The 56,032-nt window shown below is 60.1% G+C and carries 46 protein-coding genes, 1 tRNA gene and 1 pseudogene; 25 read left to right on the forward strand and 23 right to left on the reverse strand.

Annotated elements, in window-relative coordinates; genetic code table 11:
• The first annotated feature begins 25 nt into the window (after positions 1 to 25).
• The gene (locus AB3N21_RS18855; RefSeq protein ID WP_367936706.1) at positions 26 to 1,660 is read left to right on the forward strand and encodes a S8 family serine peptidase; all 1,635 of its coding nucleotides are present in this window, start codon (positions 26 to 28) and stop codon (positions 1,658 to 1,660) included.
• Here AB3N21_RS18855 and AB3N21_RS18860 read toward each other — a convergent pair.
• Both AB3N21_RS18860 and AB3N21_RS18865 read right to left on the reverse strand, forming a co-directional pair.
• Complete coding sequence (locus AB3N21_RS18860) at positions 1,563 to 1,913, reverse strand: hypothetical protein (RefSeq protein WP_367936665.1); 351 nt, start codon at positions 1,911 to 1,913, stop codon at positions 1,563 to 1,565. The genes AB3N21_RS18855 and AB3N21_RS18860 overlap by 98 nt on opposite strands.
• Positions 1,914 to 1,936: 23 nt before the next feature.
• On the reverse strand, positions 1,937 to 2,467 hold the full coding sequence (locus tag AB3N21_RS18865; protein ID WP_367936666.1) for a DUF3768 domain-containing protein: 531 nt from the start codon (positions 2,465 to 2,467) through the stop codon (positions 1,937 to 1,939).
• 1,059 nt (positions 2,468 to 3,526) lie between these two features.
• Here AB3N21_RS18865 and AB3N21_RS18870 point away from each other — a divergent pair.
• From AB3N21_RS18870 to AB3N21_RS18885, 4 genes and pseudogenes are all read left to right on the forward strand, one after another.
• Positions 3,527 to 5,362, forward strand: coding sequence for a M4 family metallopeptidase (locus AB3N21_RS18870; RefSeq protein ID WP_367936667.1), 1,836 nt, complete (start codon positions 3,527 to 3,529; stop codon positions 5,360 to 5,362).
• A gap of 154 nt (positions 5,363 to 5,516) precedes the next feature.
• Positions 5,517 to 6,938, forward strand: a complete 1,422-nt coding sequence (locus tag AB3N21_RS18875) for a M20/M25/M40 family metallo-hydrolase (RefSeq protein WP_367936668.1) — start codon at positions 5,517 to 5,519, stop codon at positions 6,936 to 6,938.
• Between the two features lie 477 nt (positions 6,939 to 7,415).
• A pseudogene (locus tag AB3N21_RS18880) lies at positions 7,416 to 8,462 on the forward strand (IS5 family transposase); the annotation flags it as partial.
• Positions 8,463 to 8,692: 230 nt separating this feature from the next.
• Positions 8,693 to 8,986, forward strand: a complete 294-nt coding sequence (locus AB3N21_RS18885; protein WP_367936669.1) for a hypothetical protein — start codon at positions 8,693 to 8,695, stop codon at positions 8,984 to 8,986.
• A gap of 245 nt (positions 8,987 to 9,231) precedes the next feature.
• Here the strand turns inward: AB3N21_RS18885 and AB3N21_RS18890 are convergent, their stop codons facing one another.
• The 4 genes from AB3N21_RS18890 to AB3N21_RS18905 all read right to left on the reverse strand — a co-directional run bounded on the left by AB3N21_RS18890 (position 9,232) and on the right by AB3N21_RS18905 (position 13,847).
• Positions 9,232 to 10,119: an ImmA/IrrE family metallo-endopeptidase gene (locus tag AB3N21_RS18890; protein ID WP_367936670.1), complete on the reverse strand. Its 888-nt coding sequence runs from the start codon at positions 10,117 to 10,119 to the stop codon at positions 9,232 to 9,234.
• A 97-nt stretch (positions 10,120 to 10,216) separates the two neighbouring features.
• Entirely contained in the window at positions 10,217 to 11,962 is a 1,746-nt protein-coding gene (locus AB3N21_RS18895; RefSeq protein ID WP_367936671.1) for an HD domain-containing protein, read from the reverse strand.
• A gap of 442 nt (positions 11,963 to 12,404) precedes the next feature.
• On the reverse strand, positions 12,405 to 13,595 hold the full coding sequence (locus AB3N21_RS18900; protein WP_367936672.1) for a tyrosine-type recombinase/integrase: 1,191 nt from the start codon (positions 13,593 to 13,595) through the stop codon (positions 12,405 to 12,407).
• Positions 13,596 to 13,760: 165 nt separating this feature from the next.
• Positions 13,761 to 13,847: transfer RNA gene (locus AB3N21_RS18905), tRNA-Leu, on the reverse strand.
• Positions 13,848 to 14,070: 223 nt separating this feature from the next.
• On the opposite strand from AB3N21_RS18905, the gene AB3N21_RS18910 reads away from it, so the two are divergent.
• Positions 14,071 to 15,054 carry a complex I NDUFA9 subunit family protein gene (locus AB3N21_RS18910; RefSeq protein WP_367936673.1) on the forward strand — a complete coding sequence of 328 codons (984 nt, stop codon included), beginning with the start codon at positions 14,071 to 14,073 and terminating at the stop codon, positions 15,052 to 15,054.
• Here the strand turns inward: AB3N21_RS18910 and AB3N21_RS18915 are convergent, their stop codons facing one another.
• Positions 15,055 to 15,858, reverse strand: a complete 804-nt coding sequence (locus tag AB3N21_RS18915; protein WP_367936674.1) for an undecaprenyl-diphosphate phosphatase — start codon at positions 15,856 to 15,858, stop codon at positions 15,055 to 15,057.
• 231 nt (positions 15,859 to 16,089) lie between these two features.
• Here AB3N21_RS18915 and AB3N21_RS18920 point away from each other — a divergent pair, with 231 nt between their 5' ends.
• The 8 genes from AB3N21_RS18920 (at position 16,090) to AB3N21_RS18955 (ending at position 28,375) form a co-directional block, all read left to right on the forward strand.
• Positions 16,090 to 17,523, forward strand: a complete 1,434-nt coding sequence (locus tag AB3N21_RS18920; protein ID WP_367936675.1) for an NAD(P)-dependent oxidoreductase — start codon at positions 16,090 to 16,092, stop codon at positions 17,521 to 17,523.
• Positions 17,524 to 17,616: 93 nt separating this feature from the next.
• The gene (locus tag AB3N21_RS18925) at positions 17,617 to 18,054 is read left to right on the forward strand and encodes a GFA family protein (RefSeq protein WP_367936676.1); all 438 of its coding nucleotides are present in this window, start codon (positions 17,617 to 17,619) and stop codon (positions 18,052 to 18,054) included.
• Entirely contained in the window at positions 18,051 to 22,583 is a 4,533-nt protein-coding gene (gene gltB / locus AB3N21_RS18930; protein WP_367936677.1) for a glutamate synthase large subunit, read from the forward strand. The genes AB3N21_RS18925 and gltB overlap by 4 nt, the downstream gene beginning before the upstream one ends.
• A 179-nt stretch (positions 22,584 to 22,762) precedes the next feature.
• Positions 22,763 to 23,680, forward strand: a complete 918-nt coding sequence (locus AB3N21_RS18935; RefSeq protein WP_367936678.1) for a Hint domain-containing protein — start codon at positions 22,763 to 22,765, stop codon at positions 23,678 to 23,680.
• Positions 23,681 to 23,718: 38 nt separating this feature from the next.
• Positions 23,719 to 24,459 (forward strand): monofunctional biosynthetic peptidoglycan transglycosylase, encoded by a 741-nt coding sequence (mtgA, locus tag AB3N21_RS18940; protein WP_367936679.1) that lies wholly within the window; start codon positions 23,719 to 23,721, stop codon positions 24,457 to 24,459.
• A 58-nt stretch (positions 24,460 to 24,517) separates the two neighbouring features.
• A complete protein-coding gene (locus tag AB3N21_RS18945) occupies positions 24,518 to 25,183 on the forward strand; it encodes a glutathione S-transferase family protein (protein ID WP_367936680.1) in 666 nt (221 codons plus the stop codon).
• Positions 25,184 to 25,268: 85 nt separating this feature from the next.
• Positions 25,269 to 26,300, forward strand: coding sequence for a tRNA epoxyqueuosine(34) reductase QueG (gene queG / locus AB3N21_RS18950; RefSeq protein WP_367936681.1), 1,032 nt, complete (start codon positions 25,269 to 25,271; stop codon positions 26,298 to 26,300).
• Between the two features lie 71 nt (positions 26,301 to 26,371).
• On the forward strand, positions 26,372 to 28,375 hold the full coding sequence (locus AB3N21_RS18955; RefSeq protein ID WP_367936682.1) for a hydantoinase/oxoprolinase N-terminal domain-containing protein: 2,004 nt from the start codon (positions 26,372 to 26,374) through the stop codon (positions 28,373 to 28,375).
• Between the two features lie 73 nt (positions 28,376 to 28,448).
• Here AB3N21_RS18955 and msrA read toward each other — a convergent pair whose 3' ends face one another.
• The 3 genes from msrA to AB3N21_RS18970 form a co-directional block, all read right to left on the reverse strand.
• Positions 28,449 to 28,961 carry a peptide-methionine (S)-S-oxide reductase MsrA gene (gene msrA, locus AB3N21_RS18960; protein WP_367936683.1) on the reverse strand — a complete coding sequence of 171 codons (513 nt, stop codon included), beginning with the start codon at positions 28,959 to 28,961 and terminating at the stop codon, positions 28,449 to 28,451.
• A complete protein-coding gene (gene msrB / locus AB3N21_RS18965) occupies positions 28,958 to 29,407 on the reverse strand; it encodes a peptide-methionine (R)-S-oxide reductase MsrB (RefSeq protein WP_367936684.1) in 450 nt (149 codons plus the stop codon). The genes msrA and msrB overlap by 4 nt, the downstream gene beginning before the upstream one ends.
• A 124-nt stretch (positions 29,408 to 29,531) precedes the next feature.
• Positions 29,532 to 30,410, reverse strand: coding sequence for a DMT family transporter (locus AB3N21_RS18970; RefSeq protein ID WP_367936685.1), 879 nt, complete (start codon positions 30,408 to 30,410; stop codon positions 29,532 to 29,534).
• A gap of 199 nt (positions 30,411 to 30,609) precedes the next feature.
• Here AB3N21_RS18970 and AB3N21_RS18975 point away from each other — a divergent pair, with 199 nt between their 5' ends.
• Entirely contained in the window at positions 30,610 to 30,906 is a 297-nt protein-coding gene (locus tag AB3N21_RS18975) for an antibiotic biosynthesis monooxygenase (RefSeq protein ID WP_367936707.1), read from the forward strand.
• Positions 30,907 to 31,067: 161 nt separating this feature from the next.
• Here the strand turns inward: AB3N21_RS18975 and AB3N21_RS18980 are convergent, their stop codons facing one another.
• The 3 genes from AB3N21_RS18980 to ade form a co-directional block, all read right to left on the reverse strand.
• Positions 31,068 to 31,355, reverse strand: a complete 288-nt coding sequence (locus AB3N21_RS18980) for an HU family DNA-binding protein (RefSeq protein ID WP_171177802.1) — start codon at positions 31,353 to 31,355, stop codon at positions 31,068 to 31,070.
• Between the two features lie 131 nt (positions 31,356 to 31,486).
• Positions 31,487 to 32,950: an AMP nucleosidase gene (locus tag AB3N21_RS18985; protein ID WP_367936686.1), complete on the reverse strand. Its 1,464-nt coding sequence runs from the start codon at positions 32,948 to 32,950 to the stop codon at positions 31,487 to 31,489.
• Positions 32,947 to 34,749, reverse strand: a complete 1,803-nt coding sequence (ade, locus tag AB3N21_RS18990) for an adenine deaminase (protein ID WP_367936687.1) — start codon at positions 34,747 to 34,749, stop codon at positions 32,947 to 32,949. The genes AB3N21_RS18985 and ade overlap by 4 nt, the downstream gene beginning before the upstream one ends.
• Positions 34,750 to 34,874: 125 nt before the next feature.
• On the opposite strand from ade, the gene AB3N21_RS18995 reads away from it, so the two are divergent.
• Positions 34,875 to 35,306: a glyoxalase gene (locus tag AB3N21_RS18995; protein ID WP_367936688.1), complete on the forward strand. Its 432-nt coding sequence runs from the start codon at positions 34,875 to 34,877 to the stop codon at positions 35,304 to 35,306.
• A gap of 208 nt (positions 35,307 to 35,514) precedes the next feature.
• Here the strand turns inward: AB3N21_RS18995 and AB3N21_RS19000 are convergent, their stop codons facing one another.
• Positions 35,515 to 36,390, reverse strand: a complete 876-nt coding sequence (locus tag AB3N21_RS19000) for a LysR family transcriptional regulator (RefSeq protein ID WP_367936689.1) — start codon at positions 36,388 to 36,390, stop codon at positions 35,515 to 35,517.
• A 126-nt stretch (positions 36,391 to 36,516) separates the two neighbouring features.
• On the opposite strand from AB3N21_RS19000, the gene AB3N21_RS19005 reads away from it, so the two are divergent.
• From AB3N21_RS19005 to AB3N21_RS19020, 4 genes are read left to right on the forward strand one after another with little or no spacing between them, the layout of a single operon-like run.
• On the forward strand, positions 36,517 to 37,272 hold the full coding sequence (locus AB3N21_RS19005; RefSeq protein ID WP_367936690.1) for a class II aldolase and adducin N-terminal domain-containing protein: 756 nt from the start codon (positions 36,517 to 36,519) through the stop codon (positions 37,270 to 37,272).
• 10 nt (positions 37,273 to 37,282) lie between these two features.
• The gene (locus AB3N21_RS19010; protein ID WP_367936691.1) at positions 37,283 to 38,122 is read left to right on the forward strand and encodes a 3-methyl-2-oxobutanoate hydroxymethyltransferase; all 840 of its coding nucleotides are present in this window, start codon (positions 37,283 to 37,285) and stop codon (positions 38,120 to 38,122) included.
• Positions 38,101 to 39,417 (forward strand): M24 family metallopeptidase, encoded by a 1,317-nt coding sequence (locus tag AB3N21_RS19015; protein WP_367936692.1) that lies wholly within the window; start codon positions 38,101 to 38,103, stop codon positions 39,415 to 39,417. Before AB3N21_RS19010 ends, AB3N21_RS19015 begins: the two co-directional genes overlap by 22 nt.
• 26 nt (positions 39,418 to 39,443) lie before the next feature.
• Positions 39,444 to 40,475 (forward strand): sterol desaturase family protein, encoded by a 1,032-nt coding sequence (locus tag AB3N21_RS19020; RefSeq protein WP_367936693.1) that lies wholly within the window; start codon positions 39,444 to 39,446, stop codon positions 40,473 to 40,475.
• Between the two features lie 85 nt (positions 40,476 to 40,560).
• Here AB3N21_RS19020 and AB3N21_RS19025 read toward each other — a convergent pair whose 3' ends face one another.
• A complete protein-coding gene (locus AB3N21_RS19025; RefSeq protein ID WP_367936694.1) occupies positions 40,561 to 41,508 on the reverse strand; it encodes a GlxA family transcriptional regulator in 948 nt (315 codons plus the stop codon).
• A 78-nt stretch (positions 41,509 to 41,586) separates the two neighbouring features.
• On the opposite strand from AB3N21_RS19025, the gene AB3N21_RS19030 reads away from it, so the two are divergent.
• The 3 genes from AB3N21_RS19030 (at position 41,587) to AB3N21_RS19040 (ending at position 45,614) form a co-directional block, all read left to right on the forward strand.
• The gene (locus AB3N21_RS19030) at positions 41,587 to 42,747 is read left to right on the forward strand and encodes an acyl-CoA dehydrogenase family protein (RefSeq protein ID WP_367936695.1); all 1,161 of its coding nucleotides are present in this window, start codon (positions 41,587 to 41,589) and stop codon (positions 42,745 to 42,747) included.
• A gap of 75 nt (positions 42,748 to 42,822) precedes the next feature.
• Positions 42,823 to 44,838 carry an acetate--CoA ligase family protein gene (locus AB3N21_RS19035; protein WP_367936696.1) on the forward strand — a complete coding sequence of 672 codons (2,016 nt, stop codon included), beginning with the start codon at positions 42,823 to 42,825 and terminating at the stop codon, positions 44,836 to 44,838.
• Positions 44,835 to 45,614, forward strand: a complete 780-nt coding sequence (locus tag AB3N21_RS19040; protein WP_367936697.1) for a carnitinyl-CoA dehydratase — start codon at positions 44,835 to 44,837, stop codon at positions 45,612 to 45,614. Before AB3N21_RS19035 ends, AB3N21_RS19040 begins: the two co-directional genes overlap by 4 nt.
• A 75-nt stretch (positions 45,615 to 45,689) precedes the next feature.
• On the opposite strand, the gene AB3N21_RS19045 is transcribed toward AB3N21_RS19040, so the two are convergent.
• Positions 45,690 to 46,322 carry a class I SAM-dependent methyltransferase gene (locus tag AB3N21_RS19045; protein ID WP_367936698.1) on the reverse strand — a complete coding sequence of 211 codons (633 nt, stop codon included), beginning with the start codon at positions 46,320 to 46,322 and terminating at the stop codon, positions 45,690 to 45,692.
• Between the two features lie 88 nt (positions 46,323 to 46,410).
• Between AB3N21_RS19045 and AB3N21_RS19050 the strand changes: the two genes are divergently transcribed.
• The gene (locus AB3N21_RS19050; RefSeq protein WP_367936699.1) at positions 46,411 to 47,256 is read left to right on the forward strand and encodes an SDR family oxidoreductase; all 846 of its coding nucleotides are present in this window, start codon (positions 46,411 to 46,413) and stop codon (positions 47,254 to 47,256) included.
• A 493-nt stretch (positions 47,257 to 47,749) separates the two neighbouring features.
• On the opposite strand, the gene AB3N21_RS19055 is transcribed toward AB3N21_RS19050, so the two are convergent.
• The 7 genes from AB3N21_RS19055 to AB3N21_RS19085 form a co-directional block, all read right to left on the reverse strand.
• Positions 47,750 to 49,297 carry a hypothetical protein gene (locus tag AB3N21_RS19055; protein WP_367936700.1) on the reverse strand — a complete coding sequence of 516 codons (1,548 nt, stop codon included), beginning with the start codon at positions 49,295 to 49,297 and terminating at the stop codon, positions 47,750 to 47,752.
• 286 nt (positions 49,298 to 49,583) lie between these two features.
• Positions 49,584 to 51,515 carry a 1-deoxy-D-xylulose-5-phosphate synthase gene (gene dxs, locus AB3N21_RS19060; RefSeq protein WP_367936701.1) on the reverse strand — a complete coding sequence of 644 codons (1,932 nt, stop codon included), beginning with the start codon at positions 51,513 to 51,515 and terminating at the stop codon, positions 49,584 to 49,586.
• A gap of 22 nt (positions 51,516 to 51,537) precedes the next feature.
• The gene (locus AB3N21_RS19065; protein ID WP_367936702.1) at positions 51,538 to 52,404 is read right to left on the reverse strand and encodes a polyprenyl synthetase family protein; all 867 of its coding nucleotides are present in this window, start codon (positions 52,402 to 52,404) and stop codon (positions 51,538 to 51,540) included.
• The gene (locus AB3N21_RS19070; protein ID WP_171177775.1) at positions 52,405 to 52,647 is read right to left on the reverse strand and encodes an exodeoxyribonuclease VII small subunit; all 243 of its coding nucleotides are present in this window, start codon (positions 52,645 to 52,647) and stop codon (positions 52,405 to 52,407) included.
• Entirely contained in the window at positions 52,644 to 53,570 is a 927-nt protein-coding gene (locus AB3N21_RS19075) for a histone deacetylase family protein (RefSeq protein ID WP_367936703.1), read from the reverse strand. Before AB3N21_RS19075 ends, AB3N21_RS19070 begins: the two co-directional genes overlap by 4 nt.
• 48 nt (positions 53,571 to 53,618) lie before the next feature.
• A complete protein-coding gene (locus AB3N21_RS19080) occupies positions 53,619 to 54,320 on the reverse strand; it encodes a response regulator (RefSeq protein WP_171177773.1) in 702 nt (233 codons plus the stop codon).
• On the reverse strand, positions 54,317 to 54,829 hold the full coding sequence (locus tag AB3N21_RS19085; RefSeq protein ID WP_367936704.1) for a MarR family winged helix-turn-helix transcriptional regulator: 513 nt from the start codon (positions 54,827 to 54,829) through the stop codon (positions 54,317 to 54,319). The genes AB3N21_RS19080 and AB3N21_RS19085 overlap by 4 nt, the downstream gene beginning before the upstream one ends.
• A 163-nt stretch (positions 54,830 to 54,992) precedes the next feature.
• On the opposite strand from AB3N21_RS19085, the gene AB3N21_RS19090 reads away from it, so the two are divergent.
• Positions 54,993 to 55,859 (forward strand): branched-chain amino acid aminotransferase, encoded by an 867-nt coding sequence (locus AB3N21_RS19090; protein ID WP_367936705.1) that lies wholly within the window; start codon positions 54,993 to 54,995, stop codon positions 55,857 to 55,859.
• The last annotated feature ends 173 nt before the right edge of the window (positions 55,860 to 56,032 follow it).

Here is a 56,032-nt window from a genome sequence, read left to right on the forward strand (position 1 = left end):
AACCCCGCTGGCACCAGAGGCATATTTGGTCAATTTCTCCGTTGGCATCAAAGGGTCCCATTTTGCTGGTCGGATCAGCTCGCTGGCCAGACTTCTCGATTGGTGGGCGGATCAGCAGGGCATCTTGTTTCATGTCTCCGCAGGCAACGTCCCGGACGCGCTCACCATTCCCGATATGACAGTATCCGCCTTTGAGGACGCAACACCCGAAGATCGACGCGACCACATCGAAGCTGCCCAACGGAACGCGAGACACAAGCGCACATTGATGGCACCGGCCGAAGCCATGAACATTGTGACAGTTGGTGCCGCATCATTGGATGAAACTGCGCCTAGCGCGCCCCTGCAGGCTGGTGTCATCCCGGTTCATGAGGATGGCGACCTTACACCAGCGGTGTCCTCTGCGATTGGCCTGGGCGCATTTCGTTCGATCAAGCCCGATTTCCTGGCTTTGTCTGGCGAGCATGAGGTCAGAGCGACACCAGCAGCCAAAGACATTCGACTGAGTGTTGTCACGCAAACGCAAAGGACCGGGCTCAACGTCGCAACTGTCCAACGCGGCAATCCATCGACCTATCGCACACGCGGAACAAGCTGTGCCAATGCGATGGCGTCGCGCGCGTCGCTCTTCGCAGCCGCCGCCCTCACCGCACCTAATGGTCCATTTGATGGGCTTGATGTGACAACACGAGATCAAGCGCTGATCTCAAAGGCCCTAAGTGTCAACGCGGCTCGGTGGCCGGAGGCCGCATTGGCGAGATACGACCGGGAAATGATCCGCCTTGAGGGCAATCACAACCAAGCGCGAGAAGAAGTTTGCCGGTATTACGGGCATGGAACGCTCAACGAAGCCCTGATGCGAGAAGCCCCGGACTATGGCGCCACACTCATCGGCACTGGAACGCTGCGCAAAGACAAAGCCGCCATTTTCAATGTCCCTATGCCGCCATCGCTTGCGGGAGAACGTATCGGCCGATCCATGTCGGTCACCATCGCGTGGTTCTCCCCAGTGCTCGCAACCCGCGCCCGCTATCGCCTCGCGCTTCTTGAGGCAGTCGCCCATGGTCACGACCTCTTTGGCGGGTTGATTGCTGATGACGGATGGGCGCTCGATATGAAGGTTGGCCAGCTCAACAAAAATATCATCAAACGTGGCACAGTCTGGTCCCACAGAATGATTCACAATGGCGCAACCGTGCCGAATTTCGATGGCAACAGCAGCGCGCAACGTGGCACGCTCCTGGGCGGCTTGGGCAATCAGCGCAATGAAGAAGCGGCCAAAGACCTCGGTGCCCTGTTCCTTGAGCAGGCTCTTGGCGGTGTTGATCAGAATGAGCTTGCCTTCATTCATCTTACTGAACATGTCGAACTTGGATTGCGGGTGAGAGAACATCCGCTCGAAGGTTTGGTTCTCCAGCACCCCGTAGAGACGTCGCAACACCTGCGTTTTGGTGTTGGCAAATTCCTTGCTGTCGAACTCGGTCTCGAAAAACCGGCGCGGTGTGCCGTCGAGCTTGGCAATGGCCTCCTGATAGGTCTCGGTGCCGCCCGGCTCCATCAACTCACGCAGCGTGTGGATGGTGGCGCCGGGGATATGGAACATGAGCCGGGTGACATAGCGGAACACGACGCTTTGTTTGGCGGTCATAGAAGAGCGTGAATTGACGGCGTTCCTCCACCAGCCTTTTCCAAGCCGGATCTTTGGCTGCCTGATCGAGCCAGGCACTGACATACGCTTCGATGTCGGCAGCGCTTTCAATGATGTCGGCCACCACAAACTGCGAGCGATAGCCGGTTGCCGTGACCGGCAGGGGCTCAGCAGAGCGCAATTCGATATGCCAATGGCCGGAATTGAGCCAGTTCGCCTGATAGGACACCTCGATGCTGCGCTCCTGCCAGATGAGGGTGATCACCGTGTATCCACCTTGTGCCACCGTCAATACTCCGACGCCAGCATGATGGTGAGCACTCGATGGGTGAGCCCTTCATTGGCCGGGTTCTCGCTACCGGCAGTGAGATCGGGGGTGTAGTAGTCGAGCTTCCAGAAGACTTTCTCGCCCTCAATCTCAACTGCCCCGAAATCATGCTCGCCCCAAGGATCGTTGTTGTGCGAGAAGTCGTTAAACGCGCGGACTGCCGTCACCGCCGCCAGGGCAAACGCGCCGCCGCGCTCCTGAATGCCGCTGGTGAGCAGCACGCGGCCATTGCCCAAGCCCTCATGGCGAAACCGGTCATTGAGTTCCCGGATACGCTGGTGTGGCGGCGTTTCCGGGCGAGACCAAACCAGTTTCGTAGCATCTTCGCACTGGTGGCAATGCGCGCCATCAAACACATTCTCAAGCTCCCAGAGCCCGCTTTCCGGGTTCCAGCAGGCCCAGGCATCCCGGGCGACCCGCTCCGAGCCGCAGGTTTGGCACCGAGGCACCGAACCGATGTCGCCTTCGACGTCTTCTTGCAAAATACCCATGATACATCTCCTTCCGATGGAGCGCGCAGGAAGGAGTTCCCACACGCTCCACGGCAGGCGATGCCGTGGAAAGATCAGTCTGGGGATATGATGACGCATCGTGAAAAAGAGCGATAGCACTCACCATATCGGGTGAGCAGATATGGTGAGTGGTTGTGGAACGATGCCTCTATTCGGTGCACTCTTGGTGCAATAAAAATGTTTGGTTTGAGCGCTTTTTACCATTTGTTGCAGTCTGCACTAATGTCTGATCCGGAGCAGTGTCCTAACAAACGCACGCCCCCCTTGGGCGTTACGAAGTCAACAGCTTTGTCTGGTGTGCAAGTCAGTCGCAAAACTTCGACGTTGTGCACCCGGATTTTGAGACGCGGCGGGTGACGTGCCGGCACATGTTACGCAGAGGGCCGTGTTAAACGCCAACCTATTCGCGATCTCGCTCTTTTTATTGAACGAACTGGAACCAAGTCGACCACATTGTGGTACAATTCCCCATTGAGGAAGTTTCTTCTGATTCGCCTCAAAGACTATGCATGGCGTACTAGGATTTATCTTCCTTCTTGAATGCAATCCGGGAGATATATTTATGCCCTTTCAATCCTTAAGAAACCCGCTTTTCACACTATTTGTTACGGCCAGTCTGGGATTTGCAGATTTTTCGGCGGCACAGGACGATCCACCTACAGTCGCCGGTCCGGACGGAATGCCCGCAGAAGTTGCGGCAATGTTCGACGAAGCTAAGAATGCAGGTGCTGAGATTTCAATAGCCCCATCAGAGGAACCCTTAGACGCCGAGTTATCGGCGGCCACGAATGCGGCAGGATCGAGATATTTGTACACAACACTTCGAGTCATCAATAATGGATCGTCGCGCGGCTGTGGCTATGCGAATTGGAATTGTATGACTAACTTGTGCAAAAGTGACCTGGGGGATAGCTCAGCGTGGCGCGGTTGGGCGGGGTGTTGGCGCCACGATGCCTGGATTTGCTACTTCGAGTGTGGGCAAAGAAGGAATGCCTTCTGATTGATATTTGGGGTCATTGAGATGCTAGGAGGATCACAATGCATATTAGTGTAAAGAACGTTTGGCGATATTTGGCCTTGAGTTGCTTTTCAGCGGTTCTTTCGGTTCCGAGCATGGCCGCTGAGTTTCGCGATGTATCAGTGGTTTCCGGTGTAATTGAGCGATTTAATGCAACTATTTCAACTGTCGCTCCAGAAACTTCAGAAGCTCTAGGCGTCCAGGCGGCCTCGGCACTGGAACTAGAAGAGGCGAGTGAACTCACACTAAAGTCCTCGCGACAGCTTCCGATGAACTTGGGTCGTTCCACTCGATTTGTTCAGACGCTGAACGGCATTCCAATTTGGAATGCAGAAGTTGTCGTTGAGGAAAACCCGGATGGAACGGTCGCCGGAATCGAAGGTCAGGCAGTCTTCGATATTGGTTTTTTGGATCGCGAAAACACGCAACCAGTTCTAACGGCCGACGAAGCCCTCGCGCGCGTCAAGTCCATCTCGGTTGCGGCACAAGAGACGCTGGCGGACGGCGCTGAATACGAAAACGAGGCCGCCACGCTTGTATACTACCTCGATGAAGCCGGCGAATTGACCTTGTCCTACCACGCTACGTTTTTTACGACCAAAGTTGGCGAGGGTGGAGGTGTTGAACCAACTCGGCCAGTGTACTTCATCGACGCCAATACCGGAGAAACCATAGATTTTTATGAGAATATTCAGTTCTCATCGAAGGGTTTAGGAGATGGCGGCAACCAACGGACTGGCCGCTACACATACGGTAGCGGTTCACTTCCCAAGTTCGAGGTAACCGAGCAAGGTACAACCTGCCGGATGGACAGCGCCAATGTCAAAACCGAAAATTTGAACCACCGCACCACTGGTTCCGGCACACCTTGGGCGTTCACCTGCTTTGAAAATACAGTAAAAGAGATTAACGGTGCATACTCGCCACTGAACGATGCACAGAGCTTTGGGAAGGTTGTCTTTGACATGTTCAATGACTGGTACGGTGCCAGTCCGCTGACTCAGAAGTTACTTCTGAGAGTGCACTACTCAAGCGACTACGAGAATGCATTCTGGAACGGCAGTTCAATGACGTTTGGTGACGGTCGAAGCCGGTTCTATCCTCTGGTCAGCATGGACGTAACGGCGCACGAGGTGGCGCACGGATTCACTGAGCAGAATTCCGGCCTGATCTATCGAAACCAGTCAGGTGGCATGAATGAAGCCTTCTCTGACATGGCCGGCGAAGCTGCGGAGTATTATTATGTGAGCAAATACGGAAAACCCTTTGCACGCCCGATGCCAGATCTCGAAACCGGGGCCGACATCTTCAAGTCGGCTGGCGGGGCGTTGCGTTACATGTGTGATCCACCCAAAGATGGTAGATCAATCGGTCATGTAAGGGACTATCGCGCTGGAATGGATGTGCACTACTCAAGTGGTGTATATAACAAGGCCTTCTGCATCCTTTCAAAACGGTCGGGGTGGAACGTCAAGAAAGCCTTTGACGTATTTGTCGTTGCAAATCAAGCATACTGGGGACCTAATGAGACATTCCAAAGTGGAGCCGAAAAAGCGTGTAAAGCAGCAACCCGGCTACGTTATTCGACAGCGGACCTCAGGTATGCATTTCAACAAGTGGGTATCAACGTGACTTGTGGTTCACCTCCGCTTAAGGATAGCTATCTTTTCACGACACTGCGCATTATTTCCGACAGTGGTCCGCGTGGCTGCGGGTATAGCGATTGGAATTGCATGACACGGCTTTGTAGAACCGACCTCGGCAATAGCGCTTGGCGTGGTTGGGCGGGATGCTACAGAGACGGCAGCGTTTTTCAATGTATGTTCGAGTGCGGCATGGTTAGAAAGTACTTCTAGCTGTGGTGTTGAATATTAATTCACGGGGCGCCGAATTGGCGCCTCGGATTTTAATATTCAACACACCCAATTTCAACAATTCAGGGTCGCGGACGAGGAATTTGGTGAGGTAAAAATGTCATCTATTGCGAGAAGTTTGGCTATTGGTATCTTGATGGCTGGCGTTTCTTCCGCTCAAGAACAGGCGTCCGGTGAGTGGATTGTTTTGGGCGAAGATGCCGCACAAAGCTTCACGAGCGCGCTTGCGGGTGAAGATGATGAGGCATTTTCGGCAGTCGATAGTTTCCAGGTTTATAGTAGTAAGAACGGCCTGACCGCTGCCAAACTCGATCCGTCGCTAGAGAATGTTCTGCATCGAAGAATGCATGTCATGCATCACCGTTGTGGTGGGTACACGGTTTATCCAAACTTAGAACAAGCATTGTCGGAGCTTGATAACCCCAACTATTCCTCTGGTGCTCAATTGGGTTCGGGGCTGTTTCCCACGACAATTGACCAACAGATGCACGTCGTGCCTGCCCTTGGTCTAGTACAATCACTTGAGATTATTTCCACAATTCAGAGCCTTCAAGACCTTGGAAATCGTTACTACAACAACCCGGCCGGGCAGACTGCGGCGTTAGAGATACTGGGAAAATGGCAAAACTATGGCCACGGTCGAACTGATTTTTCGAGTCGCCTAGTTGACCACGCTTGGCTGCAAGATTCCGTCGTTGCAACGATCCAAGGTTCTGAACACCCTGATGAAATCGTGATCATCGGTGCGCATTTGGACTCAATCAACACTCGCGACAACTTCGCAGCTCCGGGCGCAGATGACAATGCCTCCGGGATCGCGGTTGTAAGCGAAGTGCTGCGAGTACTTACCGCTTCCGACTTTCGCCCAAAACGAACGCTCGAGTTTATGGCCTATGCAGCGGAAGAGGTAGGGCTTCGGGGGTCCGGTGATATTGCCGAAACATATAAGCGGGAGGGAAAAAAAGTCGTCGCAGTGCTTCAGATTGACATGGCAGGATATCGCGGCTCCGATCGGGACTTGTACTTTATCACCGATTTTGTGAGCGAACCGCTAACTAACCATCTGAAATCCTTGATATCAGAATATCATTCCTCCGGCGAACATCGCATTACGTGGGGTGAGACTGAATGCGGTTACGGTTGCTCTGACCATGTCTCGTGGACACGAAATGGTTTCGCTTCGGCATTTCCGTTTGAGGCGAAGTTTGACGACTACAACCCGAACATTCACACCGAGAGAGATCTTCTTCGCGCGATAGATAGAACTGGTCAGCACCAAGCGCGTTTTGCAAAGCTGGGCATTACATTCATGATTGAATTGGGCAAGTCCGCGGCAACATTACGACAGTTGCCGCGAAACCGATACATATATACTACGCTCCGCGCCATTTCTTCTAGCGCGTCTCGTGGCTGTAGAGCTTCGGACTGGGCTTGTATGACCAAGCTATGTAAGCAAGATCTCGGGGCTTCTGCTTGGCGTGGTTGGGCTGGGTGTTGGCAAGAAGACTCGCGATTTACCTGTAGCTTTGAATGTGGCGCTGTTATGCAGAGTTTTTAGTGAAATAAGCTGATGCTAGTGTCTCTAAAAACTCAAGTTGCGGCAGTCAAAAATAATCAACCCTAGGGGTACTCGGGCGATAGGCCGTGGGTTGAAGCAGAAACTGACATTGGCGCAACCGCAGCGAAATGACGTTTTTGCGCAAAGCGGCATTCACTACATCACGTCAGCCGATATCGTGGCTGCTAGTGTGCCTGACATCCACTGGGGACAATGGTGCCATGCACCACTCTGTTTCAGTTCTCGGTCTCGGCTACCGTCGGTATGAAGACCCGGTCCCTTTTGGGATCAGCCAGCCAGATCGTCTTCTGCATGTGTATGCCATAGGGCAAACAGGCGCTGGTAAGTCCACCCTGCTGTCAAATCTGGCTTGGCAGGATGCCCAGTCCGGGATCGGGTTTTGTCTCATCGATCCACATGGTGATTTGGCCGAAAGCCTGCATGTGAATCTGGGCGTCACGCATCGCTACTGGGATATCGCTGACACGCTGGCGCAAGCGGATCGGCGAGGAAGGTGTCGAGTGGATGCTGACCGAGACGATCGAGGCCGGCAAACGCGCCGGGACGGTGAAGGGCAACGACCTCAAGCGGGTCACGGTTGATACCACGGTAATGAGGAAGACCATCGCGCACCCGACCGCCGCCCGCCTGTGTGAGGCGGCCCGGCGCAAGCTGGTCGGTCGGGCGCGCGAGGCCGGGATCGGCCTGCGCCAGAATTACAACCGTCTCGCGCCCCGGCTGGCCAGACAGGTCGGACACTACGCCCATGCCCGCCAGTTCAAACGGATGTGCAAGGCGCTGCGCCGGCTCAAGGGCTGCGCCGGTCGGGTGCTGCGCGATATCGAACGGCAACTGGGCAACGTTGCGGACGACACGAAGCGGCAGCGCCTGCTGGAGATGATCGCACTTGTGAACCGGCTTCTGGCGCAAAAGCCGAAGGACAAGAAGAAGCTCTACAGCCTGCACGAACCTGCGGTGGACTGCATCTCGAAGGGCAGGGCGCGCAAGCGTTACGAGTTCGGCACCAAGGTCAGCGTCGCCACCACCAACCGGGGCGGCTTTGTGATCGGGATGCGGGCGCTGTCGGGTAATCCCTACGACGGCCACACGCTGGCTGAGGCGCTGGAGCAGGTCGAGATCCTGACGGATCAGAGACCGGAACTTGCCTTCGTCGACCGCGGGTACCGCGGCCACGGCGTGGAGCATGTAAAGGTCTTCATGACCGGTGCCCGGCGGGGCATCACTCGAACCATCGCTAAACTCCTGCGACGGCGCAGTGCAATCGAGCCCATGATTGGGCACATGAAAACCGATGGCCGCCTGACCAGATGCCCGCTCAAGGGAACCGACGGCGACGCGATCTTTGCCGTGCTCTGCGGCTGCGGGCACAACATTCGCATGATCCTGAGCTACATCAAGGAGTTCTTGCTCCGCTTGTACTGGCTGCACATCCTGCTCCGCCAGATCAACCATGCCGAAATGGTTGCCAGCCAACCCGTTCAAACATCCATGACGCCAGCCTGAAAGCCTTGTTCAGGGCACGCTATTTTAAAAGTCAAATAGATTTTCAGTTCTGCCGTAGGTCGAACTTAAGCAACAACCTTTAGATGGTGGCAACTCGAACAGTGAAGCGATTATGCTATACTTCACTACCTGCCAGATACTTTCATTTGATCAGAAAGAATCGGCTGGATAATCAGAATTCCTCTGCAAACAACCCCATGGTGTGGTGGGGGGTTGGATGGAGAGGAAAAATGATTACATCATTGCTAAGTTCCGCGAGCTTCTATCAGTTCGTAAATAACGTACCACAGAACGCCGACATTTCGCAATTACTGGATATTGGATGGCATGGTGCAAAATTAAGACCGGAATGTGGTGCCAAGTGCCGCAAGATCCATGGTTCTCTCTTCAGTGACGATTACGGCCAAATCGTGCTGGTCAGAATCAGTACGAATATAGTTGCTGTTGGTCTCGAGTTTGGCCATATTTCAGACTCTATTAAGGAGAATTTTGATGTTGTCGAACTTGACTTCCAGCTCAAATGACAAGATGTTTGCGATAGTTCAGTGAGTGCAATGGGGTGCATTGCAATAGGCTCGAACAGGAGATTGTTCGAGCCTATTCTTTATTAGATCAATAAGCGATCCCAGCATTGCTTTAAGCGAAAAATTAATACACAAGCATGCCGGAAGCGTGGATCTCTTTCCCTCTCAAAATCAAGCGCCTTCAGTCCGCGAAACTCAAATCTACATAATATCTGCACGCAGTATAACTACTCAGTGTTTTTACCTTAACATGAGGTGACAAGTACGTCTATTCCAAAAAACCTTCTATCGATGATGGTCAAGGAGTGTCTTGCAAAGTTTCTGATGTTATCATAGGATTTTCTGGACACTATTTCGTCTATCGGTATGCTTTCGTGGATTTCAAAATTAATTATAATATCATTTGCTGCTCTCCTTGTAAGTTTAGTTCTTTTTTGCAGTGCGTCAACAAACGTATAGGTAACTTCGCCGTCGGAGTGATAGACCGGAGTAAACTCAACAATCCACTTTGTAGTGCAGGTTGATTTTCGTGGGATTACTAGTTTTTTAGCATCATAGTTTACGGCGAGAAGTTCCGGATAGTCAATTGTAACACAGGAAATGGCGGTAGGATTCTGAGCCAAAATCGATCCTATCCGGCTGATAACAAGCCGTAATGGAGCATCTACTTGTCTGCAAAGCGAAAGCACGCTGGAGAAGATGTCTGGTTTGAAGCCCAACGTGCGTACGACTGGAAAAGCATCATAAAGGAGACGCTTAGGCAGCAAAAGTGCACGTGCGACATCATCTGTAAGGCGTTCCAGATCTGGGTCCCGAAGCAATCGGCTGCTTGCCATAATCTCTTTGAGCACGGGATGCTCGAACAACAACACGTGCGATAGCTCATGAGCTTCGATTGCTCGGGCGTTTGCAGACTTTTTTAAGTTAAGAACCGAAATGGTAGATTGCTTGTTTCCGAGTTTGGCTGAAGCTCTCCATTCAGTTAAGCGACCTTTGTGCTCTAGTTCGCTGTATCCAATTCGATTTTCTTGGACGCGCAGGGAATCCAAATATTCACTGGTAAATACTATCTTGTTTCCTCTGCGCCCAAATTGTGAGAAGTAGTCAGCTCTCCCCTCGATCCAGTCACGCAAGCTGCAAATACTATTTTTCTTCTCGAATGGTCGTAGGTATCGCGCCAGAAACGTCTGGTGTTCCGATTTTTGACCCGAACTTAGCACAACGGGCTCATTAGAGATACTGCCTCACGGCATCGTTCAATGCCTCAAGTGAATTTCGGTCGTGCGCAATTTTATTGCGATTATTTGCCAAATCGCTTGCGGCACGCGAAATGGCCTTCATTAGATCTTCCTTCGATATATTGTTAAAGCTATTGGAGTTAGTTGTAATATTGTGTAACAGTAACGTCCAGCGGTCCGCAGATCCCGCTCGTGGCAGAAATTTTGCTTCGAAAACTAATCGCGCTAACTCTCTCTTCGATTTATCTAGAGATCTGCTAGCCAGCAAATAGGTGCGCCAAAGGTTCCTATGAGAATCTTCTATTGTTTTCAGTCGGTCGTTTAGGAATTCTAGTTTTGCATCCTTAAGTAAGCATCGCTTGTTTTCAAAGTCAACAATCGCTTTGGATATCTTCATATTCATCTTTTCCGGAGCCACATATACTAGAACATCACCCATTTCAGCGCCAGCAATGAGTGCGATTTCATCTTCATGTTGTTTCCGTAATGCTGGGTCATTGAATGTGCGAATAAGATGGTCGTACGGGTCCTCGTTCCCCTGGCCGGAAAAACTCGTGCGCCCGTAGCTCTCTACACGAGAGTAAATTTTTCGGTTCCTAACAGCCTTCGCGAGTTTGGATGCGATTTTCTCTCGCTCGCCAGAATGCGTCTCATCGTAACCTAAGTTATCCAAAAACTCTATTAATGTTTCATCTCCAAAGTTGAGCATATCGATTGACGACAAATGCCCAACGTCTCGTGCTTCCAAAACAGCTCGGCCTATCATGGCTCCCACTGTAACTTTGGCGTGGTGAAAATATACCCGCTCCGCCAACATATACCGTGAATCAAGGATTCCCGCTAAATCCGTCATCACATCTGTCCTCGGAGCGCCGTCTCGGGGCTTCCAAAGCTTGACTACTATTCTGCGCCTTTTTCCCTTCAAGCCAGGTACATCGACGTCAGAAATGTACAAGTAGTGTAAAAATCGTCGTGGTACGCGCAGCTCTAGGCTGCAGAAATAACTATCACGCGCCAAATAGTCCATCAAATCTGCACAAACGGTATCCGATACCAAATAATATATGAATTCGTCAAAGACGTCACCTTGAGAGTCTTTGGCGTGTAGTCGTGCATATTTGCCCTTTATGTAGATCTCCCGAAACCTCTCATACATCGATGCTCCGATTTGACTGATGATTAGGGACGCTATCTCACTTTCCCGCCCAAGCAGCTTCTCGAAACGCTCAATTCCGTCCGTAGCGCCTTCTTCCTTCTGAAAGGCGTCATGTGAGTCAAAGATCCCGAGCTCGTCCTCAAGTGTATGTCCGAACGGTACATGTGTAATATCGTGCAGTAGCGCGTATAGCCGCGCAAGAATCCGCTGCTCATCCGTTACGTCAAATGTTTTCGTGTTGTCAGCATTCGATGTCGACTTTGGGGAGACATGAATAAGTGCATCGCGAATGCTTGTAATCATTTCGTCCACTACTTTAAGAACGCCAATCGAGTGGTCGAATCGAGTGTGGACAGCGGTTGGGTACACCCAAGAAGAAGCACCAAGTTGCTGAACCCTTCGCAGGCGTTGGAAATCTGCGGTATCGATGATGTCGGTTTCAAGATTGGACAACCGGACATCTGCGGACACGGCGAGTCTAATTGTTTTGTGAAATAGCAGATCGCGTGGACGAGCGGCGTTGTCACCGTGCTTCCCTAGAGAAAGTTCTCCTTGTGTATCTTCCACGTCTTTCAGCCACACACACAGACATTGAGAGGGTAATTGTATTATAGTGCAAATGGCAGCGCGGGAGTCAAATTTTGATTGAACTATTCCAACAGTCATTACTCCACGAACCGTTGTCTCCGTTGAATAGGAGGTGGTTTGGTCAAGCCTCTACCTTGTTAGCGATCTGTTCTCACGATGATTTTTGATCGGTTCGGCCATATTGATCTTTAGGGCGCGGTTCAGGGTCGGCAGCTCTCGGCCGCGGTAGGTTCAGTTAGCTTGACTCCGGTTTGATGACTACTGAAAATTTCTTGTACCTCATTTTTAAGTTTTTCGGAGTCATGTGGATTAATTTCTGCGAAAGCCCGTATTCGCTTGCGTAGTTTCTTGTGCGTCACGAATGTAACTCAACAATTCTTTAGGTTCGATTCGGTTCTGTTGTGTCAACGGAGGAGCAAAATTCAGCCACAACCGATTAAAAGGTTGAAGTGCGAAACTCATCCACCAGGTCGGCCCATTTCTGCATCAACCCCACCCGTTGATCCCAGTAAGTTGCGCGGTTGTAGGCGCGGCGGATAGCGTTCTTGTCTTGATGCGCCAAGGCGGCTTCGATCACTTCACCATCGAAACCTTGATCGTTCAGAATGGTGCTGGCGGTCGAGCGAAAGCCGTGGGCGGTCGCGTCGTCCTTTGAATAACCCATCCGGCGTAGCGCCGAATTGAACGCGTTTTCGGAGAGCCATTTGCGGTTTGAATTCAGGGAGGGGAAGACGAGTTCTACTCCGTCAACATCAATCCAGTTGCGTTCAACTAGCTCCAAAGCTTGAGCAGACAGCGGCACAACGTGGTCGCGACGCATCTTCATGCGATTGGCGGAAATGGCCCACTTTCTGTTATCCAAGTCGAATTCTTGCTGTTTGGCGCCACGCACTTCCCCCGGACGCGTCATCGTAAGTATTTGGAAGAGGAGTGCATCCTTGATGACGCCTGCACCAGTGTATGCATCGAGATCCCGAAGGAACTGACCGAACACATTCTCATCGGTGATTGCTGCCCGGTTCGTCACTTTAACAGGCAACAGGGAGCCCTTCACCGCGTATGTCGGATCATTCTCGGCACGCAATGTCACGACAGCCAGCCGAAAAACCGCTGACAGCGTACCCAGCAATTTCTTGGCGGTTTCACGTCGCCCACTGCGCTCGACACGCTTCACCAGTTGCAGCACTTCCGCTGACGTGATCTCGTTAATTGGGCGGTCATGCAAGGGTGTCGCCAGAGTTTCGACATGCCAGATTTTCTTGCGCATTGTTGAGTCAGCCAACTCGCGCTCGTAGGCCATCTGGAGATAGTCCTCGGCCACCAGCTTGAAGGTGGTACGCGCTTGGGTTTCCGCTTCGATCTGGTCAATACGTTTCTGAACAGCCGGGTCGCGCCCCTCGGCCAAAACAACCCGCGCCTTTTCACGCTTCTCACGAGCCTGCGCCAAGGTAACCTCAGGGTACGACCCGTGGGAAAGAAGGCGCTCCTTACCTAGATAGCGGTACTTCTGCTGCCATAGACGTGAGCCGTTAGGCTTCACGAGTAGGAACAAGCCGCCACTGTCGGCCAGTTTGTACGCTTTGTCTCGGTTCTTTGCTTTCCGAATCTTCAGGTCTGAAAGTGCCATTGGGGGTATCATCCTCGGCGATGGGGGGTGATACCCCCACCGATACCCCCAGTCATCGCTTTTTTTGGGGGTATCGAGTGTTCATCTATGTTCAGAATAGTACTCTAAAAACGTGCAAAATCTCAACGTTCTTGAGCGGTTATGAGCAGCTATGTTCGGAAGAAATGGTGCCCAGGAGAGGACTCGAACCTCCACGTCCATACGGACACTAGCACCTGAAGCTAGCGCGTCTACCAATTCCGCCACCTGGGCAGGTGTCGTGAGGGGGCGTTTAAGCCCACGGGCGGGGAGCGTCAACCGGATTTTGGGGCTTTTGTGAAAGTTTTTTCCCAGGGCTTCGGACATGCTCTGGGCCAACATATCCGATCCCTTGGAAAACCCCGCATTTTGCGGCCCGCGCGGCGTTATTGCGCCTTGTTTGCGCCCGCGCGGGGGGGTAGATCGGATCAAGACCTTACCAGCAGGAGCCACTCAGATGTCGAAACTGGTCACGATTTACGGCGGATCAGGGTTTGTTGGCCGCTATATCGCGCGGCGCATGGCGGGCGAGGGCTGGCGTGTCCGGGTGGCGGTGCGGCGTCCGAACGAGGCGATGTTCGTCAAACCCTATGGTGCGGTCGGTCAGGTTGAGCCGGTTCTGTGCAACATTCGCGACGATGCCTCGGTGGCGCTGGCCATGCAGGGCGCGGACGCGGTGGTGAACTGCGTGGGTGTCCTGAATGAGCTGGGCAGGAACGACTTTGAGTCTGTGCAGGCCGAAGGCGCTGGACGGATCGCCCGTCTCGCCGCCGAACAGGGAATTGGCCGGATGGTTCATATATCGGCCATTGGCGCCGATGCCGGGGCTGGCAGCGCATATTCCCGGACCAAGGCCGAGGGCGAGGCCGGGGTGCTTCGGCATATGCCCGATGCGGTGATCCTGCGTCCGTCGGTGATCTTCGGAACCGAGGATCAGTTTTTTAACCGGTTCGCAGGTATGACCCGGATGGGCCCGTTCCTGCCGGTGGTGGGGTCCGCGACCCGGTTTCAGCCGGTCTATGTCGATGATGTGGCCAAGGCTGCGGTCAAGGGCGTGCTGGGCGAGGCCGAGAGCGGCGTCTATGAGTTGGGCGGACCCGAGGTCAAAAGCTTCCGCGCGTTGATGGAACAGATGCTTGAGGTGATTCACCGCAACCGGATCATCATCGGCCTGCCCTTCTGGGCCGCGCGGATCATGGCCAGTGTTCTGGACCTTGCAAAATACCTCAGCCTGCAGCTTTTCCCGAACAACATTCTGACCCGCGATCAGCTCAAGAACCTGCGCAAGGACAATGTGGTCGGTGAGGGCGCCAAGGGGTTTGCGGATCTGGGAATCGAGCCTGCCACGCTGGAATCGATTCTGCCGGATTATCTGTGGAAGTTCCGCCCGGCGGGCCAATACAACGAGATGCAGAGCTCGGCCAAGAACCTCAACATGTGATCAGCTATAGGCAATCGCCAGCAGGATGATGCCGAGGATCACCCGGTAGATCACGTATGGGGTAAAGCTGACGCTGCGCAGCAGGCGCATCATCAGGGTCAGAGCGAGAAGCGCTGAGACAAATGCGAAACAGGCGGCGATGGCGCCGTCGCGGGCGGCCTGGGCGTTGGCGGTGACCGCAACCTCGGCCCCGAGCAGCACGCCCGAGGCGATGATGGTCGGGATCGACATCAGCATGGCGATACGTGCGCCATCCTCGCGGGTATAGCCCAGCTGCCGTGCCCCCGTAATGGTGATGCCCGAGCGGGACGTGCCGGGGATCAGGGAGATTGCCTGCCACAGCCCCATGATCAGCGCGTCGCGTAGGCCCCAGTCGGCGGCCTCCTTGACCTCGGGGCCTGTCTGATCGGCCCAATAAAGCACGATGCCGAACACCAGCATGGTCCAGCCGATCACCGCGATCGAGCGCAGTGCGTCGCTCAGCCCGGTGAAATGCAGCGCGGCGCCGGTGATGACGATGGGAATCGTGGCCACGATCAGCCCCATCGCCAGCCTTGCGCCCGGGGTGTCCATCCGCCCGGTCAGCGCACGCGGCAGACCCGCCAGCCCCTCTTTCACGTCGGGCCAGAAATACAGCACCACCGCGCCCAAGGTGCCCACATGCACCGCCACGTCGATCACCTGACCCTGATCCTCCATACCGGTCAGGCTGGGCAGCAGAATCAGGTGGCCCGAGGATGACACCGGTAGAAACTCGGTGATGCCCTGTATGAGCGCCACCAGAATGAGCTGAAACAGGGGCATGTGCGGCGGGCCTTATGTCATGCTTTTGTGTGGTGTTTTGGGTATAAGTGTCTTGTCCCGAAAGGAAAGCTTCGTTTTAGGTCCGGTTCGGTACCTAAAATTGTTGCCAATTTGCGCTTACCCGTGTATCGCTGCGATTGAGTGAATCAAAAAGGTCAGCAAGATTGACTTTTAATTTGCTCCGCTCTCGACTACGAAAGCGCAACACAGCCAATTCATGGAGTCCGACCCGTGGCCAAGCAACCGATGCTGAAATTCGTGCAGATCGAACGCGACATGCCTAAAAAGCGTGCAGCCGAGATGCGCAGAGAGGACTTTCATGAGATCTATGCGGAATATGCCGCCGAGAAGGCCGCCGAACAGGCCAGCCGTTGCAGCCAGTGTGGCGTGCCCTATTGCCAGAGCCACTGCCCGCTGCACAACAACATCCCCGACTGGCTGCACCTGACCGCGACCGGACGGCTGGAAGAGGCTTACCAGACCAGCCAGGCGACCAATACCTTCCCCGAGATTTGCGGCCGTATCTGCCCGCAGGACCGCCTGTGCGAAGGCAACTGCGTGATCGAGCAGTCGGGGCACGGCACGGTCACCATCGGTTCGGTCGAGAAGTACATCACCGACACCGCGTGGGAGAAAGGCTGGGTCAAGCCGGCTATTCCGGCGTCGGAGCGCCCGGAAAGCGTGGGCATCATCGGTGCCGGCCCTGGCGGGCTGGCGGCGGCGGACATGCTGCGCCGGGCGGGCATTCAGGTCACCATCTATGACCGCTATGACCGCGCGGGCGGGCTGCTGACCTACGGTATCCCCGGTTTCAAGCTGGAAAAGGACGTGGTCATGCGCCGCAACCAGCTGTTGGCGGATAGCGGGGTCGAGTTCGTGCTGAACTGCGATGTGGACGAGAATATCTTTGCCACCATCCATGCCGAGCATGACGCGGTGATCATCGCAACCGGCGTCTACAAATCCCGCGATCTGGCCATGCCGGGCAGCGGGCTGGCCGGGATCGAAAAGGCCATCGATTTTCTGACCGTCTCGAACCGCAAGAGCTTTGGCGACGATGTCGAGGAATTCGACTCGGGTCGTCTGAATGCCGAGGGCAAGCGAGTGGTGGTGATCGGCGGCGGCGACACCGCGATGGACTGCGTGCGGACCTCGGTCCGTCAGGGCGCGACCTCGGTCAAATGCCTCTACCGCCGCGACCGCGCCAACATGCCGGGCTCGCAGCGCGAGGTGAAGAATGCCGAGGAAGAGGGCGTGATCTTTGAATGGCTGAGCGCGCCCAAGGGCTTTACCGGCGATGACACTGTCGCGGGCGTGATGGTGCAGAAGATGCGTCTGGGCCAGCCGGATGCCTCGGGCCGCCAGGCGCCCGAAGTGATCGAAGGCGCGGATTACGTCGAGGAGGCCGATCTGGTGATCAAGGCGCTGGGGTTCGAGCCCGAGGATCTGCCGACCCTCTTTGGTCAGCCCGACCTGCCGGTCACTCGCTGGGGCACGGTCAAGGCCGCGTTCCAGACCGGCGCGACCGAGATGGAGGGCGTCTATGCCATCGGTGACATCGTGCGCGGTGCCTCGCTGGTGGTCTGGGCCATCCGCGATGGGCGCGACTGTGCCGAGGCCATCATCGAACGGTTCAACAGCAGGGCTGCTGTCGCCGCGGAATAACCCGGAACGATCCCGCCCAATCTCCCGGCCTGTTGCAAGGCCGGGCCTGACGCCAACAGGTCACCGGATGACCCAAGCCAGAGGATGGAAGCGATGAGCGAACTGAAAGGCCAGTGCATGTGCGGCGCGGTGACGGTCACCGCGACCCCGGCCAAACCGACGCTGGGGGCCTGCCATTGCGACATGTGCCGCCGCTGGACCAGCTCGATGCTGGTCAGCTTTCCGTCCGAGCCCGGCTATGCGGCGCTGGGGCCGGTCAAGACCTACACCTCGTCCGACTGGGCCGAGCGTGCCTTCTGCGGCGAGTGCGGCTCGGCGCTGTGGTACCGGATCACCCTGCCGGGTGAGATGCATGGGCAGACACAGATGGCGGCCGGCCTGTTCGAAAACGCAGGTGGCAACGACCTGAAACTGGAACTTTTCATCGACAAGAAGCCCGATGGTTACGCGTTCGAAGGTGAACGCCGCCAGATGACCGAAGCCGAGGTCATGGCCATGTACGCCCCGTCGGAAGAAGGAGACACTCAATGACCAAATATGATGCCGATTGGGTCCGGGCCGAAGAAGCCAAGCGTCAGTGGATGGCCGAAAACGGTCTCTATTCCGAGGAAGAAGAGCACTCGTCCTGCGGTGTTGGCCTTGTCGTTTCGATCGACGGCAAGAAAAGCCGCAAGGTGGTCGAGGCCGGAATCGACGCGCTCAAGGCGATCTGGCATCGCGGTGCGGTGGATGCCGATGGCAAGACCGGTGACGGTGCGGGTATCCATGTGCAGATCCCGGCGCCCTTCTTCTATGACCAGATCCGCCGTACCGGTCACGAGCCGCGTATGAATGAGCTGATCGCGGTTGGCCAGGTGTTCCTGCCGCGTACCGATTTCGGCTCGCAGGAAACCTGCCGGACCATCGTCGAGACCGAGGTTCTGCGGATGGGGTATTACATCTATGGTTGGCGCCATGTGCCGGTGGATGTCACCTGTCTGGGCGAAAAGGCCAACGCGACCCGGCCTGAGATCGAGCAGATCCTGATTTCGAACTCAAAGGGCGTTGACGAAGATACCTTTGAGCGTGAGCTGTATGTGATCCGCCGCCGGATTGAAAAGGCCGCCCTGGCTGCCGGTGTCACAGGGCTCTATATCGCGTCACTCAGCTGCCGCTCGATCATCTACAAGGGCATGATGCTGGCCGAGCAGGTGGCGGTGTTCTACCCCGACCTGATGGATGACCGGTTCGAGAGCGCCTTTGCCCTTTATCACCAGCGTTATTCCACCAACACGTTCCCGCAATGGTGGCTGGCGCAGCCGTTCCGGATGCTGGCCCATAACGGCGAGATCAACACGCTACGCGGCAACCTGAACTGGATGAAAAGCCATGAGATCCGTATGGCGTCGGCAAGCTTTGGCGATTATGCCGAGGATATCAAGCCGATCATCGCCGGGGGCTCGTCGGATTCGGCCGCATTAGACTCGGTTTTCGAGGTTCTGGTGCGTGCGGGCCGGTCGGCGCCGATGGCCAAGACCATGCTGGTGCCGGAAAGCTGGTCCAAGCAGGCGGTGGAACTGCCGCAGGCGTGGCGCGACATGTATTCCTATTGCAACTCGGTGATGGAGCCTTGGGACGGGCCGGCGGCGCTTGCCATGACCGATGGCCGCTGGGTCTGCGCGGGTTTGGACCGGAACGGGTTGCGCCCGATGCGTTACGTGGTGACCGGCGACGGGCTGGTGATTGCGGGGTCCGAGGCGGGCATGGTGCCGATTGACGAGGCAACCGTAGTTGAAAAGGGCGCGCTGGGTCCGGGCCAGATGCTGGCCGTGGACATGAAAAAGGGCAAGCTGTTCCGCGATACCCAGATTAAGAACAAACTGGCCGCCGCGCTGCCGTTTGGCGAGTGGGTGGGCAAGATCAATGACCTTGACGCCACGCTGGCCGGTGTGACCGAACAGCCGCTGTTCACGGGCGAAGAGCTGCGCAAGCGCCAGATTGCCGCCGGATACTCGGTCGAGGAGCTGGAGCAGATTCTGGCCCCGATGGCCGAGGACGGGAAGGAGGCGCTGGCCTCGATGGGTGACGACACGCCGTCGGCGGTGCTGTCCAAGCAATACCGCCCGCTCAGCCACTTCTTCCGCCAGAATTTCAGCCAGGTGACCAACCCGCCGATCGACTCGCTTCGCGAATACCGTGTGATGTCGCTGAAAACGCGGTTCGGCAACCTCAAGAACGTGCTGGACGAGGACAGCAGCCAGACCGAGATCATCGTGCTGGAGAGCCCCTTTGTCGGCAACACGCAGTGGGAATTGCTGGTCGAGAATTTCAACGCGCCGCTGGCCGAGATCGACTGTACGTTTGAGCCCGGCGAGGGCGCGCTGGTCGAAGCCCTGACCCGGATCCGCGCCGAAGCCGAAGAGGCCGTGCGCTCGGGCGCCGGGCATCTGGTGCTGACCGATCAGTATTCGGGGCCGGGCAAGGTCGCGATACCGATGATCCTGGCCACCAGTGCCGTGCACAGCCATCTGACCCGCAAGGGGCTGCGCACCTTCTGCTCGCTCAACGTGCGGTCCGCGGAATGTATCGACCCGCATTACTTCGCGGTGCTGATCGGCTGCGGTGCGACCGTTGTGAACGCCTATCTGGCTGAGGATTCGCTGGCCGACCGGATTGAGCGCGGCCTGCTGGACGGCACGCTGACCGAAAATGTGGCGCGGTATCGCGAGGCCATTGATCAGGGTCTGCTCAAGATCATGGCCAAGATGGGCATCTCGGTTGTTTCATCCTATCGCGGCGGCCTGAATTTTGAGGCTGTTGGCCTGAGCCGCGCCATGGTGGCAGAGTACTTCCCCGGTATGACCAGCCGCATCTCGGGTATCGGTGTGCATGGTATCCGCGTTAAGGCCGAGGCGATCCATGCCAAGGGCTGGGAAAGCGGTCTGGACGTGCTGCCCATCGGCGGTTTCTACAAGGCGCGCAAGTCGGGTGAGACCCACGCGTGGGAAGCCACCTCGATGCACATGATGCAAATGGCCTGTAACAGAGCCTCATACGAGTTGTGGAAGCAGTATTCGGCCAAGATGCAGTCGAACCCGCCGATCCATCTGCGCGACCTGATGGACTTCAAACCGCTGGCCAAACCGATCCCGCTGGAAGAGGTGGAATCGATCACGTCGATCCGCAAGCGGTTCGTGACGCCAGGCATGAGCTTGGGCGCGCTGAGCCCCGAGGCGCACAAGACGCTGAACGTGGCGATGAATCGGATCGGTGCCAAGTCCGACTCGGGCGAGGGCGGCGAAGACCCGGCGCATTTCGTGCCGGAGCCCAATGGCGACAACCCGTCGGCCAAGATCAAGCAGGTGGCCTCGGGCCGGTTCGGTGTGACCGCCGAATACCTGAACCAGTGTGAAGAGCTGGAGATCAAGGTGGCTCAGGGTGCGAAACCCGGTGAGGGCGGTCAGCTGCCGGGCATGAAGGTCACCGACCTGATTGCACGTCTGCGGCACTCGACCAAGGGCGTGACCCTGATCTCGCCGCCTCCGCACCACGACATCTACTCGATCGAGGATCTGGCGCAGCTGATCTATGACCTCAAGCAGATCAACCCGCGCTGCAAGGTGACGGTCAAGCTGGTAGCATCCTCGGGCGTTGGCACGATTGCAGCAGGTGTGGCCAAGGCGAAAGCGGATATTATTCTTATTTCGGGTCACAACGGCGGTACAGGCGCGTCGCCCGCGACCTCGATTAAATATGCTGGTCTGCCGTGGGAGATGGGCCTGACCGAGGCACATCAGGTTCTGGCGATGAACAACCTGCGGGATCGCGTCACGCTGCGGACCGACGGTGGCCTGCGCACCGGTCGCGATATCGTCATGGCCGCGATGATGGGGGCCGAGGAATACGGTATCGGCACTGCTGCCCTGATCGCGATGGGCTGCATCATGGTGCGTCAGTGCCAGTCGAACACCTGCCCGGTTGGCGTGTGTACGCAGGACGAGAGCCTGCGCGCCAAGTTCACCGGCAACGCGGACAAGTTGGTGAACCTGATCACCTTCTACGCGCAGGAAGTGCGGGAAATCCTCGCGTCCATTGGCGCTCGCTCGGTGGAAGAGATCATCGGTCGTGCGGATCTGCTGGCGCAGGTCAGCCGGGGGTCGGCGCATCTGGACGATCTGGACCTCAACCCGCTGTTGATCACCGTCGATGGCTCGGCCAACATCGTCTACAACCGCGACAAGGACCGCAATTCGGTGCCGGATACGCTGGACGCCGAGATCGTGCGCGATGCCGCCCGGTTCCTGAAGGATGGCGAAAAGATGCAGCTGTCCTACGCGATCCAGAACACGCACCGGACGGTTGGCACCCGCACGTCGAGCCATATCGTCAAGAATTTCGGGATGCGCAACACGTTCCAGTCCGACCACCTGCACGTGAAACTGCAGGGCTCGGCGGGGCAGTCGCTGGGCGCCTTTGCGGCTCCGGGCCTCAAGCTGGAAGTGTCGGGCGATGCCAATGACTATGTCGGCAAGGGCCTGTCGGGCGGCACCATCGTGGTGCGCCCGCCGCAGGTCAGCCCGCTGCAGGCCGACGCCAACACGATCATCGGCAACACCGTACTTTATGGCGCGACCGACGGGCACCTGTTTGCCGCGGGCCGCGCGGGCGAGCGCTTTGCCGTGCGGAACTCGGGTGCCACCGTGGTGGTCGAGGGCTGCGGCTCGAACGGGTGTGAGTACATGACCGGCGGGGTCGCGGTGATCCTGGGCGAGATCGGCGCCAACTTTGGTGCGGGCATGACCGGGGGTATGGCTTACCTCTATGATCCCGAGGGCAAGGCGCAACTGCTGATGAACATGGAAACGCTGGTGACCTGCCCGGTCACGGTCGACCATTGGGTGGCGCAGTTGAAGGGCCTGATCGAACGCCACGCTGCCGAGACCGGCAGCCGCAAGGCTGCTGACATCCTGCAGCACTGGGATGTGGAGGGCGCGAATTTCCTGCAGGTTTGCCCGAAAGAGATGCTGGACAAGCTTCCCCATCGTTTGGAGGCGGAAACAGCGGCAGTGCCTGCCGAGTAAGCCGATAAACCGAAAATTGACGGAACCCGTGCAGTGTTGCTGCGCGGGTTTTGTCATTTTGGCGCCTTATTTCCAGCCATTTCGGCTGAGAAAACGTCGGATGAGAGGGCCGGCACAGGGGTGCCCCGAGACAGTGACTGTAACGATTCAGCCCGTTTGAGATGGGAAAGGCACGGTTTATGCCGACGACCTTCACGGACCAGTTCTTTTTGATGGACCCGGCAGCCCCGCCGCCGGTCGGGACGCTGTTGACCGTCTCGAAACTCGATCTGGTCGACCAGAACGATGATGGCGACATCGACAGGTTCAACAATGACACTGTCAACGGCCAGGATGTGACGCGGTCCTGGCCCGGGGATACCGTGACCGTCAATGTGGTCGGTGTCGGCAACGTCACTTACACCGGCACGACCTTCTATCTTGCGGACGGGTCGCGGGTGTTTACGCCGACCGATGGTCAGGTGCTGCAAAGCGGCACTCTGGTCTCGACCACATTTGTTACCTCGCAAGGTCCCTTGGACACTGCCACGGATCTGGGCCCGCCCTGTTTCACGCCGGGCACGATGATCCTTACCCCGGATGGCGAGCGCCCGATCGAATCTCTGATTCCGGGCGATATGGTCGAGACCGCTGATCACGGCTGTCAGCAAATTCTCTGGATCGGCAAAACCAAGGTTCCGGCCGAGGGAAAGCTGGCGCCGATCCGGTTTGAGGCTGGCGTGCTTGGCCTGACGCGGCCGACACTCGTCTCACCGCAACATCGCATGCTGATCGATGACTGGCGGGCCAATTACTTCTTCGGCTTTGGCGAAGTGCTGGTGCCCGCGCATTCCCTGGTCAATGGCACAAGCGTCACCCAGGTCGAGGGTGGTGAGGTTGAATACATCCATCTGCTGTTCTCGCGCCACGAGGTGATTTTTGCCAACGGCGCCAAGACCGAAAGCTATTATCCGGCGCATGCGCTCACGCAATCCGACCGTGAGGCCCAAGCCGAAGTGCTGTCGCTGTTCAAGGAACTGGAGCCGGTGACAAACACCGAATATGTCTCGGCGCGGCCCATACTTAGGGTCTATGAGGCGCGGTTGATGGCAATTTAGGCATTCACGAACTCTGATCAGGCTCGTATAGCTTGGTCATGGCGAAGAAAGCAGCGCGCAGAACAAGCGGCAGGAAAAAAGCGAAAAAGAGCACCACTCGGCAGTCCGGATTCTTCCACCGGATTGGTAGGATCGTGTCGCGTGTCGTCCTTGGCTGCCTCGCGGCGGTTCTGGCTCTGATTCTGGTCTATTCGGTGGTTAATCCGCCCGTCACGCACACGATCTGGCAGGAGTGGCGTAGGCTGGGCAAGGTGGAGCGGGAATGGGTTCCGATTGAAGAGATCGCCCCGATCATGGCCCGCTCGGTTGTTGCCGCCGAGGATGCCAATTTCTGCCTGCACTGGGGTTTTGACGTCAACGCGATCCGCGCGGCGCTTGAGGACGGCTCGGGCCGCGGTGCCTCGACCATATCGCAGCAGGTGGTCAAGAACGTGTTCCTCTGGCAGGGCCGCAGTTGGATCCGCAAAGCTTTGGAGACAACGATCACTCCGATGGTTGAACTGGTCTGGTCCAAACGCCGGATCATCGAGGTCTATCTGAACGTTGCCGAGACGGGCGAAGGGGTGTTCGGGGTCGAGGCGGCGGCGCGCCAATCCTTCGGTGTTGCCGCCGCAGACCTGAGCCCGGTGCAGGCGGCCCGGATCGCGGCGATCCTGCCTTCGCCGCGCAAACGATCGGTCAGGGACCCCTCGGTTCGCACGCGCAGACGGGCCGCAGCGATCCTGGACGGGGCGGCCACCATCCGCGCAGACGGGCGCGACGACTGTTTCGAGGATTGAACTTTCCCACCCGGCAAGGCTATTGCTGTGGGGCATTCACTGGTTCAATTGGAATTCCATGGCGCGCCTGTTTCACGTCCCCCTGTCTCCGTTCTGCCGCAAGGTCCGGCTATCTCTGGCCGAGAAGAAGATCGAGGTCGAGCTGGTCGAAGAGCGATATTGGGAAGGCGACGCCGATTTCCTGCGCCGCAACCCGGCCGGAAAGGTTCCGGTGCTGCGGCTGGACGGACAGGTGATGGCGGAAAGCGCCGCGATCTGCGAGTATATCGAGGAGACCCGCCCCCAGCCGCCGCTGATGCCAAGCAAGCCCGAGGCGCGGTTCGAGGTGCGCCGGCTGGTCGGCTGGTTCGATGACAAATTCCATCAAGAGGTGACCTCGAAACTGCTTTATGAGCGGGTCAACAAGAAGGTGACCGGGCAAGGCTATCCCGACAGCAAGAACGTCAAGGAGGGCGCCAAGGCGATCAAGTATCATCTGGATTACATGGCCTGGCTGCTGGATCACCGGCGCTGGCTGGCCGGGGATCAGATGACGCTGGCCGATTTCGCCGCCGCTGCACATCTGTCGACGCTGGATTACATCTCGGACGTTGACTGGAACCGGTCGCAGACCGTCAAGGACTGGTACGCCAAGATCAAGTCGCGCCCGGCCTTCCGCTCGATCCTGGCCGATCAGATCCCCGGGTTTCGCCCGCCCGCCCATTACGCCGATCTGGATTTCTGATATCAACGGAGTACAGGGGGCTGTCTGCCCCCTCTTGGGCCGCTGGCTCAATTCACCCCCGAGGATATTTGGAAACAGAAGAAGAATGGGGTCTTCGCTGAAAGATAAGCTGGTGGAACAGGCCCGGTCCGAGGGGTTCGTGTCCTGTCGTGTCTGCCGCCCGTGGGATGTGCCGCAGGTGCCCGAGCGGCTGGCGGCCTTTGTCGAGGCCGGGTATCACGGGCAGATGGGCTGGATGGCCGAGCGGATGCATTGGCGGGGCGATCCGGCAGCGCTGTGGCCCGAGGCGCGGTCGGTGATCATGCTGGCCGAGAGCTATACGCCCGATCATGATCCGAGGGCAGTGCTGGAGCAGCGGGATCGGGGCGCGATTTCGGTTTATGCGCAGAACAAGGATTACCACGATCTGGTCAAGAAGCGGCTGAAACGGCTGGCGCGCTGGCTGATTGCCGAGGGTGGCGGTGAGGTGAAGGTGTTTGTCGACACCGCCCCGGTACCCGAGAAGGCGCTGGGTCAGGCGGCGGGGCTGGGTTGGCAGGGCAAGCACACCAACCTGCTGAGCCGGGATTGGGGCAATTGGGCCTTTATAGGGTCTATTTTTACCACTCTGGAGCTACCAGTTGATGCGGCTGAGATAGATCGGTGCGGCTCTTGCCGGGCGTGTCTTGACTGCTGTCCGACGGACGCGTTTCCGGCGCCCTATCAGCTGGATGCGCGGCGCTGCATTTCTTATCTGACCATCGAGCACAAGGGTCCGGTGGAGGAAGAGTTGCGCGGCAAGCTGGGCAACCGGATCTATGGCTGCGACGATTGTCTGGCCGCCTGTCCATGGAACAAGTTCGCCGTGGCGGCCAGCGACATGCGCTACGCCGCGCGTGAGGAGTTGAAGGCACCGAAGCTGGCCGAACTGGTAGCACTCGACGATGCGGCGTTCCGGGCGCTGTTTTCCGGCTCTCCGATCAAGCGGATCGGCCGCGACCGCTTTGTGCGTAACGTGCTCTATGCCATTGGCAATTCCGGCGAGCCTGGGTTGTTGCCGGCGGCGCAGGCTTTGGTGGGCGATCCGGACCCGGCGGTGGCCGATGCGGCACGCTGGGCGGTGAAACGACTGGCGTAAATGACGCAAACAGGCTGGACGTGCCGGGTGCAGCCGTTATTCAGCATCAGGCGAACAGAAGGAGGAATCCCATGGCGCTGGCTTTGGGAGTGGATACGGGCGGAACCTACACCGATGCGGTGCTGATCCGGGATGAGAAAGAGGTGATCGCCTCGGCCAAGTCCCTGACCACCCGCGCCGATCTGGCGATTGGGGTCGGCAAGGCGATCCGTGCCGTGCTGGACGAGGCGGGCGTGGCCGCAGAGGAGGTGTCGCTGGCCTCGCTGTCGACAACGCTTGCCACCAATGCGCTGGTCGAGGGGCAGGGCGGCCGGGTGGCGCTGATCTATATCGGCTTTCGCGAGAGTGATCTGGAAAAGCACGAGCTGAAGGATGCGCTCAAGGGTGATCCGGCGCTGGTTCTGGCGGGCGGGCACAGCTATGCGGGGGGCGAGGTGGCGCCACTGGATTTGGCGGCGCTGGAGGCGTTTTTGTACACGAATCCCGGCGTTTCCGGGTTTGCCGTGGCGGCGCAGTTCGCCACCCGCAACCCGGCGCATGAGGTCGAGGCCGCACGGATCATCGCCGAACGGACCGGGGCGCCGGTGACCTGCTCGCACCAGTTGTCTGCCAAGCTGAACGGGCCGAAGCGGGCGGTGACCGCAGTGCTGAACGCGCGGCTGATCGGGATGATCGACCGGCTGATCGGGCGGGCGCAGGACACGTTGCGCGATCTGGGCATTACCGCGCCGATGATGGTGGTGCGCGGCGATGGTGCTTTGATGAGCGCCGAACAGGCGCGGGAACGGCCCATCGAGACGATCCTGAGCGGACCGGCGGCCTCCATTGTGGGCGCGCGCTGGCTGACCGGGGTCGAGGAGGCGCTGGTCTCGGATATCGGCGGGACGACCACGGATGTGGCTCTGATCCGGGGCGGCAAGCCTGCGATTGACCCGGCGGGCGCGCGCGTGGGCGGGTTCCGCACCATGGTCGAGGCGGTGGCGATGCGCACCCATGGGCTGGGCGGGGACAGTCAGGTTCATGCGGTGACCGAGGGGTTGGGCGGAGGCGTGTTCCTGGGCCCGCGCCGGGTGTTGCCGGTGTCGCTGATCGCGGCTGAGGCGGGCGAGGTGGTGCATGCGGCGCTGGACGAGCAGTTGCGCGCAACCACCGTGGGCGAGCATGACGCGCGTTTTGCCAGGGCGGTTGCCGGGGTGCCGGTGGATGGGATCGGTGCGCGCGAGGCCACGCTGCTGGAGCGGTTGGGTGATCAGATGCTGCCACTTGGCAGGCTGTTGCGAACCCGGATGGAGCATGGGGCGCTGACGCGGCTGGTGGACCGGGGGATCGTGCAGGTCTCGGGCGTGACGCCGTCGGATGCGAGCCACGTGCTGGGGCGGCTTGATGCATGGGATGCCGAGGCGGCGCGCAAGGGGCTGGAGCTGTTCGCCCGCAAGCGGACCGGTAGCGGCGATCGGCTGGCTGCGGGGCCCGAGGCGTTGGCGAAGATAATCGTCGATCAGTTGACGGAACAGACCGCTTTGACCTTGTTAGAGAGTGCTTTTGCGGAGGAAGCGGAGGAGTTTGGCCTGCCTTCAGATCAGCTCGCACGGCATGTGCTGACCCAGCGCGGGTTGGTGCGGCACAGGGGGCTGCTGGCGTTGGATGCGGCGCTGAACGTGGATGTGGTGGGGCTTGGTGCTTCGGCGCCGAGCTATTATCCGGCGGTTGGGGAGCGGCTGCATTGCGGGATGATCCTGCCCGAACACGCGGGTGTGGCCAATGCCATTGGCGCGGTGGTGGGCCGGGTCACTTTCCGCCGGGCCGGAACGGTGACGTCGCCGTCGGAAGGGCGGTATCGGGTGCATCTTGAGGATGGGCCGCAGGATTTTGGCGGGTCGGATGAGGCACTGGCCTTGCTGGAAAGCGTGTTGCGGGGCGAGGCCGAGGGGGCGGCAAAGGAGGCCGGGGCCGAGGATATCCGGGTTTTGGTCGAGCGGGATATCCGTACCGTGCGCGTTGAGGGGCGCGATGTGTTTGTCGAGGGGATGCTGACCGTTGAGGCGAGTGGGCGGCCCCGGGTGGCGGCGGGGTAAGGCGGATATCCCCCTCACCCTAGCCCTCTCCCCCGAGGGGAGAGGGGATTTTGCGTGTGGGTGGGGTTGGGGCTTATTCCGCGGCGTCGGTGCGTCTGGGCAGGACCCAGCCGGGGCGCGGGAAGTGGCAGGTGTAGCCGTTGGGGTGGCGGAGCAGATAGTCCTGATGTTCTGGCTCGGCCTCCCAGAAGTCGCCCACCGGTTCCACTTCGGTCACCACCTTGCCGGGCCAGATGCCCAAGGCGTCCACATCGGCGATGGTGTCGAGCGCGGTCGCCTTCTGATCCTCATCTAAGTAGTAGATGGCCGAGCGGTAGCTCATGCCGACGTCATTACCCTGACGGTTGACGGTGGTCGGGTCGTGGATCTGAAAGAAGAACTCCAGCAACTCGCGATAGGAGATCTGCGCGGGATCGAACGAGATCTCGATCCCTTCAGCGTGGGTGCCGTGGTTGCGGTAGGTGGCGTTGGGCACGTCACCGCCGGTATATCCGACGCGGGTGCGGCTGATGCCGGGCAGTTTGCGGATCAGGTCTTGCATGCCCCAGAAGCAGCCTCCGGCCAGTACGGCGCGATGTTCGGTCATGCGATATCCTCCACTTGGTTCAGGTAGTCTGCGTAGCCTTCGGCCTCCATGTCGTCGCGGTGGACGAAGCGGAGCGAGGCGGAGTTGATGCAGTAGCGCAGCCCGCCGCGGTCGCGCGGGCCGTCGGGAAAGACGTGGCCCAGGTGGCTGTCGCCATGGGCCGAGCGGACCTCGGTGCGGATCATGCCCAGCGAGCGGTCTTCAAGCTCAGTCACATGGGCGGGTTCGATGGGTTTGGTAAAGCTGGGCCAGCCGCAGCCGGATTCGTATTTGTCGGACGAGGCAAAGAGCGGCTCGCCCGAGACGATGTCGACATAGATGCCCGGTTCCTTGTTGTTCAGCAGCTTGCCGGTGCCGGGGCGCTCGGTGCCGTCGCGTTGGGTGACGCGGAACTCTTCGGGGGAGAGGGCGGCGATGGCCTCGGGGTCTTTGAAATAGCGGGTCATGGCTCCTCCTGACTTTTCGGCTGAGGCAGTAGATGGGATTCCTGTGGCCGATGCAAAGGATTGTTTCAACCGCCTCGCGCGGTTGTGGCGGCGGGACCTGCGTATTTGGGGCAAGAAGAAGCGGTCAGGCGGGTTTCGGCACCGGCTGGCGCGAGAGCTGAACGGCGAGGATGCCCAAGGTGGTGATCGCGACGCCGATTGCGTCGAGGGGGCCGAGAGCCTCGCCCAGCAGTAGGGCGGCGATGGCGACGCCGAAGACCGGGTTGAGGAAGTGGAAGGTGGCTGCGCGGATCGCGCCGATGCGGTTCAGCAGCAGGAACCAGACGAAGGTGGCGGTCAGGCCGGGGATGAGGGTGGTGTAAGCAAAGGCCAGCGCCAGCGGCAGCGTCGGGTTGATCCGGATGGTTTCGAAGATTGGTGCGGCGAGGAAGAGGACGCCCGAGCCCACCAGCATCTGCAGCCCAACCACCATCATGAAATTCCCGCCCGAGGTTGCACCGCGCAGGGCCAGCGTTGCCGTGGCCAGCGCCAGCGCGCCGATGCAGCACAGAAGCACGCCGAACATGTCGATCCCGGCGCTGATGCGGGCGCTCATGATCAGGGCGACCCCGGCAAAGCCTGCGAGCAGGCCGACGATGCCGAGCGGGCGGAGGCGTTCGCCGAACAGGGCCCAGCCCGCCAATGCGACGAGCAGCGGCATGGTTGAGGCGATGATGGCGGCGACGGAGGCCTCGACCGTTTGCATGGCGTAGAAGTTGAGGCCCAGATAGAGCGCGTTCTGGCAGATGCCGAACAGGATGGTGGCGTACCATTGCGGGCGGGTCAGGTGCCAGCCTTGGCCCATGGCGCGGGCGATGGCCACGCCCAGAAGGCCAGAGATGAGAAAGCGCAGGGCGAGGGAGAAGAGTGGCGAGGCGTCGGCCACGATGATGCGGGCCGAGGTGAAGGCCGAGGACCACATGAAGGCAAAGGCCAGCCCCATGGCAATGGCACGGATGTCCATGATGTTCCTCTCGTCTCAGGTCGGCGCGACAGTTTCGGATTTCGGTAGGCTGTGCAAGGGGCGATCCTTTTTATACACGCGTCGATTTGGCTGCGTTTCGAACCTACCCAACGGCACCTGTGCTATAATCCGCGTATGCGATTTCGGTTTTGCTGAAAAAATCTCAGACCAACGAATTCAGCACAGGGAGGAAACCCCAGTGATTATGCGAATTTTTCAAGTTGTGGTTCGGCCCGGGAAAGAAAGCGAATTCAGTGACTTCTTTCACAATACCGCAATCCCGTTGATGAAAGGCACTGACGGCATCGTGTCTGTATTGCCTGGCGCACCCAGAGTGGACAGCCCCAGGGAATTCAGCTTTGTAATGGTGTGGAAGGACTTGCAGTCTTTAAAGGCTTTCGTCGGTGAAGACTACCAAAGCCCACACATCGACCCGGCCGAAGCGGAACTGGTCGAGTCGAGAACAATAAAGCACTACGATTTGGTCTCGGATTGATGCCTGTTGGGTACGAACCGGATGCACCAGGCTGAGAATTTTATGCTTTAAGCCTATTGGATGCCAGGATTGTTCTCTGGCGTGGTCTCGACATCGCAGTGACCAAAAGGAAAAAGGGCCGCCCCATGGCGACCCCTTGGTGTTCGATCTATATGATCCGATCAGCCGTTCACGCTGTCCTTCAGCGCCTTGGCGATGGTCATCTTGACCACCTTGTCGGCCTCTTTCTTGAACTGCTCGCCGGTGGCGGGGTTGCGCACCATGCGCTCGGGGCGCTCGCGGCAGTAGATCTTGCCAACACCCGGCAGGGTCACGGCGCCGCCCGCGGAAACTTCACGGGTGATCAGGCCGGTGATCGCTTCAAGCGCGGCGTTGGCGGATTTCTTGTCGGTTCCCATTTCCTCGGCCAGTGCTGCGACGAGCTGAGTTTTGGTCATAGGCTTTGCCATTTCTTGGTCTCCTTACTGTGCCCGATCCATAGGGCCTCACCGCGTAACTCTAACGGTATATTGTGTAGTAACACAACGAATAGTAGCGATGAAAAGCCCAAAAATAGGGGGAAATCGAGGATTTTTTGCGCTCAGAGGAAGGCCGTCTCGTCAAATGAGCGCAATTTCCGGCTGTGGAGCCGCTCCAGTGGCATTCCGCGCAGCGCCTCCATGGCACGGATTCCGATCCTCAGGTGGCGGCTGACCTGGGTTGTATAGAACGCCGAGGCCATGCCGGGAAGCTTCAATTCGCCATGCAGCGGCTTGTCCGAGACGCAGAGGAGCGTGCCGTAGGGAACCCGGAACCGATAGCCGTTGGCGGCGATGGTGGCGCTTTCCATGTCCAGCGCGATGGCGCGGGACTGGCTGAGGCGCTGCACCGGACCGGACTGGTCGCGCAGTTCCCAGTTGCGGTTGTCGATGGTGGCGACGGTGCCGGTGCGCATGATGCGCTTGAGGTCATAGCCGCTGAGCTCGGTGATCTCGGCCACCGCCTGTTCCAGCGCAATCTGGATCTCGGCCAGCGCCGGGATCGGCACCCAGACCGGCAGGTCGTCATCGAGAACGTGATCCTCGCGGAGATAGGCGTGGGCGAGCACGAAATCCCCCAGCGCCTGCGTGTTGCGCAGCCCGGCGCAGTGGCCAACCATCAGCCAGGCGTGGGGGCGCAGCACCGCAATGTGATCGGTGGCGGTTTTTGCATTCGACGGACCGACGCCGATATTGACCAGCGTGATGCCCGAACCATCCTCGCGTTTCAGGTGATAGGTGGGCATTTGCGGCAGCTTTAGCGGAGCCTCGATCTCGGTCTCGGCATCGGTAATCTCGACATTTCCGGTGGAAACGAAGCTGGTGTAGCCGCTGTCCGGATCGGCCAGTTGGGCGCGGGCATAAGCCTCGAACTCGGACACGTAGAACTGGTAGTTGGTGAACAGCACGTGGTTCTGGAAATGCTCGGCCGCCGTCGCGGTATAATGCGCCAGCCGGGCGAGCGAGTAATCGACGCGCTGGGCGGTGAACAGCGACAGCGGGCCGGTGTCGTCCTCTTCGCTGTTGGTGCCGTTGACGATGTCGTCGTTGGTGGTTGAAAGGTCAGGCACATCGAACGCGTCGCGCAGGGTGAAACCGGCGGCGCCTTCCTGCGGCACCACCAGATCCGGGTTGTTGGCCACGGCGAAATGCACCGGGATCGGCGTTGTCGAAGGGCCGATCGTGACCGGTTGGCCATGGTTGCGGATCAGCAGGGCGATCTGCTGGGTCAGGTAGGCGCGGAACAGGTCGGGCCGGGTCACGGTGGTGGCGTGAGAGCCGGGGTTCGACACGTGCCCATAGCTCAGTCGGCTGTCGACCTGCGCATAGGATGACGTTGCGATGCGAATTTCAGGGTAGAAGGCGCGGTACCGGCCTTTGGGCGCCCCGTTTGCCATGGTTTCCGAGAACTTCTGGCACAGGAAATCGGTGGCCTGTTCGTACAGCTCCTCCAGCCGCGCGACGGCGGCGTCAGCGTCGGTGAATCGTTCCGGTTCGGGTGCGTTCGGTGTTTTTATCGTTGTCATGCAAGCGGTTCCAGAAGGTCGATCTTTTCAAAAGTGCGGACGTCCACAAGGCCCAGGTCTGAGATCCGCAGCTCGGGAATCACCACCAGCGCCAGCAGCGAGTGCTGCATGTAGGCGTTGTTCAGTTGGCAGCCGCAGGCCTGCATCGCCTCGACCATGGCCTGCGCATTGGCGGCGACCTCGGTGGCCGGGCTGTCGGACATCAGCCCGGCGATGGGCAGTTCCACCAGCGCCAGTTCTTCGCCGTCGCGGAAGATGGTGATGCCGCCGCCAACCTCGGCCAGCCGGTTGGCGGCCAGCGCCATCTGCGCGCGGTCGGTGCCCACCACGATCATGTGATGGCTGTCATGGGCGACGGTCGAGGCCATGGCCATCCGGCCCTTATAGCCAAAGCCAGAGACAAAGGCGTTGGTGACGCCGCCGGTGGCGCGGTGCCGTTCGACCAGTGCGATCTGGCAGGTGTCCCCTTCGCCTTCGACCAGACCGTTTGCCACCGGCAACTCGGCCTTGAGGGCCTTGGTCGGGGCCTGGTTTTCCACCACGCCGATGACGTTTGCACGCACCCGGTTGGCGCCCTCGGGGGCCTTGATCTCGAAGTCCTCTTCCGTCAGCGCGTGCCCCAGATGCACCGTGTTGCGGGCGGTATCCGGCCAGTCGTAATGTGGACAATCCACCGTAATAGAGCCGTTTTCGGCCACGATCTGCCCCCGAGCGATCACCAGTTCGATGGGCAGTTCGGTCAGGTCGGAACTGAGGATCACATCCGCCCGGCGCCCGGGGGTGATCGAGCCGATCTCGCGCTCCAGCCCGAAATGGGTGGCGGTGTTGATCGTGGCCATCTGTAGCGCCACCAGCGGATCGCAGCCACAGGTGATGGCGTGACGCACGACACGGTTCATGTGGCCGTCATTGACCAGTGTGCCCGAGTGGCAGTCATCGGTGCACAGGATGAAACTGCGCGGGTCGAGGCCCTTTTCGGTCACCGCCGTGATCTGGCTTTCCACGTCATACCAGGCCGAGCCCAGCCGCATCATCGACCGCATCCCCTGCCGCACACGCGCAATGGCGTCGGCCTCGCAGGTGCCCTCGTGATCGTCCGCCGGACCACCGGCGACATAGGCTGCGAAGTTTGGCCCCAGATCGGGCGAGGCATAGTGCCCACCGACCGTCTTGCCTGCCCGCTGAGTGGCGGCGATCTCGGCCAGCATCTTGGGGTCGGCATTGGACACGCCCGGGAAGTTCATCATCTCGCCCAGCCCGATGATGCCGGGCCAGGTCATCGCCTCGGCCACATCTTCGGCCGTGATCTCGTACCCGGTGGTCTCAAGCCCCGGCGCCGAGGGCGCGCAGGAGGGCATTTGGGTGAAGATATTCACCGGCTGCATCAGTGCCTCGTCATGCATCATCCGCACGCCGTTCAGCCCGAGCACATTGGCGATCTCATGCGGGTCGGTGAACATCGAGGTGGTGCCATGCGGGATGACGGCGCGGGCGAATTCGGCGGGGGTCAGCATGCCGGATTCGATGTGCATATGCGCATCGCACAGGCCGGGGATCATGTAGTGGCCATTCGCCTCGATGATCTGCGTATCCGGCCCGGTGCAATGCGAGGCATCGGGGCCGACAAAGGCGATGCGGCCTGCGGCGATGGCGATGGAGTGACCGGGCAGCGCCTCACGGCTGTGGACGTTGATCCAGATGCCGTCGCGGATCACCATGTCTGCGGGCGCGCGGCCGGCGGCAACGGCGATCAGACGGGGGGCGACATCGGGCCAACTGGGGAAGGGTGCGTGTTCCATGGCTCAACTTTCCCGAATGCTGCGGCAGGTGCAACCCCCGCCGGGGCGGTATCGTGAAACCGTCACGAAATCTGCTTGGCCGTAGGGGCTTGCGTGACCCTGCGTGCCCGGGTCAGGGTGGGCGCATGGATTATGAGACGATAGATGCGGACGGGTTCGGCCGGTCCCTGCGCGGGATCGGGTTGAACCTGCTGGTGCGGGATGTGAAGACGGAATGCGCCTTTTTAGAGACTGTTTTTGAGATGGAGAGCCATCAGGTGACGGCGGATTTCGCCATTGTCACCTATGGGGATCAGGTGTTTCAGCTGCATAGCGACGGCACCTATCATTCCAATCCGTTGCTGGGTTTGCTGCCGGAAAACCCGCCGCGCGGGGCGGGGGTGGAAATCCGGCTGTATGACACCGATCCGGATGCCGCCGCCGCGCGGGCAGAGGAGGCCGGTGCGATGGTTTTGCAGGCTGCCGCCGACAAGCCACACGGGCTGCGTGAGGCCTATATCCTGTGTGAAAACGGATATGCGTGGGTGCCGAGCCGCCCTAAGTACAGGGTGGAGTAACGCCGGATCGTTTTGTCAGGCCCGGAATCAAGGCACGTAGTGCCTCCGGGCCGCGCTCTCCCTCCTCCATGGGAGGGCGCATTGGCGATGTCATGTACCGCTCAGCCGACGTTCGGGCTTGTGAGATAAACCGTTGACCGCAAGCCGAGCGAGCGCCAACCCGAGGGAGGGCGCGGCCCTCTGTGGGCTGTGAGTTCTTAATTAGCCTCTAATCCGTAGCTTCTGCCGCAATCTCCGCCCGTATCCAGTTGGCGAACGCCACCGCGCCGGGGGTCTCTTTGGCCTGCGGGGAAAGCAGCAGGTAATAGGCCTCGGGCATCGGCACGCGGTGTTCGAACGGGGCGATCAGACGACCTTCGGCGATCAGGCCGCGCGCGATGGTGTCATGGGCCAGGCACAGCCCGCCCCCCGCCATCGCCACCGACAGGCTGACCATATAGGTGGTCGCGTAGGTAATCGGTGGGTTGGACCAGGGCAGGCCCTGATCCTCGGCCCAACTGGCCCAGTTCGACAGCAGGTTGGAACAGTCATAGAGCGGCTGCATGTGCAGATCGTCCAGCGTCACCGCAAAATCGGGGGCGCAGACCGGATAATAGTGGTCGGTCCGCAAAAGCTCGGTCCGCACGGTGTCGGCGGGGCGCAAGGAATAGCGAATCTCGACTGCCGCGCCCTCGGCCATCTCGCGGGGCTCCCAAAGCTCGGTGAAGATATTCAACTGCACCTCGGGATGCAGCGCGCGAAAGGCCGGCAGGCGGGGGCCCAGCCAGTTCACTGCAAATGTGATGTTGGACTGCACCTGCACCGTGTTCTGCTGATCCCCGGTTACCGCCCGGGTGCCGCGCACCAGGGTGCGGAACGCTTCGCGCACCACGGGCAGATAGGTGATGCCCGCCTCGGTCAGCTCCAGCGCGCGGGGGCGGCGGTGAAACAGCGGCTGGCCCAGATACCCCTCCAGCGATTTGATCTGCTGGCTGACCGCGCTTTGCGTCATGTTCAGATCGCGCGCGGCGCCGGTAAAGGACAAGTGGCGGGCGGCGGCCTCGAAGGTGCGCAGCCAGCCCAGCGGGGGGAGTGGGTTCTGCATGTGCATAACCTTGGCATAAGTTGAACTAATGGGATAGCTGCGAATTTTTCGTTGGTCAAATTCGGGCGCGGGATGCAGGTTTTTAGATACCCGGGGAAACGGCCCCGGCACCACGGAGAATCAGCCATGACCGTCACCAATCTACGGCCCAACATGGACCACTGGTCCGAACGTGTAGACATGGCCGCCGCGTTTCGCTGGACGGTGCGGCTGAACATGCATGAAGGGGTGGCGAACCACTTTAGCCTGGCGGTGAACGAGGATGGCACCCGGTTCCTGATGAACCCCAATCAGGTGCATTTCGAACGCATCCGCGCCTCGGACCTGCTGCTGCTGGATGCCAATGACCCGAACGTGATGGACCAGCCCGGCGCGCCGGACCCGACGGCCTGGGGGCTGCATGGCTCGATCCACCGGCTGTGCCCGCAGGCGCGTTGCGTGATGCATGTGCATTCGATCCACGCCACGGTTCTGGCCTCGCTCGCCGACAGCAACCTGCCACCGATCGACCAGAACACTGCGACCTTCTACAACCGCTACGTCATCGACGAGGAATTCGGCGGGCTGGCCTTTGAGAGCGAGGGCGAACGCTGCGCCTCGATGCTGACCGACCCGAAGAAGAAAGTAATGATCATGGGCAACCATGGCGTGCTGGTGATCGGCAGCGACCCGGCCGATGCCTTTAACAGGCTCTATTATTTCGAACGCGCCGCCGAAACCTATATCCGCGCGTTGCAAACCGGGCAGAAGCTGCGGGTGCTGAGCCACGAGATCGCCGAGAAGACTGCGCAAGAGCTGGACGACTATCCCGGTCAGGCCGAGGCGCACCTGCGTGAGATCAAGGCCATCCTCGACGCCGAAGGCTCAAACTACGCCCAATAGGGACCGCCAGATGAAGAATATCTACACATACGGCGGCCGACCGGCCCGCCGCAATCTGACCGTTGCCTGCCTGCGGGCGAACAAGGCGGCGGGGCGGAAGATGACCCAGGTCTCGGCCATCACCGAGGAAGAGGCGCGCGCCTGCGAAGAGATAGGGATCGACATGATCACCATTTCGGATCTGGACTATGACGCAGTGCGGCGTGGCGCACCGCATACGTTTATCACTTCCAGCCAGACCATGTGCCAGTACTACGCGCCGCAGGACTGCCTGACGGCGGCGCTGAAGGCCGCCGAAAAAGGGGCGGACGCAATCTTTACCCCGCGCGGCATGGGCATTGTCGAGCTGATCGCCAATGAAGGGCTGGCGGTGCAGGGGCACGTGGGTCTGGTGCCGCGCAAATCGACCCTGACCGGGGGATTGAAGACCTATGGCAAGACCGCGGATGAAGCGATGCAGCTTCTGGACTGGATGCGCCGGTACGAGGATGCGGGTGCGGCGGCGGTTGAGGTGGAATGTGTCGCGGTCGAGGCGTTGGAGGCGATCAACCACAAGACCTCGCTTTTGACCCATTCCATCGGCGCCGGGTCGGGCGGCGACATCATCTTTTCCTTTATGGAGGACATCTGTGGCGACGTGGAAAACCCGCCGCGCCATGCCAAGGCGTGGGGCGATCTGCTGTCGCTGCGCAAGGCGATGGGGGCGGAGCGTGAGAAGGCGCTGACCGGTTTTCGCACGGATGTGCAGTCGGGGGCGTTCCCGGATGCGGCGCATACCGTGGGAATGCTGCCGGGCGAGCAAGAGAAACTCAAAGAGGCTTTGGACAAATGGACGCCCGTACATCAGTGAACGATGCCACCGATTATTCGAAGCGCTTTGCGGCCAAGCCGTTGCCGCTGACGCTGGAACAGGCGGCGTGGATGACGCCGCCGACGCAGCTGGTGGATACCGAGGGCATGATCGACGTGCCCCGCATGCGCCGCTATCGCCAGAACCGCTTGCGCGAGCAGATGAAGGCGCACGGGCTGGCCGCCGTGATCCTGACCGATCCGCTGTCGATCCGCTACGCCACCGGCGTGCGCAACTGCACCCTGTTCCAGATGCATATTCATGCGGGCTATCTCTTCCTGCCCGCCGAGGGTCCGGTGATCTATTTCGACAGTGAACCGGGCCGGGAAACCGGCGCGCAGCTTGAGACCATCGACGAGATCCGCGACGACCTGCTGCCGCTGTCCTACATGTTCGCGGGCTATCGCCATCAGGACTGGTGCACCACATGGGCGCAACAGATGAAGGCGCTGGTGGATGAACACTGCGGCGGCGAAACCCGGATCGGGGTGGAACGCACCGCTCCTCTGCCGCATCAGGCGCTGGAAAAACAGAGTCTGATACTAACCGATGCGGGTGAGGCGCTGGCCCACGCGCGCAAGATCAAGAGCCCCGAAGAAATCCTGTGTATGAACCAGACCATCGCGGTGGCCGAAGACGGCATGACCCGGATGCGCAATAATCTGGTCAACGGCATCACCGAGCAGGAACTGTGGTCGCATATGTGGGCCGCCAATATTGAGGGCGGCGGCGAGTGGATCGACTATCGCCTGCTGGCCTCGGGTGAACGCACCAATCCGTGGCAGCAAGAGGCGTCCAGCCGCACCATCCGGGCGGGCGATCTGGTGGTGTTCGATTGCGGCATGGTTGGCCCGTGGAGCTATGGCGCCGATATCAGCCGGGCGTACCACTGCGGGCCGGGGCGGCCCACGGATGAGCAATGCAGGCTCTACCAATACGCCCATAATGAGGTGACGCATAACGGCGCGCTGCTGCGCCCCGGCATCAGCTTTCGCGAGTTGTTCGACCAGCGTTACCGCCAGCCCGAAGGGTATAACGACCAGACCTATCCCTGCATGATGCACGGGCTCGGAATGGCCGACGAATACCCGGTGATCTACTACCCGGCGGACGAGCAGTTCCATTACGACGGCCATCTTGAGCCCGGCATGGTGATCTGCGTCGAAAGCTACGTGGGCAAGCTTGGCGGCCATGAGGGCGTCAAGCTCGAAGACCAATACCTCATCACCGATACCGGCGCGGTCTGCCTGTCGCGCTACCCGTTCGAAGACGCGCTCTTGTCGCGCGAGATCTGAGTTTTGGCCAAAGAGGAGATGCCAAAATGACCGACGCAACATCGTCCCTCGATCAGCCCGTCCAGCCGGTACAGGGCGACCAGATGGAGGATATGAGCCGGGAGTGGAACTATCACCCCGGGTTGCCTCTGGAAAACCCGTCGATCTTTCGCTGGCCGCCCGATCCGGCGTTTCTGGCCAAGTGGCTGGCGAAGAACTGGCTGACGCTCAGCGAGCGGGTGCTGATGCTGATCATGGCCGTGGCGCTGTGGTATTTCTTCTATCCGTCGCTGGAGACGGCCCAAAGCCTTGCCTTTGGTTGGATCTTCCAGATCTGGGTGGTGAATTTCGTGATGATCTTTGCCGTGGCCGGTGGCCTGCACTGGTATTTCTACATGCGCAAGGGTCAGGGCAGAAAGCTGAAATTCGAGCGCCGGGATCAGGGCAAGAACAACAAGCTGTGGAATTTCAGCGATCAGGTCTATGACAACATGTTCTGGTCGCTGGGCTCGGGCGTGCTGCAACTGACCGGGTTTCAGGTCGTGACCATGTGGCTGATGGCCAATGGCTATGCGCCGGTGATCACATTCGCCGAAAACCCGGTCTGGTTCCTGGCCTGGCTGGTGGTCATCCCGATGTGGTCCGCGTTCCATTTCTACTGGGTACACCGGCTGCTGCATCAGCCGTTCCTCTACAAGCGCGTGCATTCGCTGCACCATCGCAACGTGAATATCGGCCCCTGGTCCGGGTTCTCGATGCACCCGGTCGAGCATTTCATCTACCTGACCACGCTCTGCATCCACTGGATCGTCGCATCGCATCCGATCCACCTCTATTTCCACATCGTGTTTCAGGGGCCGGGGGCAGCAATGACCCATACCGGGTATGAGGATCTGCTGATCAAGGACAAGCGGCGGCTGGCGCTGGGCACCTTCTATCACCAGCTGCACCACCGGTATTACGAGTGTAATTACGGCAATCAGGAGATGCCGTGGGACCGCTGGTTCGGCACGTTCCACGACGGCTCGCCCGAGGCGACTGCCGAGACGCGGGCGCGCAAGAAGCGGATGTTCGGTTGATTTCCAGCATCTTCAGGCTGCCGCCTGACACCTCAATGGCGGCGGCCATAGAAAAGTTCAGCACAGGTACTCTACTCCGGGCAATTCAGGCATTTGCCGACCGCATGGCGCGCGGCGATTGCCCGAATTCCGCCCGGAACGCGCGGGTCATTGCGCTGGGATCGTCATAACCTGCGCGCAAGGCGATCTCGGCCACCGGCAGGTCGGTTTCGGCCACCAGCTTGCGCGCCAGATTCAGACGCAGGCGGCGATAGACCTGTGCTGGACTCGCACCCAAATCGGCCCGCATCCGGGCCTCGAGCACCTTTTGCGTCCTGCCCACGCGACGGGCGATCTCGGGGATCGGCAGAGGGGCCTCGAGGTTTTCCTGCATCACCGCCAGCGCTCGGTTGACATAGCCGCTGGCCGACCCAGCCCCGCCCATATGCGACCGCGCCGAGTCGCGGGTCATGAACAGCTGCGCCACCTCCAGCGCCAACGCCTGCCCCTGATCCCGCCCAATCAGATGCATCACCAGATCGAAGGCTGCCATCGCCCCGGAACAGGTGATGCGGTTGCCATCGATGACAAAGCGCTCGCGACAGGCCTCGATCTCGGGGAAGCGTTCGGCAAAGCCCGTCAGTTCTTCCCAATGGATGGTGGCGCGATGCCGGTCCAGTAGCCCCGCCTCGGCCAGAAGCCAGCTGCCTGTATCCATCCCGGCCAGCACATTGAACCGCCCCGCTGCCGACCGCAGCGCCGCCTGCGTGCGCCAGCCGACATGGCCGAGAAATCCGTAGGATGGCATCACCACCAGCATGTCCCCCGCTGACTGGGCGAGTATGTCGTGCGGCGAGACCTGCAGGCCAGAGGATGAGGTGACCGGACCGGGGTCCAGCGCGAGAAACCGCCAGTCATACAAGGCCCGCCCGGACAGGGTGTTGGCGGCGCGCAGGGGCTCGACCGTGTTGGCCAGGCAATGGTTCGAAAAGCCGTCAAACAGCAGCACGCCGATATGCTGCGTTGCAGAGGGAGTTTTTGACCAATCCTGCATGATGAACGTCTACTTTCGCATGATCAGCCGCGCAAGCCCCGGGCAGGATGGGTGCAACCTCATTCCCGGAGTGCACTGATGCAATATGGCCTGACCGATGAACAGGAAATGATCGTCTCGACCGTCCGCAGCTTTGTCGAGAACGAGATCTACCCGCATGAAGAGCTGGTGGAACGCACCGGTGAAGTGCCGCAGGAGATCGCGAACGAGATCAAGCGCAAGACGCTCGAGCTGGGCTTTTACGCCTGCAACTTTCCTGAAAGCGTGGGCTGTGCCGGGCTGAACCATGTGGAGTTTGCGCTGGTCGAGCGCGAGCTGGGGCGCGGGTCGATGGCGCTGAACCACTTCTTTGGCCGCCCGCAGAACATCCTGATGGCCTGTGAGGGCGAGCAGGTCGAACGCTATCTGATGCCCGCCGTGCGGGGCGAGCGGATGGACGCGCTGGCGATGACGGAACCCGGCGCCGGATCGGATGTGCGCGGCATGAAATGCTCGGCGGTGCGCGATGGCGGCGACTGGGTGGTCAACGGGACCAAACATTTCATCTCGGGCGCCGAGCACGCGGATTTCATCATTGTGTTCATCGCCACCGGTGAGGATCAGACGCCGAAAGGGCCGAAAAAGCGGATCACCGCGTTTTTGGTGGACCGCGGCACGCCCGGCTTCACCATTCGCGACGGATATAAGTCGGTCAGCCACCGTGGTTACAAGAACATGGTGCTAGAGTTCGACGACTGCCGTCTGCCGTCTGCGCAGGTTCTGGGCGAGGTCGATGGCGGGTTCGAGGTGATGAACACTTGGCTCTATGCCACCCGCATCACGGTTGCCGCCATGTCCGTGGGCCGGGCGCGACGGGCCTTCGACTATGCGCTGGACTACGCCGCAACCCGCGAGCAGTTCGGGCAGAAGATCGGCAAGTTCCAAGGCGTGTCGTTCCAGATCGCCGACATGATCACCGAGATCGACGCCGCCGACCTGCTGACCCTTGCTGCCGCCGACCGGCTGGACAAGGGGCTGCCCGCCAATCGCGAGATCGCATCGGCCAAGCTCTACGCTTCGGAGATGCTGGCGCGGGTAACCGATGCGGCGATCCAGATCCATGGCGGGATGGGGCTGATGGACGACTATCCGTTGGAACGGTTCTGGCGCGATGCCCGGGTCGAACGGATCTGGGACGGCACCTCGGAAATTCAGCGCCACATCATCAGCCGCGACCTGCTGCGCGTGTTGGGGGCGTGAGGATGGGGATTTTATCGCGTTGGCGCGCGATGCCTCCGGCGGGCGTATTTTTCGCAAGAAGAAGCGGGGGCATTCATGCATGATCTGAGCCGTGTGCTGCGCCCCCGGTCGCTGGCGGTGATCGGCGGCGGTGCGTGGTGTGCCGAGGTGATCCGGCAGGCGCGGAAGCTGGGATTTGAGGGCGTGATCTGGCCGGTGCACCCAAAAGCCGCAGAGGTTGCGGGGGAGCAGGCTTGTGCCGTGCTGGGGGAGCTGCCGGGCGCTCCGGACGTGGCCTTTGTCGGGATCAATCGGCGCGCGACGATCGAGGCGGTTGCCGAGTTGGCGCGGATGGGCGCAGGCGGCGCGGTCTGTTTCGCCTCGGGCTTTATCGAGGCTTTGGCCGAGGATGCCCGCGCTGCCGATCTGCAGGCTCAACTGATCGAGGCTGCGGGCGACATGCCGATCCTCGGGCCGAATTGCTATGGCTTTGTCAACGCGCTCGACCGGGTGGCGGTCTGGCCGGATCAGCATGGGATGCGGCCGGTTGAGCGGGGCGTGGCCATTCTGACCCAAAGTTCGAACATCGCCATCAACATGACCATGCAGCGCCGCGCCCTGCCGCTGGCGGTGATGGTGACCTGTGGCAATCAGGCCCAGACCCATCAGGCCGAGATCGCCATGGCCCTACTGGACGATCCGCGCATCACCGCGATTGGCGTTCACATCGAGGGCTTTGGGGATCTGCGCCAGTGGGAGGCGCTGGCGGCCAAGGCGCGGGAGCGTGATGTGCCGATTGTGGCACTCAAGGCCGGGCGCTCTGCGCAGGCGCGGGCGGCGACGGTGTCGCACACGGCCTCGCTGGCCGGGGATGACGCAGGAGCACAGGCGTTTCTGGACCGGCTGGGGGTTGCGCGGCTGGAGGATGTGCCGGGGTTTCTTGAGACCCTGAAGCTGTTGCACGTGACCGGGCGGCTGGAGAGCAACCGCATCGCCTCGATCAGCTGTTCGGGTGGTGAGGCGAGCCTGATCGCGGATATGGCGGTGGGACGGGATCTGGAGTTCCCGCCGCTGACGCAGGCGCAGCGGGATGCGCTGGGCGCGGCCCTGGGTCCGATGGTGGCGCTGGCCAATCCGCTGGATTACCACACCTACATATGGCGCGATGCGCCGGCGATGGCGCAGGCCTGGGCCGGGATAACGGGGTCGGAGATCGGCATGACCCTGTCGATTGTCGACTACCCGCATACGGATGCCGCCGACTGGGCCTGCGCGACGCAAGCCGCGCGGAGCGTGGTGCAACAGACCGGGCGGCCCTTCGCTGTGGCGGCATCGTTGCCCGAGCTGATGCCCGAGGATGTGGCCCAGGAATTGATGGCGGGCGGTGTTGTGCCCTTTGCGGGGCTCAACGAGGCCCTGGCGGCGGTCGAGGCCGCAGCCCGGCCTTTGACTGTCCAATCGGCGCCGGTATTGCTGCCGGGGCAGAGCGAAGCCGATGTGACCCTGACCGAGGCCGAGGCCAAAGCGGCGCTGGCGGAATACGGTCTGACCGTGCCGCCCAGCTGCGTGGTGCGGGCCTGTCAGGCGGTCGAGGCCGCGTCGCACCTGACGGGGCCGTTTGCGGTCAAGGGGATCGGCCTGGCCCATAAATCCGAGCATGGCGCGGTGCGGCTGGGCATCGGTTCCGAGGATATCTGCGAGGCCGCCAGAGATGTCGGCACCGCCATGGTGCTGGTCGAGGAAATGACCACAGGCACGGTGGCCGAGTTACTGGTCGGGGTCACACGTGATCCGGCGCACGGGTTTGTGCTGACGCTGGGGGCAGGCGGGGTGATGACCGAAATACTGGGCGATACGGTCTCACTGCTGGTGCCGTCGGATCGCACAGCCATACGCGCCGCGTTCGAGCGGCTGGCCTGTGCCCCCCTGCTCGCCGGGTATCGCGGCAAACCCGGGGCCGACATGGAGGCGCTGTTGGACGCCGTCGAGGCGGTGCAGGCCTATGTGGTTGCCAATGCGGCCAGCGTCAGTGAAGTTGAAATCAATCCTCTCATCTGCACTGCCGACGGGGCGGTTGCGGTGGATGCCCTGATCCGAAAGGCAAGCTCATGAACCCTGTGAAGACCAAGCGCGATGGCGCCATTCTGGAGGTTACGCTGGACCGGCCCAAGGCCAACGCAATCGATCTGGCCACCAGTCGGATCATGGGCGAGGTGTTCCGCGAGTTCCGGGACGATCCCGAGCTGCGGGTGGCGATTCTGACCGGGGGCGGTGAGAAATTCTTTTGCCCCGGCTGGGACCTCAAGGCGGCGGCAGACGGCGATGCCGTTGACGGTGATTATGGCGTTGGCGGTTTCGGTGGTCTGCAGGAGCTGCGGGATATGAACAAGCCGGTCATTGCTGCGGTGAACGGGATTGCTTGTGGCGGCGGGCTGGAGCTGGCGCTGAGCGCGGACATGATACTGGCCGCCGATCACGCGACATTTGCGCTGCCCGAGATCCGGTCCGGCACCGTGGCGGATGCGGCCAGCGTCAAGCTACCCAAACGCATCCCCTATCACATCGCGATGGAGCTGCTGCTGACAGGCCGCTGGTTCGACGCGAAAGAGGCGCATCACTGGGGGCTGGTCAACGAAATCGTCGCCGTAGATGAGTTGTTGGACCGGGCCCGGGAACTGGCGCGCCTTCTGGCGAGCGGGCCGCCGCTGGTCTATGCCGCCATCAAGGAGATCGTGCGCGAGGCGGAAGATGCCAAGTTTCAGGACGCGATGAACCGGATCACCCGGCGTCAGTTGCAGACGGTGGATGTTCTTTATGGCTCTGAGGACAATCTGGAAGGTGCGCGCGCGTTTGCCGAAAAGCGGGACCCGGTTTGGAAGGGGTGCTAGGGGGCTCTGCCCCCGTCGCAGCAGGCTGCGACTCCCCCGGGATATTTTTGAACAGAAGAAGGGGCTGGGTTTCGCTCAGGACTTCTCGAAGAGGGCGATGAAGGCGGTGTCGTCCTTGTTGTCTCCGGCGGCGAGGTCGCCGTAGATGCGGACCTGGGGTAATTTGAGGTTCTCGATCTGGCCCTGTTCGAGGGTACGGAGGGCGTTGGCAAAGCCCTTGGCCTCGAAATGCTTGGTGTTGATCGACAGCGCGAATTGGGCGCCGTGGCGGGCGACGCGGAGCAGGGCGGGCAGCGCCTCGGGGCCGACATGGCCATGGGTAAAGGTGCCGGATGAGACAATGCCGGAATAGCTTTCGCGCGGGACCGGGATGCCCTCGTTCAGGTCGGCCTCGATGGCGTCGCGGTAGATGTCCTTGCGCATGGCCTGATCCAGCATTTCGGCGCTGATATCGGTGGCGTCGATGGGGCCGACACCCAGACCCGCCAGCACCGCGCCGCAGAGGCCGGTCCCCGCGCCCACGTCCAGTACAGGGCCCTGCCCCCCGGCGCCGACAAAAGCGCGGGCGATGTGGATGTGCAACTGGTAGTCCTCGCGCGCGGCAAAGCTCTCATCATAATCCCCGGCCCACTCGGCATAGAGCCGTTTGTGGTCCTCGCGGCTTTCCAGCGAATAGGCCGTGCGCAGGTCGGGTGTCTTGTCGCTCATGTTTTCATCAAAGGCCGAAGGGGGGATTCGAATCAAGTGCGTCCATCGGGCGCTTGCATCCACTCGCGGGGCGGCCCATCAAAGAGGCATGACAGGCACGCTTCTATCGTTTGGACATGGCTATTCCGCCCGCGCGCTGTCGCAGCTGCTGGCGCCGCAGGGCTGGCGGATCATCGGTACCACGCGCAATCCCGAGCAGGTGGAGGACATTCGCGTGTCGGGTGCCGAGCCGGTGGTCTGGCCGGGTGAGGAGCCATCGCTGGATGGGGTGAGCCATGTGCTGATCTCGACCGCGCCGAGTACGGCGGGCGATCCGGTTCTGGCAGCGCTGGGCGGGGAGATTGCCGCGCGGGTGGGGCAGTTTGAGTGGGTGGGGTATCTTTCGACCACCGCTGTTTACGGGGATCATCAGGGTGGCTGGGTGGATGAGACGACGCCTCCGGCGCCGACGGCCGAGCGGGGGCGCTGGCGGGTGAAGGCGGAGGAGCAGTGGGCTGCTGTTGATGGATTGCCGCTGCATATCTTTCGTTTGGCTGGGATTTATGGGCCGGGGCGGGGGCCGTTTTCGAAGCTGCGCCGCGGTGGGTTGCGGAGAATTATCAAGCCAGGTCAGGTGTTTAGCCGCATTCACGTGGATGATATCGCGCAGGTTCTGGCGGCGTCGATGGCGCGGCCTGATGCGGGGACGATTTATAATGTTTGTGATGACGAGCCGGTGCCGCCGCAGGATGTGATCGGGTATGCGGCCGAGTTGCAGGGGCTGCCGCTGCCGCCTGCGGTGCCGTTCGAGGAGGCCGACATGACTCCGATGGCGCGCAGTTTTTATAATGAAAACAAGCGGGTGCGGAATGACCGGATCAAGGAGGAACTGGGGGTCGAGCTGATCTATCCGAACTATCGGGTGGGGCTGGAGGCTCTGGTGGATCAAATCTGACCGCGTGAAACCCGGGGGACCGAACGGGAGCCTCTTGCCCCGGCTCAGGGCGAATTGTCCGGTTTGTACAGGGTGCCAGAGGGGTATGTGCCGCTTTGTACACGTTCAGATGGGCTGAACTTCGGGTACTTTTTGCCAACCCTCACCACGCTCGGCGGGCGTGGAACGCTGACTGACGTTTCGGGGTAGTCACCAGACGAAAGACGTCAATGGCTCGCTCCGAGCCCGTTGCCGCTGCTAGACCGCTCCTTCGCTCAGCGCCTGCACCAACAAGATCCTATTATGGGCATGCCACCAGACAGCCTTGTGGATTGGGTGGTGGAAGCTTGCCATTACTGTAACTTGCAGTACTCCCGCTGGAAAACAATGAGCCGAATAACTGCTACGTGTCTGTGTTTCGACTGAAGGCGGTCTCAAAGAGGCATCGCTTCCGACGCTTAGCAATTGCGACCGGCAAGGAAACTGTACTGCTTAGTAGGATGCACATCCGCTCCTAGAACTGATCTTCCAAGATTGCATTTCGAATAGATCTCCAATCGTCTGGAGGAACCTCAACATAGGCGTCACCCTCGGCATTGAGCATCCCCTTTGTAGCCGTCGCAGTATTCATTAGGTTAACATAACATCCGTAGTCTAGTTTGTATGCGTTGTATCTAACCCCAGGCTTGTCGTGAGACGAAATATTCTTCTTTAGGATGTGGAGAAGCCTAGCATCGAACAACTCTTCGATCTCAGTTCTTTTGGCGTCAGATCTAAAGAGGAATGCTCTAGCTTTTCGGTGCCCAATAACCTCCTCAATAACTCTCTGCAAGAACTCGACAATTTGATTGGCCTCGGAGATGGTCGAGAGTTTGTCGCGCGTGTACCAAGTTTCAGCGCTCTTTCTTACGATTGGAATTGTAAAAACCTGCCCAAAACCATTTTTTGCGGCGGCTGCAAGTAAGTGCAAGGCATCCCTCGGAACGCCCTCGGACGCGCGAACAAATTCTTCAAAGGTGGGGTTTTGATTGAAAAGAGCTGACCTCAGCGAAGTAGCTGTCGCAAATTCTCTGAATGTCTCAGGCTCTAGTGCACTCAAGTGGTTGTAAATTAGCTGTTCAAAAAAGCGCTTACTTCGATTGCTGTCGTTATCGAAAACCATGAAGTCATCGAGGTCAATATCGGCGGCTACGTCTGCACCTAACTCAAGGCCAACATATTGGCCGCCGAACGTAGAAATCTTGAAGTTCGTTCGATGCTCAATTGCTGCGATTTTCACTGTCAGATCGTTGATAGGAAAAACACACCTCCTCAACATATCTGCTACATAAGGCTGAAGATCCAGCGGGATAACACTCCACTCGTCTAACAACAACCAAACACGACGCCCTTCCATCTTTTGGAGGAGCTTTTTAAGGGAGGCTTGGAGCGCGCCAAACTCAAGGTGCGGCTGTATTTCACCAACCGTCTCGTATGTGTCCTTGGTGCCGGAGCCTCTGGTTTTGGACGTGGAAGTTTCACCAGACAGGCTAAGTGCAGACTTTAAGGAGACAGCGATCCCACTTTTCTGTTCTGATTTCTCGTCGTTTGTTTCAATTTGGGTTTGCGTAGTTGTTCCAAGCACGCGGGTTTCAGTACAAGATGCTGCAAAGGCATCCAGCGCATCCGATAACCCAGCTGGATCTTTGAAGCTCTCGATATCTTCATAAATAATCTCTAGAAAAGAATCGTGAACCGATGCAAGAATATCTTGCATTAAACGCGTTGCGCGGAAAGATAGCGCTTTTTGGGGATCAGAATAAATACTTCCATTAGACCCCAAGTCTCCAAAATCAAGAAAAGCTACATGGTCACCTTCAGCTACCTTTTCAGCGGCAAGATAGCGCATGGCATGTGTTTTTCCAGTTCCTCTTCGACCATAAATAATTTGATTGTTTGGAGATGCAAGCATAATGGTAAGCGGTTGAGAGTCCACAAAGCTTTGCGAAATCACACTGCCTTCGATTCGCTCTGCGCGGTTGGTCAAAAGAATAATGGATTTATGAAGTTCCTGAAGATTCATTAATACAGTGCCTCAATTGTGTCGCGTTGGAGGGTTAATACTTCGCCTCTCTACCTTGCTGTGCGCAGGTATTACTCGGCGGTATGCCGCCCTTCGACGTCAAAGGCAAGCAAAACACAACTTCAGGGAGTGTCATCACGCAACACTTGAGCTGTAGAAACCTTGCCCTGTGCCAATCCGTGTAGTTATGACACTCGCTCTCTGCGCCATAGTCGCCGAATAGCCCTATTAAAGCTGCGGCGGCACCAAGGGTAGCAAGGTTGCTTTCAAACCAAGCCCCAAAACCTCAAGCCCGCTTTTCGCCAATCTGCGCGACGCCCAGGACCTCTAGCACCTTGGCTTCGATCTGTTCGGCGTTCATGCCCGCCACGGCATACATGTCCGCCGGGCTGGCCTGGTCGATGAAGATGTCGGGCAGGACCATCGAGCGGTATTTCAGGCCGTGGTCGAAGACGCCCTCGTCCGCCAGCAGTTGCGCCACGTGGCTGCCGAAGCCGCCGATGGCGCCCTCTTCGATGGTGATCAGCGCCTCGTGTTCAGAGGCCAGCCGCAGGATCAGGTCTCGGTCCAGCGGTTTGGCGAAGCGGGCGTCGGCGATGGTGGGGGTGATGCCCTTGGCGGTGAGCGCCTCGGCGGCGTTTTGCACCTCGGCCAGGCGGGTGCCGAAGGACAGGAGGGCCACGCGGGCGCCTTGCTGGATCACGCGGCCCTTGCCGATTTCCAGCACTTCGCCGCGTTCGGGCAGGTCCACGCCCACGCCTTCGCCGCGCGGGTAGCGGAAGGCGATGGGGCCGTCGTCATGGGCGGCGGCGGTGGCGATCATGTGCATCAGCTCGGCCTCGTCGGCGGCGGCCATGACCACCATGCCGGGCAGGTTGGCGAGATAGGCGATGTCGAACGAGCCCGCGTGGGTGGCGCCGTCCGCGCCCACCAGTCCGGCGCGGTCGATGGCGAAGCGCACGGGCAGGCGCTGGATCGCCACGTCGTGCACGACCTGATCGTAGCCGCGCTGCAGGAAGGTGGAGTACATCGCGCAGAAGGGTTTCAGCCCGCCGGCGGCGAGCGCGGCCGAGAAGGTGACGCCGTGCTGTTCGGCGATGCCCACGTCGAAGCAGCGCGACGGGTAGCGCTCGGCAAAGAGGTTCAGCCCGGTGCCGTCCGGCATCGCGGCGGTGACGGCGACGATCTTGTCGTCGCGGGCGGCTTCGGCCACCAATGTCTTGCCGAAGACCGAGGTGTAGGAGGGCGCGTTCGAGGGCGCCTTTTTCTGCTCACCCGTCACCACGTCGAATTTGGCGGTGGCGTGGCCGCGGTCGCGGGCGGCTTCGGCGGGGGCGTATCCCTTGCCCTTCTTGGTCAGTGCATGGATCAGGATCGGACCGGTGGCGCGGGCCTTGACGGTGCGCAGCACGGGCAGGAGCTGGTCCATGTCGTGCCCGTCGATGGGGCCGAGATAGGAGAAGCCAAGCTCTTCGAACAGGGTGCCGCCGACGGCCATGCCCTTGAGCATCTCCTTGGCGCGTTTGGCGCCTTCGCGGAAGGGTTCGGGCAGCAGCGAGACGGCGCCTTTGGCGGCGGCCTTCAGCTCCTGAAACGGTTCTTCGGCGTAGAGGCGCGAGAGGTAGTTGGACAGCGCGCCGACCGGTGGGGCGATGCTCATCTCGTTGTCGTTGAGGATGACGATCAGGCGCTTTTTGAGGTGGCCGGCGTTGTTCATCGCCTCGAAGGCCATGCCGGCGGACATCGAGCCGTCGCCGATCACGGCAATGGCGTCGCCCAGCCCTTCGGGCGTCACGCCGCCCAGATCGCGGGCGACGGCGAAACCGAGGGCGGCGCTGATCGAGGTCGAGCTGTGGGCGGCGCCGAACGGGTCATAGGGGCTTTCGCTGCGCTTAGTGAAGCCGCTGAGACCGTCCTTCATCCGCAGGGTGCGGATGCGGTCGCGGCGTTCGGTGAGGATCTTGTGGGGGTAGCATTGGTGGCCGACGTCCCAGACGATCTTGTCGCGCGGGGTGTCGAATACCGCGTGCAGCGCCACGGTCAGTTCCACCACGCCCAGACCCGCGCCCAGATGACCGCCGGTGACCGAGACCGCCGAGACGGTTTCCGCGCGCAGCTCGCTTGCCAACTGGGTCAGTTGGGCATCCGAGAACTGCTTGAGGTCCGCAGGGCGGTTCACAAGGTCCAGCAGGGGGGTATTCGGGCGGTCAGACGTCATGTTTTCGGCGCGTCCCTTACGGCTAGCTGTCGCGGGCAATAACGAAGCGGGCGGCCTCCTTCAAGGTTTCCGCGCGCGGTCCGTATCCGTCAAGCGCCGCGCAGGCCTGATCCACCAACTCTGCCGCGCGGGCCCGTGCCGCGTCCAGACCCAGAAGCGAAACAAAGGTGGCCTTGCCCGCCTCGGCGTCCTTTTGCAGGCGTTTTCCGGCCTTTTCGGCGTCACCCTCGACATCCAAGATGTCATCGGCGATCTGGAAAGCAAGCCCCAGCGCGCGGGCATATTGGCGCAACTGTTCAGGATCTGCCCCAGCCAGCCGGGCGCCAGCGCAGGCCGACCATTCGATCAGCGCGCCGGTCTTGCCCGCCTGCAACCGGGTGATTTCTTCAAGCGTCAGGGGTGCGGGTGCGGATTCAGCGGCGATGTCCAGCGCCTGCCCCAGCACCATGCCCTGCGCGCCGCTGGCCTGTGCCAGTGTCAGTGCCAGATCGGCACGCACTTCCGCCGGGCCGGTCTCGGGCCGGGCGCACAGCTCAAAGGCCAGCGTATGTAAGGCGTCACCGGCCAGAACGGCGGTGCCTTCGTCCCATTTCACATGCACCGTGGGTTTGCCCCGGCGCAGATCGTCATCGTCCATGCAGGGCAGGTCGTCATGAACCAGCGAATAGGCGTGCAGGGCTTCGATCGCGGTTGCGGGCCAGATCGCGCGGGCCTTGTCCACGTCGTGCAGGCGGGCCCCCTCCAGCACCAGAAACCCGCGCAACCGCTTGCCGCCCCGCGTGGTATAGGCCATGGCCCGGGTCACATCGAGATCGTCCAGCGCGCCCAGAACCAGATCGAACTGGTCCTGAATCCGCGCTGCATCCTGCGCCAGTCGTTCGCGAAACATTTACTGCCCTTCGACAGGCTGGGTCCCGGTGGGTTCGCCCTTGGCGTCCAGCGTGATCGCGGCCACCTTTTCCTCGGCGCGCTTCAGCTCATCCTCGCAGCGTTTCTTGAGCGCGGCGCCGCGTTCATAGAGCGCGATCGACTGGTCCAAAGCCACGTCGCCGCGTTCCAGCTGGCCGACCACGGCCTCAAGTTCCTTCATCGCCTGTTCGAAGGTCATCTGATCAACGGGTGTCTCGGTCATTGGGCAGCCTTCATCAGTTCTTGCACATGCGCGCGCGTCGCCGCGGCCAGCGCGTTCAGATCATACCCGCCTTCGAGAGTCGAGACGATACGTCCGTCACAGACCTCGCGGGCAATCGCGCAGAGCTCGGCCGTGATCCACGCGAAATCCCCGGTTTCCCAGTTCAGATTGGCCAGCGGATCGTCGGCGTGGGCGTCGAACCCGGCAGAGATCACGATCAGCTCGGGGCGGAAACTGCGCAGGCGGGGGAAGGCCTGATCGCGCCAGGCCGCACGCATCTCGGCCCCGCCGGTGTTGGGGGCCAGCGGCAGGTTCAGCACATTGCCATGGGCGCCGGTCTCATCCGGGCGGCCCGTGCCGGGCCAGAGCGGCATCTGTTGCGAGGTGATGACCAGCGCGCGCGGCTCGTCCCACAGCAGGTCCTGCGTGCCGTTGCCGTGATGCACGTCGAAATCCACCACCGCCACGCGGGACAGCCCGTGGTGATCGAGCGCGTGTTTTGCCGCCAGTGCCGCGTTGCCGAACAGGCAGAACCCCATGGCGGTGGATGTCTCGGCATGATGTCCCGGAGGACGCACGGCACAGAAGGCGTTGGGCGCCTCGCCACCCATCACCATGTCCACCGCCCGCACCACCGCGCCCGCCGCGCGGAAGGCGGCATCGACCGAGCCCGGGGACATGAAGGTATCGCCGTCGATCTGGGTGAACCCTTCTGCGGGCCGGGCATCGCGGATGTCGCTCAGGTACGAGGCCGGATGGACGCGCAGAATGTCATCCTCAGCCGCCAGTGGCGCGGTCACCCGGTTCAGGTCCAGCGGCTCAAGCGCGTGCAGGATGTGTTCCAGCCGCGCCACCCGTTCGGGATGGCCGGTTGGGGTCACATGGCCCAGACAATCGGCATGGGTGATCAGGGCTGTTTTCATCGGGGTCCCTTATACGTTGGGCTGAGGCTATCGGAGACGGTTGGCCGCTCAGTCCGGCGCCAGCATATATCCCGCGCCCCGCACCGTCTGCAGATAGCGCGGCTGCTTCGGGTCCTGTTCGATCTTGCGGCGCAGGCGGGTGATCTGCACGTCCACCGCGCGCTCTTGCGCCTGACCCTTGTCGCGGCCCAGATCCTCGACCAGCTTGGCGCGGCTGATGGGCTCACCCGGTTGGGCCGAGAAGATCTTCATCAACTGGCTTTCGGTCGCGGTCAGGCGCACCGGGTCGTCGCCCTGCCACATCTCGCCGCGTTCGATGTCGTAGCGGATCGGGCCCAGATGCAGGATCTTGGGCGCGGTGTCCTGCGCCGGGGTGTCGGGCATCCGCCGCAGGATGGCGTTGATCCTGAGCAGCAGTTCCTTGGGCTCGAACGGTTTGGCGAGGTAATCGTCGGCCCCGGCCTCAAGCCCCGCGATCCGGTGCTCGGTCTCGCCGCGGGCGGTCAGCAGCAGGATCGGGGTGGCCTGGGTTTCGCGCAGACTGCGCGTCAGGCTGACGCCATCCTCGCCCGGCATCATCACATCCATCACGATCAGGTCGAAATCCAGACCCGACAGCACCCGCCGCGCATGGGCCGCATCCCGGGCAGCCGTCACCAGAAAGCCGTTGCGCATCAGGAATTTCTTGAGCAGATCGCGGATCCGCTCGTCATCGTCGACAATCAGCAGGTGGGCGTCCAGATCGCTCATGAGGTGGTATCCCGCAGTTTGGTGTAGGCCCGACGCATATCAGCATCCATCATTGCTTCAAGTACTTTGCGGAAACCGGTCACCGCCTCGGGCCCGGCCTCCTTATAGGCGGCGCGCATGCGGGCGCGCTGGGCATCGGACAGTTTTGCCTCAAGCGCGGCGCCCGCCTCGGTCAGGAACAGGTGCCGCTCGCGCTTGTCGACGGTGCCGACGCGGCTTTCGACCAGCCCGTCGGCGATCAGGGTCCGAAGCACCCGGTTCAGAGACTGTTTGGTGACGCCCAGAATGGCCAGCAGATTGTTCACCGTGGTGCCCGGCGCGCGGTTGATGAAATGGATCGCCCGGTGATGGGCGCGGCCATAGGCCAGTTCCGCCAGAATCCGGTCGGGATCGGCGGTAAACCCGCGATAGGCAAAGAACATTGCCTCGATCCCCTGCCGCAACTGCTCGTCGGTCAGAAACAGCAGGCTTTCTCCGCCAAATGCCTGCGCCGTACGGGTTTCGGACATGTTATCGCGCCCCATTTTGTTGCTTCCGGCCACTTTATGTCAGTCTTGTTGACATTCCAAGAGTGAACAGGTATCGAATCGAAGCTTTTGCGCAACAATGTGTCCGCTTCGGTCCTAAGTTGCGCAATTTTTGGAAAATCAGCCCGGTTCAGGAGGTTGCGGCATGGCGGGTTATGACGATCGTGATGGTGTCATATGGATGGATGGAGAGCTGGTCCCGTGGCGCGAGGCACAGGTACATATCCTGACCCATGCCATGCATTATGCCTCGTCCGTGTTCGAGGGCGAGCGCGCCTATAACGGCAAGATCTTCAAAAGCCGCGAACATTCCGAGCGTCTGATCGCGTCCGCCGAGGCGCTGGACATGCCGATGCCCTACACGGTGGATCAGATTGAGGCGGCCAAGGAAGAGACGCTCAAAGCCTCCGGTTTGCAGGACGCTTACGTGCGCGCCCTCGTGTGGCGGGGCTCGGGTGAGGATATGGGCGTGGCGTCAGCCGCAAACCCGGTGCGCATGGCGATCGCGGTCTGGGGTTGGGGGGCGTATTATGGCGACGCCAAGATGCAGGGCGCCAAGCTGGCGATTGCCGAGTGGAAACGGCCCAGTCCCGAGACCATTCCGGTGCATGCCAAGGCCGCCGGTCTTTACATGATCTGCACCATCTCCAAGCACAAGGCGACGGCGCAGGGCTGCTCGGACGCGCTGTTCATGGATTATCGCGGCTATGTGGCCGAGGCGACGGGGGCCAACATCTTTTTCGTAAAGGATGGCGAGGTGCATACGCCGCTGCCCGACTGTTTCCTGAACGGGCTTACCCGCCAGACGGTGATCGGGCTGCTCAAGGATCGCGGCATCACGGTGCATGAGCGCCACATCATGCCGGAAGAGATGGAAGGGTTCGAGCAGTGCTGGCTGACCGGCACCGCCGCCGAGGTGACCCCGGTGGGTGAGATCGGGCCTTACCGGTTCGAGGTCGGCGACATCACCCGCGAGATTGCCGAAGCGTATGAGGCGCTTGTGAGGAGCTGATCAGCCTGTCACGACATGAACGTGCGGGGGTCGGCTCTGTTGCAAAGTTTTGACCATTGGCCTTCGTGATGCTAGCGCCACTGTGGCGAACGGCATTATCCAGTTGAAGGTTGGTCTATGATTTCTTTCAAAGGTACGCAGTATCCGAAGGATGTGATCCTGTTCGCGGTCTT

This window comes from Ruegeria sp. (genome assembly GCF_040830605.1).
Taxonomy (GTDB): Bacteria; Pseudomonadota; Alphaproteobacteria; order Rhodobacterales; family Rhodobacteraceae; genus Ruegeria.

What these genes read in the sequence shown, in the direction of transcription:
- AB3N21_RS18925 (WP_367936676.1), top strand. Translation starts at nt 17,617, where the DNA reads ATGAGCGAACTGAAAGGCCAGTGCATGTGCGGCGCGGTGACGGTCACC.
- AB3N21_RS19010 (WP_367936691.1), top strand. Translation starts at nt 37,283, where the DNA reads ATGAAGAATATCTACACATACGGCGGCCGACCGGCCCGCCGCAATCTG.
- AB3N21_RS19070 (WP_171177775.1), bottom strand. Translation starts at nt 52,647, where the DNA reads ATGACCGAGACACCCGTTGATCAGATGACCTTCGAACAGGCGATGAAG.
- AB3N21_RS18915 (WP_367936674.1), bottom strand. Translation starts at nt 15,858, where the DNA reads ATGCCCCTGTTTCAGCTCATTCTGGTGGCGCTCATACAGGGCATCACC.
- AB3N21_RS19065 (WP_367936702.1), bottom strand. Translation starts at nt 52,404, where the DNA reads ATGTTTCGCGAACGACTGGCGCAGGATGCAGCGCGGATTCAGGACCAG.
- AB3N21_RS19080 (WP_171177773.1), bottom strand. Translation starts at nt 54,320, where the DNA reads ATGAGCGATCTGGACGCCCACCTGCTGATTGTCGACGATGACGAGCGG.
- AB3N21_RS19040 (WP_367936697.1), top strand. Translation starts at nt 44,835, where the DNA reads ATGAACCCTGTGAAGACCAAGCGCGATGGCGCCATTCTGGAGGTTACG.
- AB3N21_RS18900 (WP_367936672.1), bottom strand. Translation starts at nt 13,595, where the DNA reads ATGGCACTTTCAGACCTGAAGATTCGGAAAGCAAAGAACCGAGACAAA.
- AB3N21_RS19055 (WP_367936700.1), bottom strand. Translation starts at nt 49,297, where the DNA reads ATGAATCTTCAGGAACTTCATAAATCCATTATTCTTTTGACCAACCGC.
- AB3N21_RS19050 (WP_367936699.1), top strand. Translation starts at nt 46,411, where the DNA reads ATGACAGGCACGCTTCTATCGTTTGGACATGGCTATTCCGCCCGCGCG.
- AB3N21_RS19005 (WP_367936690.1), top strand. Translation starts at nt 36,517, where the DNA reads ATGACCGTCACCAATCTACGGCCCAACATGGACCACTGGTCCGAACGT.
- gltB (WP_367936677.1), top strand. Translation starts at nt 18,051, where the DNA reads ATGACCAAATATGATGCCGATTGGGTCCGGGCCGAAGAAGCCAAGCGT.
- AB3N21_RS18910 (WP_367936673.1), top strand. Translation starts at nt 14,071, where the DNA reads ATGTCGAAACTGGTCACGATTTACGGCGGATCAGGGTTTGTTGGCCGC.
- AB3N21_RS19020 (WP_367936693.1), top strand. Translation starts at nt 39,444, where the DNA reads ATGACCGACGCAACATCGTCCCTCGATCAGCCCGTCCAGCCGGTACAG.
- AB3N21_RS18995 (WP_367936688.1), top strand. Translation starts at nt 34,875, where the DNA reads ATGGATTATGAGACGATAGATGCGGACGGGTTCGGCCGGTCCCTGCGC.
- AB3N21_RS19000 (WP_367936689.1), bottom strand. Translation starts at nt 36,390, where the DNA reads ATGCAGAACCCACTCCCCCCGCTGGGCTGGCTGCGCACCTTCGAGGCC.
- AB3N21_RS18870 (WP_367936667.1), top strand. Translation starts at nt 3,527, where the DNA reads ATGCATATTAGTGTAAAGAACGTTTGGCGATATTTGGCCTTGAGTTGC.
- AB3N21_RS18980 (WP_171177802.1), bottom strand. Translation starts at nt 31,355, where the DNA reads ATGGCAAAGCCTATGACCAAAACTCAGCTCGTCGCAGCACTGGCCGAG.
- ade (WP_367936687.1), bottom strand. Translation starts at nt 34,749, where the DNA reads ATGGAACACGCACCCTTCCCCAGTTGGCCCGATGTCGCCCCCCGTCTG.
- AB3N21_RS18885 (WP_367936669.1), top strand. Translation starts at nt 8,693, where the DNA reads ATGATTACATCATTGCTAAGTTCCGCGAGCTTCTATCAGTTCGTAAAT.
- AB3N21_RS19045 (WP_367936698.1), bottom strand. Translation starts at nt 46,322, where the DNA reads ATGAGCGACAAGACACCCGACCTGCGCACGGCCTATTCGCTGGAAAGC.
- AB3N21_RS19035 (WP_367936696.1), top strand. Translation starts at nt 42,823, where the DNA reads ATGCATGATCTGAGCCGTGTGCTGCGCCCCCGGTCGCTGGCGGTGATC.
- AB3N21_RS18875 (WP_367936668.1), top strand. Translation starts at nt 5,517, where the DNA reads ATGGCTGGCGTTTCTTCCGCTCAAGAACAGGCGTCCGGTGAGTGGATT.
- AB3N21_RS19025 (WP_367936694.1), bottom strand. Translation starts at nt 41,508, where the DNA reads ATGCAGGATTGGTCAAAAACTCCCTCTGCAACGCAGCATATCGGCGTG.
- AB3N21_RS18985 (WP_367936686.1), bottom strand. Translation starts at nt 32,950, where the DNA reads ATGACAACGATAAAAACACCGAACGCACCCGAACCGGAACGATTCACC.
- dxs (WP_367936701.1), bottom strand. Translation starts at nt 51,515, where the DNA reads ATGACGTCTGACCGCCCGAATACCCCCCTGCTGGACCTTGTGAACCGC.
- msrA (WP_367936683.1), bottom strand. Translation starts at nt 28,961, where the DNA reads ATGACCGAACATCGCGCCGTACTGGCCGGAGGCTGCTTCTGGGGCATG.
- AB3N21_RS18955 (WP_367936682.1), top strand. Translation starts at nt 26,372, where the DNA reads ATGGCGCTGGCTTTGGGAGTGGATACGGGCGGAACCTACACCGATGCG.
- AB3N21_RS18865 (WP_367936666.1), bottom strand. Translation starts at nt 2,467, where the DNA reads ATGGGTATTTTGCAAGAAGACGTCGAAGGCGACATCGGTTCGGTGCCT.
- queG (WP_367936681.1), top strand. Translation starts at nt 25,269, where the DNA reads ATGGGGTCTTCGCTGAAAGATAAGCTGGTGGAACAGGCCCGGTCCGAG.
- AB3N21_RS19015 (WP_367936692.1), top strand. Translation starts at nt 38,101, where the DNA reads ATGGACGCCCGTACATCAGTGAACGATGCCACCGATTATTCGAAGCGC.
- AB3N21_RS18970 (WP_367936685.1), bottom strand. Translation starts at nt 30,410, where the DNA reads ATGGACATCCGTGCCATTGCCATGGGGCTGGCCTTTGCCTTCATGTGG.
- AB3N21_RS19075 (WP_367936703.1), bottom strand. Translation starts at nt 53,570, where the DNA reads ATGAAAACAGCCCTGATCACCCATGCCGATTGTCTGGGCCATGTGACC.
- AB3N21_RS18945 (WP_367936680.1), top strand. Translation starts at nt 24,518, where the DNA reads ATGGCGCGCCTGTTTCACGTCCCCCTGTCTCCGTTCTGCCGCAAGGTC.
- AB3N21_RS18935 (WP_367936678.1), top strand. Translation starts at nt 22,763, where the DNA reads ATGCCGACGACCTTCACGGACCAGTTCTTTTTGATGGACCCGGCAGCC.
- mtgA (WP_367936679.1), top strand. Translation starts at nt 23,719, where the DNA reads ATGGCGAAGAAAGCAGCGCGCAGAACAAGCGGCAGGAAAAAAGCGAAA.
- AB3N21_RS19085 (WP_367936704.1), bottom strand. Translation starts at nt 54,829, where the DNA reads ATGTCCGAAACCCGTACGGCGCAGGCATTTGGCGGAGAAAGCCTGCTG.
- AB3N21_RS19030 (WP_367936695.1), top strand. Translation starts at nt 41,587, where the DNA reads ATGCAATATGGCCTGACCGATGAACAGGAAATGATCGTCTCGACCGTC.
- msrB (WP_367936684.1), bottom strand. Translation starts at nt 29,407, where the DNA reads ATGACCCGCTATTTCAAAGACCCCGAGGCCATCGCCGCCCTCTCCCCC.
- AB3N21_RS19090 (WP_367936705.1), top strand. Translation starts at nt 54,993, where the DNA reads ATGGCGGGTTATGACGATCGTGATGGTGTCATATGGATGGATGGAGAG.